The organism is Kribbella sp. CA-245084 (genome assembly GCF_050942355.1).
Taxonomy (GTDB): domain Bacteria; phylum Actinomycetota; class Actinomycetes; order Propionibacteriales; family Kribbellaceae; genus Kribbella.
The window spans coordinates 9,135,135-9,190,993 of record NZ_CP192053.1; the positions used below are offsets into that span (position 1 = coordinate 9,135,135).

Annotated in this window: 57 protein-coding genes (2 of these 57 cut by a window edge); 26 read left to right on the top strand and 31 right to left on the bottom strand. The window is 68.1% G+C overall.

Annotated features, from left to right (window positions below; all coding sequences use genetic code 11):
• Both ACQPYH_RS44000 and ACQPYH_RS44005 read left to right on the top strand, forming a co-directional pair.
• Positions 1-391, top strand: partial view of an MATE family efflux transporter gene (locus ACQPYH_RS44000; protein ID WP_432884501.1) — the 3' portion only. 932 nt of this gene lie to the left of the window's left edge; the window shows 391 of its 1,323 coding nt (coding positions 933-1,323); the start codon falls outside the window, past its left edge; its stop codon occupies positions 389-391.
• Positions 392-432: 41 nt separating this feature from the next.
• Entirely contained in the window at positions 433-1,161 is a 729-nt protein-coding gene (locus ACQPYH_RS44005) for a hypothetical protein (protein WP_432884504.1), read from the top strand.
• Here the strand turns inward: ACQPYH_RS44005 and ACQPYH_RS44010 are convergent, their stop codons facing one another.
• From ACQPYH_RS44010 to ACQPYH_RS44055, 10 genes are read right to left on the bottom strand one after another with little or no spacing between them, the layout of a single operon-like run.
• Positions 1,162-1,497: a YrdB family protein gene (locus ACQPYH_RS44010; protein ID WP_432884506.1), complete on the bottom strand. Its 336-nt coding sequence runs from the start codon at positions 1,495-1,497 to the stop codon at positions 1,162-1,164.
• Positions 1,498-1,499: 2 nt separating this feature from the next.
• Positions 1,500-1,877, bottom strand: coding sequence for a DUF4913 domain-containing protein (locus ACQPYH_RS44015; RefSeq protein ID WP_432884508.1), 378 nt, complete (start codon positions 1,875-1,877; stop codon positions 1,500-1,502).
• A complete protein-coding gene (locus tag ACQPYH_RS44020) occupies positions 1,867-3,711 on the bottom strand; it encodes a type IV secretory system conjugative DNA transfer family protein (protein WP_130443133.1) in 1,845 nt (614 codons plus the stop codon). Before ACQPYH_RS44020 ends, ACQPYH_RS44015 begins: the two co-directional genes overlap by 11 nt.
• Positions 3,711-5,324, bottom strand: a complete 1,614-nt coding sequence (locus ACQPYH_RS44025) for an ATP/GTP-binding protein (RefSeq protein WP_242000365.1) — start codon at positions 5,322-5,324, stop codon at positions 3,711-3,713. Before ACQPYH_RS44025 ends, ACQPYH_RS44020 begins: the two co-directional genes overlap by 1 nt.
• 37 nt (positions 5,325-5,361) lie before the next feature.
• On the bottom strand, positions 5,362-6,870 hold the full coding sequence (locus ACQPYH_RS44030) for an SCO6880 family protein (protein ID WP_198681568.1): 1,509 nt from the start codon (positions 6,868-6,870) through the stop codon (positions 5,362-5,364).
• Positions 6,857-8,440: a hypothetical protein gene (locus ACQPYH_RS44035; protein WP_432884512.1), complete on the bottom strand. Its 1,584-nt coding sequence runs from the start codon at positions 8,438-8,440 to the stop codon at positions 6,857-6,859. Before ACQPYH_RS44035 ends, ACQPYH_RS44030 begins: the two co-directional genes overlap by 14 nt.
• 1 nt (position 8,441) lies before the next feature.
• Entirely contained in the window at positions 8,442-9,395 is a 954-nt protein-coding gene (locus ACQPYH_RS44040) for a hypothetical protein (RefSeq protein ID WP_432884515.1), read from the bottom strand.
• Complete coding sequence (locus tag ACQPYH_RS44045; protein WP_432884518.1) at positions 9,392-10,249, bottom strand: hypothetical protein; 858 nt, start codon at positions 10,247-10,249, stop codon at positions 9,392-9,394. The genes ACQPYH_RS44040 and ACQPYH_RS44045 overlap by 4 nt, the downstream gene beginning before the upstream one ends.
• A gap of 38 nt (positions 10,250-10,287) precedes the next feature.
• Complete coding sequence (locus ACQPYH_RS44050) at positions 10,288-10,563, bottom strand: conjugal transfer protein TrbC (protein WP_130443139.1); 276 nt, start codon at positions 10,561-10,563, stop codon at positions 10,288-10,290.
• A gap of 15 nt (positions 10,564-10,578) precedes the next feature.
• Positions 10,579-11,196 (bottom strand): DUF6668 family protein, encoded by a 618-nt coding sequence (locus ACQPYH_RS44055; RefSeq protein ID WP_130443141.1) that lies wholly within the window; start codon positions 11,194-11,196, stop codon positions 10,579-10,581.
• Positions 11,197-11,444: 248 nt separating this feature from the next.
• On the opposite strand from ACQPYH_RS44055, the gene ACQPYH_RS44060 reads away from it, so the two are divergent.
• Positions 11,445-12,872, top strand: coding sequence for a hypothetical protein (locus ACQPYH_RS44060; RefSeq protein ID WP_432884523.1), 1,428 nt, complete (start codon positions 11,445-11,447; stop codon positions 12,870-12,872).
• Complete coding sequence (locus tag ACQPYH_RS44065) at positions 12,869-13,135, top strand: hypothetical protein (RefSeq protein WP_432884525.1); 267 nt, start codon at positions 12,869-12,871, stop codon at positions 13,133-13,135. Before ACQPYH_RS44060 ends, ACQPYH_RS44065 begins: the two co-directional genes overlap by 4 nt.
• 73 nt (positions 13,136-13,208) lie before the next feature.
• On the opposite strand, the gene rplI is transcribed toward ACQPYH_RS44065, so the two are convergent.
• The 5 genes from rplI to ACQPYH_RS44090 form a co-directional block, all read right to left on the bottom strand.
• The gene (gene rplI, locus ACQPYH_RS44070; protein ID WP_137255987.1) at positions 13,209-13,655 is read right to left on the bottom strand and encodes a 50S ribosomal protein L9; all 447 of its coding nucleotides are present in this window, start codon (positions 13,653-13,655) and stop codon (positions 13,209-13,211) included.
• A gap of 14 nt (positions 13,656-13,669) precedes the next feature.
• Entirely contained in the window at positions 13,670-13,903 is a 234-nt protein-coding gene (gene rpsR, locus ACQPYH_RS44075; RefSeq protein ID WP_012924539.1) for a 30S ribosomal protein S18, read from the bottom strand.
• A gap of 72 nt (positions 13,904-13,975) precedes the next feature.
• Entirely contained in the window at positions 13,976-14,572 is a 597-nt protein-coding gene (locus ACQPYH_RS44080; RefSeq protein ID WP_432884532.1) for a single-stranded DNA-binding protein, read from the bottom strand.
• A 92-nt stretch (positions 14,573-14,664) separates the two neighbouring features.
• A complete protein-coding gene (gene rpsF, locus ACQPYH_RS44085) occupies positions 14,665-14,955 on the bottom strand; it encodes a 30S ribosomal protein S6 (protein ID WP_130386399.1) in 291 nt (96 codons plus the stop codon).
• A 196-nt stretch (positions 14,956-15,151) separates the two neighbouring features.
• Positions 15,152-16,270, bottom strand: a complete 1,119-nt coding sequence (locus ACQPYH_RS44090; RefSeq protein ID WP_432884535.1) for an MFS transporter — start codon at positions 16,268-16,270, stop codon at positions 15,152-15,154.
• 94 nt (positions 16,271-16,364) lie between these two features.
• On the opposite strand from ACQPYH_RS44090, the gene ACQPYH_RS44095 reads away from it, so the two are divergent.
• Both ACQPYH_RS44095 and ACQPYH_RS44100 read left to right on the top strand, forming a co-directional pair.
• Complete coding sequence (locus ACQPYH_RS44095; protein WP_432884537.1) at positions 16,365-16,865, top strand: Lrp/AsnC family transcriptional regulator; 501 nt, start codon at positions 16,365-16,367, stop codon at positions 16,863-16,865.
• A 30-nt stretch (positions 16,866-16,895) separates the two neighbouring features.
• Positions 16,896-17,699 carry a deoxyribonuclease IV gene (locus ACQPYH_RS44100; RefSeq protein ID WP_432884540.1) on the top strand — a complete coding sequence of 268 codons (804 nt, stop codon included), beginning with the start codon at positions 16,896-16,898 and terminating at the stop codon, positions 17,697-17,699.
• Here the strand turns inward: ACQPYH_RS44100 and ACQPYH_RS44105 are convergent.
• Positions 17,692-18,210: a hypothetical protein gene (locus tag ACQPYH_RS44105; protein ID WP_432884543.1), complete on the bottom strand. Its 519-nt coding sequence runs from the start codon at positions 18,208-18,210 to the stop codon at positions 17,692-17,694. The genes ACQPYH_RS44100 and ACQPYH_RS44105 overlap by 8 nt on opposite strands.
• Positions 18,211-18,238: 28 nt before the next feature.
• On the opposite strand from ACQPYH_RS44105, the gene ACQPYH_RS44110 reads away from it, so the two are divergent.
• A complete protein-coding gene (locus tag ACQPYH_RS44110; protein WP_432884545.1) occupies positions 18,239-18,772 on the top strand; it encodes an NUDIX domain-containing protein in 534 nt (177 codons plus the stop codon).
• On the opposite strand, the gene ACQPYH_RS44115 is transcribed toward ACQPYH_RS44110, so the two are convergent.
• From ACQPYH_RS44115 to ACQPYH_RS44125, 3 genes are read right to left on the bottom strand one after another with little or no spacing between them, the layout of a single operon-like run.
• Positions 18,741-19,949, bottom strand: a complete 1,209-nt coding sequence (locus ACQPYH_RS44115) for an MFS transporter (protein ID WP_432884548.1) — start codon at positions 19,947-19,949, stop codon at positions 18,741-18,743. The genes ACQPYH_RS44110 and ACQPYH_RS44115 overlap by 32 nt on opposite strands.
• 31 nt (positions 19,950-19,980) lie before the next feature.
• A complete protein-coding gene (locus ACQPYH_RS44120; RefSeq protein ID WP_432884551.1) occupies positions 19,981-20,700 on the bottom strand; it encodes an SDR family NAD(P)-dependent oxidoreductase in 720 nt (239 codons plus the stop codon).
• Entirely contained in the window at positions 20,697-21,263 is a 567-nt protein-coding gene (locus tag ACQPYH_RS44125; RefSeq protein WP_432884554.1) for a TetR/AcrR family transcriptional regulator, read from the bottom strand. The genes ACQPYH_RS44120 and ACQPYH_RS44125 overlap by 4 nt, the downstream gene beginning before the upstream one ends.
• A gap of 119 nt (positions 21,264-21,382) precedes the next feature.
• Between ACQPYH_RS44125 and ACQPYH_RS44130 the strand changes: the two genes are divergently transcribed.
• Genes ACQPYH_RS44130 through ACQPYH_RS44145 form a run of 4 tightly spaced genes read left to right on the top strand, consistent with a single transcriptional unit; the run spans position 21,383 to position 25,259 of the window.
• On the top strand, positions 21,383-22,303 hold the full coding sequence (locus ACQPYH_RS44130; RefSeq protein ID WP_432884557.1) for an SDR family NAD(P)-dependent oxidoreductase: 921 nt from the start codon (positions 21,383-21,385) through the stop codon (positions 22,301-22,303).
• 54 nt (positions 22,304-22,357) lie between these two features.
• Positions 22,358-23,488: a lipid II:glycine glycyltransferase FemX gene (locus ACQPYH_RS44135; protein ID WP_432884559.1), complete on the top strand. Its 1,131-nt coding sequence runs from the start codon at positions 22,358-22,360 to the stop codon at positions 23,486-23,488.
• A gap of 4 nt (positions 23,489-23,492) precedes the next feature.
• Positions 23,493-24,494, top strand: coding sequence for an alanine racemase (locus ACQPYH_RS44140; protein ID WP_432884562.1), 1,002 nt, complete (start codon positions 23,493-23,495; stop codon positions 24,492-24,494).
• A gap of 42 nt (positions 24,495-24,536) precedes the next feature.
• On the top strand, positions 24,537-25,259 hold the full coding sequence (locus tag ACQPYH_RS44145) for a methyltransferase domain-containing protein (RefSeq protein WP_432884565.1): 723 nt from the start codon (positions 24,537-24,539) through the stop codon (positions 25,257-25,259).
• On the opposite strand, the gene ACQPYH_RS44150 is transcribed toward ACQPYH_RS44145, so the two are convergent.
• Positions 25,256-26,464 carry an MFS transporter gene (locus ACQPYH_RS44150; RefSeq protein WP_432884568.1) on the bottom strand — a complete coding sequence of 403 codons (1,209 nt, stop codon included), beginning with the start codon at positions 26,462-26,464 and terminating at the stop codon, positions 25,256-25,258. The two genes, ACQPYH_RS44145 and ACQPYH_RS44150, sit on opposite strands and share 4 nt — an antisense overlap.
• Before the next feature lie 124 nt (positions 26,465-26,588).
• Between ACQPYH_RS44150 and ACQPYH_RS44155 the strand changes: the two genes are divergently transcribed.
• A complete protein-coding gene (locus ACQPYH_RS44155) occupies positions 26,589-27,491 on the top strand; it encodes a LysR family transcriptional regulator (protein ID WP_432884570.1) in 903 nt (300 codons plus the stop codon).
• Here the strand turns inward: ACQPYH_RS44155 and ACQPYH_RS44160 are convergent.
• Positions 27,478-28,635 (bottom strand): NAD-dependent epimerase/dehydratase family protein, encoded by a 1,158-nt coding sequence (locus ACQPYH_RS44160; protein ID WP_432884572.1) that lies wholly within the window; start codon positions 28,633-28,635, stop codon positions 27,478-27,480. The two genes, ACQPYH_RS44155 and ACQPYH_RS44160, sit on opposite strands and share 14 nt — an antisense overlap.
• Before the next feature lie 156 nt (positions 28,636-28,791).
• On the opposite strand from ACQPYH_RS44160, the gene ACQPYH_RS44165 reads away from it, so the two are divergent.
• Positions 28,792-29,262: a GtrA family protein gene (locus tag ACQPYH_RS44165; protein WP_432884575.1), complete on the top strand. Its 471-nt coding sequence runs from the start codon at positions 28,792-28,794 to the stop codon at positions 29,260-29,262.
• Here ACQPYH_RS44165 and ACQPYH_RS44170 read toward each other — a convergent pair.
• Complete coding sequence (locus tag ACQPYH_RS44170) at positions 29,165-31,363, bottom strand: glycosyltransferase (protein ID WP_432884577.1); 2,199 nt, start codon at positions 31,361-31,363, stop codon at positions 29,165-29,167. The genes ACQPYH_RS44165 and ACQPYH_RS44170 overlap by 98 nt on opposite strands.
• Positions 31,360-32,259: an NAD-dependent epimerase/dehydratase family protein gene (locus ACQPYH_RS44175; protein ID WP_432884580.1), complete on the bottom strand. Its 900-nt coding sequence runs from the start codon at positions 32,257-32,259 to the stop codon at positions 31,360-31,362. The genes ACQPYH_RS44170 and ACQPYH_RS44175 overlap by 4 nt, the downstream gene beginning before the upstream one ends.
• Positions 32,260-32,529: 270 nt before the next feature.
• Here ACQPYH_RS44175 and ACQPYH_RS44180 point away from each other — a divergent pair, with 270 nt between their 5' ends.
• Positions 32,530-36,483, top strand: a complete 3,954-nt coding sequence (locus ACQPYH_RS44180) for a GH92 family glycosyl hydrolase (protein ID WP_432884583.1) — start codon at positions 32,530-32,532, stop codon at positions 36,481-36,483.
• A gap of 19 nt (positions 36,484-36,502) precedes the next feature.
• Here the strand turns inward: ACQPYH_RS44180 and ACQPYH_RS44185 are convergent, their stop codons facing one another.
• From ACQPYH_RS44185 to ACQPYH_RS44210, 6 genes are all read right to left on the bottom strand, one after another.
• Positions 36,503-37,252 carry a hypothetical protein gene (locus tag ACQPYH_RS44185; protein ID WP_432884586.1) on the bottom strand — a complete coding sequence of 250 codons (750 nt, stop codon included), beginning with the start codon at positions 37,250-37,252 and terminating at the stop codon, positions 36,503-36,505.
• On the bottom strand, positions 37,249-37,761 hold the full coding sequence (locus tag ACQPYH_RS44190; protein WP_432884589.1) for a SigE family RNA polymerase sigma factor: 513 nt from the start codon (positions 37,759-37,761) through the stop codon (positions 37,249-37,251). Before ACQPYH_RS44190 ends, ACQPYH_RS44185 begins: the two co-directional genes overlap by 4 nt.
• Before the next feature lie 245 nt (positions 37,762-38,006).
• Positions 38,007-38,321, bottom strand: coding sequence for a hypothetical protein (locus tag ACQPYH_RS44195; RefSeq protein WP_432884592.1), 315 nt, complete (start codon positions 38,319-38,321; stop codon positions 38,007-38,009).
• A 47-nt stretch (positions 38,322-38,368) separates the two neighbouring features.
• A complete protein-coding gene (locus ACQPYH_RS44200) occupies positions 38,369-39,562 on the bottom strand; it encodes a mannosyltransferase family protein (protein ID WP_432884594.1) in 1,194 nt (397 codons plus the stop codon).
• A gap of 111 nt (positions 39,563-39,673) precedes the next feature.
• Positions 39,674-41,911 carry a transglycosylase domain-containing protein gene (locus ACQPYH_RS44205; protein ID WP_432884597.1) on the bottom strand — a complete coding sequence of 746 codons (2,238 nt, stop codon included), beginning with the start codon at positions 41,909-41,911 and terminating at the stop codon, positions 39,674-39,676.
• Between the two features lie 190 nt (positions 41,912-42,101).
• Complete coding sequence (locus ACQPYH_RS44210; RefSeq protein WP_432884600.1) at positions 42,102-43,583, bottom strand: short-chain fatty acid transporter; 1,482 nt, start codon at positions 43,581-43,583, stop codon at positions 42,102-42,104.
• A gap of 203 nt (positions 43,584-43,786) precedes the next feature.
• On the opposite strand from ACQPYH_RS44210, the gene ACQPYH_RS44215 reads away from it, so the two are divergent.
• The 11 genes from ACQPYH_RS44215 (at position 43,787) to ACQPYH_RS44265 (ending at position 52,570) form a co-directional block, all read left to right on the top strand.
• Entirely contained in the window at positions 43,787-44,371 is a 585-nt protein-coding gene (locus tag ACQPYH_RS44215) for a PadR family transcriptional regulator (RefSeq protein WP_134106506.1), read from the top strand.
• Positions 44,368-45,447 (top strand): inositol-3-phosphate synthase, encoded by a 1,080-nt coding sequence (locus tag ACQPYH_RS44220; RefSeq protein WP_432884602.1) that lies wholly within the window; start codon positions 44,368-44,370, stop codon positions 45,445-45,447. Before ACQPYH_RS44215 ends, ACQPYH_RS44220 begins: the two co-directional genes overlap by 4 nt.
• A gap of 73 nt (positions 45,448-45,520) precedes the next feature.
• Positions 45,521-46,063 (top strand): GNAT family N-acetyltransferase, encoded by a 543-nt coding sequence (locus ACQPYH_RS44225; protein ID WP_432884604.1) that lies wholly within the window; start codon positions 45,521-45,523, stop codon positions 46,061-46,063.
• Positions 46,060-46,890 (top strand): DUF72 domain-containing protein, encoded by an 831-nt coding sequence (locus ACQPYH_RS44230; RefSeq protein ID WP_432884607.1) that lies wholly within the window; start codon positions 46,060-46,062, stop codon positions 46,888-46,890. The genes ACQPYH_RS44225 and ACQPYH_RS44230 overlap by 4 nt, the downstream gene beginning before the upstream one ends.
• Positions 46,891-47,036: 146 nt before the next feature.
• The gene (locus ACQPYH_RS44235; protein WP_432884609.1) at positions 47,037-47,459 is read left to right on the top strand and encodes an ester cyclase; all 423 of its coding nucleotides are present in this window, start codon (positions 47,037-47,039) and stop codon (positions 47,457-47,459) included.
• Positions 47,460-47,599: 140 nt separating this feature from the next.
• Positions 47,600-47,788 carry a hypothetical protein gene (locus tag ACQPYH_RS44240; protein WP_432884612.1) on the top strand — a complete coding sequence of 63 codons (189 nt, stop codon included), beginning with the start codon at positions 47,600-47,602 and terminating at the stop codon, positions 47,786-47,788.
• Positions 47,785-48,939 (top strand): hypothetical protein, encoded by a 1,155-nt coding sequence (locus tag ACQPYH_RS44245; RefSeq protein ID WP_432884614.1) that lies wholly within the window; start codon positions 47,785-47,787, stop codon positions 48,937-48,939. Before ACQPYH_RS44240 ends, ACQPYH_RS44245 begins: the two co-directional genes overlap by 4 nt.
• A gap of 54 nt (positions 48,940-48,993) precedes the next feature.
• Positions 48,994-49,419 carry a hypothetical protein gene (locus ACQPYH_RS44250; RefSeq protein WP_432884617.1) on the top strand — a complete coding sequence of 142 codons (426 nt, stop codon included), beginning with the start codon at positions 48,994-48,996 and terminating at the stop codon, positions 49,417-49,419.
• Between the two features lie 370 nt (positions 49,420-49,789).
• On the top strand, positions 49,790-50,494 hold the full coding sequence (locus ACQPYH_RS44255) for a hypothetical protein (RefSeq protein ID WP_432884620.1): 705 nt from the start codon (positions 49,790-49,792) through the stop codon (positions 50,492-50,494).
• Positions 50,491-50,730, top strand: coding sequence for a hypothetical protein (locus ACQPYH_RS44260; RefSeq protein ID WP_432884623.1), 240 nt, complete (start codon positions 50,491-50,493; stop codon positions 50,728-50,730). Before ACQPYH_RS44255 ends, ACQPYH_RS44260 begins: the two co-directional genes overlap by 4 nt.
• Before the next feature lie 652 nt (positions 50,731-51,382).
• Positions 51,383-52,570, top strand: a complete 1,188-nt coding sequence (locus ACQPYH_RS44265; RefSeq protein ID WP_432884625.1) for a M20 metallopeptidase family protein — start codon at positions 51,383-51,385, stop codon at positions 52,568-52,570.
• 79 nt (positions 52,571-52,649) lie between these two features.
• On the opposite strand, the gene ACQPYH_RS44270 is transcribed toward ACQPYH_RS44265, so the two are convergent.
• Together ACQPYH_RS44270 and ACQPYH_RS44275 are read right to left on the bottom strand one after the other, a co-directional pair.
• A complete protein-coding gene (locus tag ACQPYH_RS44270) occupies positions 52,650-54,080 on the bottom strand; it encodes a pre-peptidase C-terminal domain-containing protein (RefSeq protein ID WP_432884628.1) in 1,431 nt (476 codons plus the stop codon).
• A gap of 103 nt (positions 54,081-54,183) precedes the next feature.
• Positions 54,184-55,629: a zinc-dependent metalloprotease family protein gene (locus tag ACQPYH_RS44275; RefSeq protein WP_432884630.1), complete on the bottom strand. Its 1,446-nt coding sequence runs from the start codon at positions 55,627-55,629 to the stop codon at positions 54,184-54,186.
• A 138-nt stretch (positions 55,630-55,767) separates the two neighbouring features.
• On the opposite strand from ACQPYH_RS44275, the gene ACQPYH_RS44280 reads away from it, so the two are divergent.
• Positions 55,768-55,859 carry the beginning of a YciI family protein gene (locus ACQPYH_RS44280; RefSeq protein WP_432884633.1) on the top strand. The gene runs 355 nt beyond the window's last position, so the window shows 92 of its 447 coding nt (coding positions 1-92); the start codon lies at positions 55,768-55,770; its stop codon lies beyond the right edge, outside the window.

Sequence of the window (55,859 nt, forward strand, 5' to 3'; positions counted from 1 at the left end):
GATGATGTGGTGGGGCCTGTTCTCCGGCGTGATCGGCGGCCTCGCGTTGTGGGGCCTGCGCGACATCTACGTCCCGTGGTTCACCAGCGATCCCGAGGTACGCCGTACCCTCGCGGCCATCCTGATCGTCGCCGCGCTGTGGCAGCCGGTCAATGGCGTGGTGTTCGTGCTGGACGGTGTGCTCATCGGCGCGGGCGACGGGAAGTATCTGGCCGTCGCGGGAGTCATCGCTCTCGTGCTGTACGTACCGCTGGCGCTGGCGGTGCTCTGGCTCGGCGGTGGGATCGTCGCGCTCTGGTGGGCGTTCGGCGGGTACATGCTGCTCCGGTTCCTCACGCTGACCATCCGTGAGCGCCGCGACGGCTGGCTCGTCACCGGAGCTACTCGCTGACCCTGCGGTGCGGCATCGTGGAGCGGAAGGAAAGGAGCGGCATGCCCGACACCGACGACGACCAGTCCGTCGAGCTCGACCCCGTCCAGCGGGAGTCCGGTGACGACGACACTGAGGCCGCCCGTGAGCGGCGTGCCGCACAGGCGCGAGCCGAGGCCGACCGGCGTCCGATCGCGGACCTGACGGCCGAGGAGGACGCGGAGCGGCGCGCCGAGCAGGAAGTGCAGGTCCGTCTGGAGGAAGAGGACGCCGCCCACGCAGAGCGGATCGAACTCGCGACCAAGGACCAGCACGAGCTGGAGGAGGTCCGCGACCGCGGGCAGCTCCTCGACGCCACCGCCGAGACCGAGCTGGCGATGAAGCGCGCGTACGCCGACGAGGCGGCCCGCGACCGGTACCGCGGCTACGCCACCACAGAGACGCAGCAGTCCATCAAGGATCTCGCGCGTGGCAGGCACGAGCTGGACGAAGCGGCCGCGCACCCCGACGAGCGCGGATCGGCGGAGCTCGCAGCGAAGGGCCGACGCGACGAGCGGGCCAGCGGTATCGAGGCTCGTCAGGCCGAGTCCGACGACCGGCTCGCTGACCGGTACGACGCCTCCGCGCGGGAGTACCGACGTGAGGTGTCGCCGGACCCGCGCTACGCAGTACAGAACCCGCCGAAGGAGACTCCGGAGGCGCAGCTCCCCCAGGCCCGCCGCAACGTCCGCAGCCGGCTCAGGACCAAGCGGAAGACCGACCGCAGCGCCGAGCCCGACCTGGAACTGTAGCTAGGGCTGCAGCTTCTGCGTCTGGATGATCGCCAGGTTCGCCGCGACCACGACGACGAAGACCACGCCGAGCAGCGGGTGCCCCAGGCTCCACAGGGCGGCACCCGCGAGGCCGAACACCAGCACCTTCACGATCCAGCGCACCGCCGGCGTACCGCGGATGGCGGTCGGTGCTGCGAACAGTCCCCAGACCACCGCCGTTACAGCCGGCAGCCCGATGGCGAGCAGCCACCGGACGAGCGTCGTACCGCCGGTGTCCCAGCCCCACCAAGCAAAGATGCCTAGGGCAACCAGCTCGACGAGGAACGCCAGCAGCAGGTTGCTCCACTTCCACATGCTCAGATACCGCGGATGTTCGGCTGGCGCTGGTCGAAGAACAGGCCGGCCGGCGGCTCCTGCACCGGCAGCGGCGGGATCGGGTAGTCGGTGTGGATGTTGTTCCGGCAGGCCGCGAACGGGCCGTCCGGGTCGAGCAGCGCCATCATGTGCGGGTCCGCGTGGTCACGCCACCAGACCGACATCCCGGTCGCCGGGTCGAGCCGCAGGTGCTCCCACGCACGCCAGATCGAGTCGAGCCGGCTGAGTGCCTCCGCGTGCCGATACCACTCGGGGCACCAGACGAACTGCTGCCCGAGCCGCCGGGTGTAGAGGTAGATCAGCCGGTCTTCGACGAACGCCGCGACGTGTGGATAGAAGAGCTCCTGTTCACCATCCACCTCGGTTGTCCCCTTCGTTCTGCTCCCAGACCGGCCGGTCCGGGCCGCGCTGCGGCGGGGGCGCCTGTCCGCCGGTGCCTGCCGACACCCACGGGTTGTTGCTCACCGGGACGTTCGCAGCCGCTCCCGGATCGTACTTCGCCAGCGACGCCTTCACCGCACCGGCGTCCGGCCGGGTGAACCACGGGACGGTCTTCACCAGCGTCGCCGGGATACCCGACGGGAACACGACCGCGCGACCGGGCGGCATCGAGGCGAGGTCGGAGACCTCCATGATGTTGTGCCGCTGGACCTGCGAGCTGGTCCCGCGCTTGCCCTCGTTGTACGACACCGAGTTCGAGTTGATGTCGTAGTCGCCGATCATCTTGCTCAGGTTCTCGAGGAAGGACGCGTCCGCCGCGCCACCGCCGTACACCCGGATGTTGGCCGAGCCCCACAGCTTCTGCATGCCGTGGTCGCCCCAGCACTCCTGACCCTGCGCCCAGGACTGCAGGATCGTCATCAGCACGATGCCGCGCGAACCGAAGTGCGAGTACAGGTCGGGCAGGTTCTTCCAGCGGCACACGTTCGCGGCCTCGTCCAGTACGCCGACCAGCGGGCTGGGCATGCGGCCCATCGGGCAACCGCGGGCGAACTGCTCCGCCGCCTCGACGACGGCCACGGTCAGCGCGGTGACCAGCGGTCCCGCCGTACCGGCGCCTTCCTTGGAGAGGCTGTACAGCGTGCCGCCCTTGCGGACGAACTCGTGCGGGTTGAACTGCGGGCGGTTGTCGTTCGGCCCGCTCGGGACGACCCAGCGGGTGACCTTGCGGTTGATCAGGAACTGCGCGCTCTGCTGCGCCGTACCGTAGACACCCGCGCGCTGCTTGTCCGGCGCGTTGATGACACCGGACAGCGCATCCGCGGACATCTGCAAGCCCGGGGTGTTGCGCAGGATCCGCTCCGGCTCGTCGTTGCGCTGGTCGGCGAGCCAGCTGTACACCTGCGTGATCGGGCGCTTCGCCACCGCGGCGGCGAGGAGCAGACCGGCCAGCAGGTCCGTACCGGCGGCGTCGAAGAACGCGTCGGTCTGGGCGCCGACCTGGCGCTGTGACGCGACGAAGTGCTCGGCCAGCTCGCGGGCCTTGGTCTCGTCGGTGATGTAGCTCAGCGGGTTCCACCACCAGGTGTTCGGCTCCTCGCAGACCTCCTGCGGGTCGAACACCCAGACCGGGCCCTTCTCCGTGCGCGGCCCGCGGGTGGCGTCGACGATGTCGCGCTTGTTGGAGGTGGCGACGACGCACCCGGGTGCGTCCAGGATCGCCGGCACCGCGCGCGACGTGGTCTTACCGGTTCGGGGACCCCAGATGTCGACGTGCATGTCTTCCCAGTTGCCGAAGACCTCGAGGTTGTCCCGGACGGTACGGCCGATCAGGATGCCCGGACCCGCGTGCCCGGCGCCGAGCTGGTTCGCCTTCTCCTGCGCGCCTTCGCGGGTGAGCTTGTAGATCTCCGACCGCTTCGACATCAGCTGCGCCTGCCGGTCGACCCGGCCGACCGACTTCTGCCGGCTCCGGAAGTACCAGAAGCCGGTGCCGACGAGACCGAACAGCACGACCAGCTCGATGATCAGTACGCCGGTGGCCGCGCCGGACCAGTCCAGGTGTCCCTTCATCAGATCGACGATCGCGTCGAACGGGTTGCCCACCGGCGGCGAGCCGTTGATCGCCGCCGCGACCTTCATCGCGCCCCAGAGCGAGAACACGACCAGTGCGAACACACCGACGGCGGCGAAGATCAGGATCGACTCGGGCGACAGCCCGCCCGGTCCGGTGCTTTTCCTGCCCTGGGCCATTACTCGTCAACTCCCGTTCGGGCGACCACTCGGGTGGTGGGGTCGGGCGGCGGCAGCATCGCCGGATCGTCCAGGCTGTACTCGCCGACGACCGCCTCACTGCCGTCCGGTGCGACCTCCACCTTCAGCGGCTTGCCGTCCTCGCCGGTCTTCCACAGCTTGTTGGTGTCGTTGATCTCCCGCTCGACCGAGGTCAGGCCGACGTGCACCGGGATGCCCGGGCGGCCACCGACCTTGACCAGGAAGTTGCCTCGCCCGGGAGGCGCGGCTTCCTGACCGGTGGCCGGGTCCCAGGCGGGCGGGTCCTGCCAGCCGATGAGCATGTTCTGCTCTTCCTGGGACATCGGCACGACCTCGGTCAGGTTCTCCATCTCGGCCCGCGGCAGACCGCCGCAGATGACCATGCCCGAACGCTCGACGAAGCCCTTCGCCTTCATCCGGTCCTCAGGGTTCTGCAGCGCCAGCAGGTCGGACATGGTGTGCGAAATCATCGCCATCCCGACACCACGCTGCCGGTTCAGCCGCGTCAGGGCGTCGACACGGTCGACCAGACCGCTCCCGGCCCGCAGCACCCGCCACAGCTCGTCGAGGATGACGAAGTAGTGCCGCCGCGGCTCCAGGCCGGCGTCCGCCAGCGCCTGCGAGACCGCGACCGCGCCGAACCCGTACGACCAGCAGGCCAGCAGTACGGCGGCCTGCAGGCTGGTCTCGGAGTCGTCGATGTTGGACACGTCGAACACGACCGGCCGGTCGAGTTGCATCGGGTTGTCGGTCTGCTCGGAGAAGATCTCGCCGAGCCGGCCGCCGCCGACCAGACCGATCAGCGACGCCTCGAGGCCTTCAGTGATCTGCCGGTAGCGGTCCAGGCTGCCGCGGTCGAGGGCCACGTTGCGGACCCGGTCCGGGGCGTCCTGCACGACCTGGAGCAGGTCGCGCAGTACCGGCGTACCTTGGAAGCGCTCGTCGAGGACCTTGAGCGCCTCGTCGAGGATGGTCTCCTCGCGGTCGTTCGGCGGCTGCGAGCGCATGATCGAGATCAGCGCCGAGACCATCGTCTGCCGGCGGCCGTGCGCGTCGGCCTGGATCGCCTCGCGCGCCTTGCCGGTCAGCCGGAGCGCGGCCTCGCGGGACTCACCCGGGTCGAGCACGTTCAGGTGCCCACGGCCACGACCGAGCTGGATGACCTGGCCGCCGAGGGCCTCGATCAGGTCCTTGTAGTCGGGCTTGAGGTCGCCCAGCACGAGCGGCATCACGCCGTACCCAGCCAGGCCGAGCGCCATCCGCCGGGTGATCGTCGACTTGCCCAGACCCGGCTTGCCGAGCACGAACATCGACGGGTTCGAGATCAGCTTGGCCCGCATGAACCAGCTGATCGGGTCGCAGCACATGGTCGCGCCGGAGAGGATGTTCCGACCGATCGGCACACCGACCATCGGGCTGCCGGTGCCGGCCGCGAACGGCCACATGCCGCAGACCTGCACCGTCGTCCCGCGCCACTCGGGCGCAGCCTGCAGGTACGTCGAGTAGCCGCCGCCCGGGCCGGGCCAACCCCGCGGCATCGGCCGCTTGCCCCGCTTGCTCGGATCGACCGGCTTCTTCTGCTTCTGGCTCACTGTGACTCCCCAGAGGTCACCGTGCTGCTTTGTCCAATCATAGAGACTCCCGCAGGCCGGCCGGGACGGCCAGGTGATTCTGCAGTACGACGCCCAGCGGCAGCGCGGCCACGAACGCGGAGTCCTGCGACCCGAACGCCGGGCGGAGCAGAACGCGCGCGGTGGCGCCCAGGTTGTCGATGGCAGCGATCATGTCCGGGATCTGCTCGACCGTCATCACCGTGCCGGTGACGATCATGCCGAAGTTGACCAGACCCGCACCGCGCGCTTCCTCCTGCGCGGACCGGTCGGCGGCACGCGCCTCGGCCAGGCTGCGGGCGGACGGGCGGCTCGACGTACTGGCGCGGAACGACGCGTTGCGCTTGTCGGCCTCGACCATGCGAGCCGACGTACCGGCGTCCAGCGGGCGGTAGAGCAGGGTGACGCGCTTGCGGTCGATGTCGACGTGCGGCGCGACCAGCTGCGAGAGCACCGACGAGAACACCTCACCACGCGGCGCCTGCGACATCTGCCAGGTCACCGACCAGGCCGAGTCGTGCCGGTACTTGTCCCAGAACGCCTGCGCACCGGACGGGCCGACGTCGGTCCACTGCAGCTCGGGCGGCATGCCCTGGCCACGAGCCTCATCGATCAGTACGGCGGACGCCGGGTCGTACGCGATCCGGATCGCCTCGCACAGCTCCTGCGCGTTGACCGGCCGGGCCGCACCCGCACCGGTCGCGTTCAGGCTCTGGGTCAGCGCAGGCAGCCGGGCCGCGAGCTCGCGACCCATGTCGTCTTCCTTACGGCGCTTGCCGCTGCGGTCGGTGCCTTTGAAGGTCAGAGCAACCCGGGCGGACACGAGCGCCGAGCCCTCCGGGTAGGTCTGCACAACCTCGGTGAGCATCGCCCGCGCGATGGCCGGCGTCCCGTCCATCATGTTGTTGCCGACCTCACGGCGCAGCCGGATCCCCGTGTCGGGGGCGCTCTCCACCGTCACCGAGGCCGCGACGATCCCCGGCTCGTGACCGAGCGACGCCAGCCACTGGCCCCAGTGCGCTACCCAGATGTCGACCTGCTCCTCGTCCACCAGCGAGGCACCGTCCGGCTCCGCGTTGATGACGACCGTGAAGTGCCGGGTGCTCGGGTAGTACAGGAGGGCGAACGGGCGCCCGTACGAGTCCTTGTACTCACTCAGCTGGGACGACGCGGCCAAGCCGGGGAGCTGGAACTTGCCCCACGCCGTACGGCCGAGAGGACCGGATCGGTAGATGTTGTGCTTTGCCATCTTTGCTCGCTGCCATCCAATTCGGGTCGAGATCCGTTGCAGCGTGGACTGCCCATGCTTGTCCTTGGTCATCAGCAGCAGCAGTACGACGCCGACGACCAGCAGCGTGACCATCGCTGCGGGCAGACCGCCGGACATCGTCGCGATGACGACCATCAGCAGGCCGCCCATCAGGATGGCCGTGCCGAGCATGCCCAAGCCGCCGATACCCGCCGAGGCGGGCTGGCGCCAGTTGCCGTAGGTGCGAGGTGCGCGTCGTACGTTCTCAGCCGCTGCCACTTGGGCCTTCCGGTGTCGGTTGGTCGTCGCCTCCGCCGCTGCCGCTAGGGCCAGGTGGAGGTGGAGGCTGGTTGCCCCCGCCGCTCTGCTGTCCTTGGCCCCCGCCGCCCCGGCTCGAGCCGCCAGACCCGTTGCTGCCGCTCGGGCCGCTGCTCGAAGACTGCGAGGCGGCTGCGTCGCCCTGGTCGGTGGTCTCGGCCGCCATCGTCTTGCCGGCATCCGACATGCCCTTGAGAACCGCAGCACCCACCATGATCGGAGCAGCCACAGCCGCTACCGGCGCGGCCGCCGCCGCAGCACCAGCTCCCGCGCCCGCTCCGGCCCCGGCTCCAGCACCGGCACCCGCTCCGGCCGCCGCGCCTTCGCCACCGGCCGCGGCACCTTCACCAGCACCGGCAGCACCCTCACCGGCACCGCCACTACCGCTCGGAGCCTGCTGCTGTGCTCTACCGACGTTCTGCGCGCCGGACGGGCCGTCGCCTCCGCCCCCGCCGCCGTCGTCGGCACCCTGGCTGGTCTGCTTGTTCGCCATGTCGCCGAGCTTGTCCATGCCGGGCATCATCTTGGCCGCGATCATGCCGGCGCCGGCCGCGCCCGCGGTGGCCGAGACCATCGGCACGATGAACCGCATCAGGGCCGGCAATGCGAACAGCGCGAGCACCAGCATCGTCAGGCCGGTGACCACGTTCATCACCAGGCTGCCGACGTCGGCCGCATTGGTGCCGTCGAAGTGCAGCGGGGCGCCGTTGTTCGAGACCAGGCGGATCGCTGTCGCGTAGACGATCGCCGCCACCGGTTTGTAGAGGATGAAGGCGAGCAACCACGCGATTATTCGTTTGAACCAATTTCGGCCCATCTCGGTGTTCGTCGCGGCGGCCGAGATCGGCAGTACGCCGAGCAGCAGGATCAGCATCGCGCTGCGGACGACCATCAGCACGATCTGGATCACGCCGGCGATCACGCACAGGATGCCGACCGCGATCATGATGCCGATCAGCAGCGGTGAACCGGCGAGTGCCGCGACCGCGGCGAAGCCCAGCACCACTGACATGCTCGCACCGAACGCCTTCGCGTCGCCGGAGCCCATCTGGTCGCAGTTCTTGACCCACAAGTCTCCGCTCGAACTCAGCGAGGAGCTGACGATGCACTTGGAGAACGTGTCGCCGGCGGTGATCAGCGCCTGCGCGACGGCGATCGAGAAGGCCGAGGCGACCCCCAGGGTGATCAGCGAGCGGAGCAGATCGCGAGCCGTCTCACCGCGCTGTGTCCAGGCCATCTGGATGGCGCCGACGATCAGCCCGATCGCCGCGATGAACAGCGCGATGAACTGCGTGTGCGACCAGACCCAGCTGACCGTGTCGTTGGCCGGCTGACCGGGAGCGCCCTCCACCGACGGTGTCGGCACGTAGATCCAGAAGGTCGCGATCGTGGACATCAAGGTGCCGACCGCACCGGAGATTGCGTCGAGGATGGGCTGGAACACGAACTTCATCACCGCTTCCATGGCGGGGGCAAGGACCGCCGAGACGGCTTCTTTCAGCAGATCCGTGGCCCAGTTGAGCGGAATCATGTCAAGACGTCCTCGGGGAGACGAATCGAAGAATGGCCGGCAGCGCGACGATCGCCAGGAGCATCATCGTGGCGCCCGTGACGATCTTGAGGGTCTGCGGCGTCCCGGCGGGCGCGCCGTCCACGGTCGGCACCGACATCAGGTAGATCGCGGTCGCGTAGATCAGCGCCGCGATCGGTTTATAGATGATGAATCCGGCCAGCCAGGCGAGCGACCGCTTGAACCACATCATCCCCATCTCGGTGTTGGTCGCCGCCGCGGTCAACGGGAGCACACCGACCAGCAGCACGAGCATGCCGTAGCGGATGATCATCAGCGCGAGCTGGATGATGGAGGAGATCACCATCAGGATGCCGACGAAGATCACCAGCAACCAGCCGAACTGCTCGGCGGGACTCTTCAGCGGATTCACCAGCGCTTGCGTGAGCGCATCGGTGAAGCACTGGTCCTTGCTGTTCGCCGGATGGACCGTGTCCAGAACCGGGACGGCGACACAGTGATTTTCGGCGTTCAGCGCCTCGTGGACGATCCAGGTGGAGAACCCGTCCGCGGCCGCGATCAACGTCCCGGCGAAGGCCGTCGCGGACGCTGTCACCACGACCAGCGTGATCAGCGACCGGAGAATCTCCTTGGCCGGCTCACCACGGTGCGAGATAGCCATCTGGACCGCGCCGACGATGACCGCGAGCGAGGCGATGAACACCATGATGAAGTTCGTGTGCTGCTGCACCCAGATGGCCGGGGTGTTCTGCGCGATGTCCGGGGTCTGGATGTTGATCCAGAGCAGGGCGACCGCATTCATGACCGCCTCGACGGCATTCACGACGACGCTGGCGATGGCCTGGAAGATGAAGTCGAAGAACTTGCCGAAGGCCCATTGGATCGCGGTCTGCAGGCCGTCCCGGATGCAGTCGTCCCAGTCCCACGGCCACTTGGAACATCCAAGGGCGATCATGACGCACCACTGAACCTAACGTAGCCGTTGAGACTGGACAGGATGTCCGGCTCGACCGAGCCGTTGAACGTGCCGTCGTCCTGCAGCACCGCGTACCAGTCGCCGTGCGACCACTGCATGGTGATCGGCAGCGCGCCGTACGCCTTGTTGTTGAGGTTGGCAACGACCTGGATGATCGTCCGGGTGGCGTTCCGCGGGTAGTCGAGCACCTTGAAGCCGGAGAACTGGACGTCGCCGGCCTCGGTCGGCGGTGTCTGGAGCTCGGACCTGGCGGCAGCGATCGCGGCGTCCCGGCCCGGACCGGCCAGCACCCGCGTCTTCAGCGCGGCGACACTGACCTCAGGGTTCTGCACCTGGCCCAGCAGGACCATCGCGGCGAACACCGCGCCGGTCGGCGAGTGCGCGAAGCACGAGCGCACGCCGCTCGTGGCGGTGGACGCGGGCCCGGCCGCAGCCTGGATCGGGACCAGCATCTCGCCCTCGAACTGCCACGTGACCGCAGCCGGCGCAGCTAGCCGCGGGATCGCCTGATCCGGATTGCTGTCGTGGCAGCCACCGGTGTGACTGTTCGGCGGCGGCGGAGCCGTCTTGGTCGCGGTCGGCTGCTCGGTCGGCGTAGCGACCGGCCCGCTCGACTCAGTGGGCTGTTCAGTAGGAGCGATGGTGCTCGGCGACTGGCTGGGGTTGGCGGCCGGAGTGTCCGAGCCGTTACTGGCAACCGCCCAGACCACCAGGCAAATGAGCACGGCTCCGATGACGATCGCCGACGCGACGAAACCACGCTCCTCGAGGAAGCTGGTCTTTTCGCCGTCGGAATCGCCACCGGAGTCCGGATCCCTGCTGAACAGTCCCACCTGCGATCAGCCTCCGAGCAGGTCGCCGCTGACCGCGATCACTTCAGGGCGTCGACGAGTGCCGTCGCCGCGCCGATCACGATGCAGGCCGCCAGGACCCAACCGAGGCGGGCGGCGTGCTCGCCACCTTCACCGCGGCGCTGACCGACAGCCATCATGCCGCCGGCGATCAGGATGCCGAGCGTGCAGACCGAGTACGCGATCCACTTGACCCAGCCGAGCACCTTGTCCAGGCCGGGCTGAACGCCGGGAGGCGCGTCGAGCGGGAGCGTCATGGTGTTGAGCTCCGTGACGAGGTGGTGTACCAACATCATGGTTGTGAATACCTTTCAGTACGGGGCGGGGTAGTCCGCTGGGTTTGACGCGCGAAGAGCGTAGATGGATTCAAGGACTTCGAAGACCTCGTCCGGGGTGTTGTCAGGCGTGGGAGCCTCCCCTCTGCGCCACTCCTCGATCCAGGGGATGTCCCAGACTCTCGGAACACCTCCGCCGACGATGTCGGCGAAGTCGTCGAGCACGCGAGGCAGTCGGCCCGGTGCGTCCGCGATCAGCACCAGGCCGAGCACAGCCACTCCCTGGACGACTCCCGAGGCCCACTCGATCGCGGCTCGTTGCGCGGCACGCAGCCCGGACCCGTGGGTCCGCGCGACCAGGATCACCGGGGTCGGCACCGGCGGCGGCGGGATCGGCCAACGGTGGTTGGCCGCCCGGGTGCCCGGCAGCAGCAGAGACATCGTGGACTCGCCGGCGCCGCCGTGCACACCGACCCACCACAACGTGTCTGCCACCGGGATAGCGAACTTGGGCAGGCGCTGATCCTCCGCGGGCGCCGGCACCCCGTGCTGCGGGGCGGACGGCCCCCGAGGGGTGATGTCCGGCTGGGTGGGGCCCGGCGACGGCTGTTGCGGACCCGGAGACTGCTCTCGTGTCCACGGGTTCTGCGTCATGGCCCCTCCTCTCGCGGTGCGTCACAGGCTGTCGCCCACAGTATTCTCTCGCTTTCCGGGTGTACTTTCGTGACCCATCCACAGGCGAGGATGTTTCTACCCCCTTGTCGGGGTCAGTCGAGCCGCCGGGCTCGTGTGGTTTCTGCCTGCCCGGAATCCCTGGCATGCCTCGTGCGGGGGACATGCTAGAACGAGGACGTCGAAGTCTGATGAGCGAGGGAGATCTGTGGCGGGAATGAGAGGACATCGTGGCTGAGAAGATCCCCTCCTGGCCGAAGGTCACGATTCGGCTGTACGACGACCACAACGCCGAGGTGAAGATCGCCGGCCGGAGCCACCCGGTCAATCATCACGATCCGCGACAGGCCGCGATCCAGCTCGTCAGCGAGCGGGCCGCCCAGCTCGGCCGCGCGGTGAAGGCGACCGCGGTCGAGTCCGACGGCGCCTCCTGGCCGCTCATCATCCACCCGGACGGACAGGTCGAGGCGATCGAGGCCGACTCCGGCCGGGGCCGCAGCGGCGGCCAGAAGCCGATCTGGCCGATCATCGTCGCGATGGTCGTTGGCTGCGTCCTGGTCATCGGCACGATCGTGTTCGTCGCCGTGATCAAGCCCAACCTGCACAAGAAGCCGACCGTCACCGCCTCGCCGCTGCTGCCGTCCCTGCCCGGCCCCCGGGTCATTCCGGACGAGTTCCCTCCAGGGAACGTGCCCCCGGGCTTCACGACCCACGCCGGCTGGACGGTCAACCTGTCCGAGGGCACCTCACCCGCGATCAAGCCCGACGGCACCGAGGTCGCCATCCTGACCGACGACGGCAAGGTCGCGGTTTTCGATGCCAACGGCAAGGTGCTGTGGCAGGACGAAGTACCGAAGGACTCCGAGAGCCCGGTCTACACGACGATCGACGGCAAGCTGGTCCTGGCGGTCGCCACCCAGGACACCTTGATCTACTGGGCCGGCGGCGGCGCGGAGCCGAAGAAGGTCGGGCTCCCCGACGGCGCCAAGGTGCAATTCTTCGGCAAGTCCCCGCTGATCACGCTGAGCGGCACCGGCGGCGCGATGGTCATGTCGGGCGGCGAGCTCAAGGCCGTGCCGAACCAGCCGCGGCTGTCCACGATCCTGCTCGCCGAGGGGGATCGCGCGCTGATGTCGCAGTACCACGGCCCGCTGTTCTGGAGTGCGCCGGACAAGCCGCTGCAGACGATCACGCCGCAGAAGCCGGGCGGCGCGATCTCCGACAAGCCCCAGCAGGTGCTCACCGCCAGCCCGGACTACGCACTGGCGTTGTGGCAGACGAAGGATCCCGAGAAGGTGATCCCCACCGTGCACTCGACCGCGAGCGGCAAGGTCGTCGCGGTCTGCCAGCCGTCGTCGGCAACAGATGTCCAGTCCTGGGACTGGGTGCCCGACCCGAACCGCCGGATGGCCGCCTGGGGTGCATGCCTGATCAACCTGGCCACTCCGAGGACCGTGCTGCTCAATGACTTCCACCCGCTGTCGATCACGGGTTCGTTCATCTACGGCACGATGGGCAGCAAGATGTACGCCGTCACGCCGGGCAAGCCGCAGCACCTGTTGGACCCTGCTCCGGTCCGCCCGTGGGGTATCGCCGGCAACCACGCGATCATCGTCTACAACTCGGTCGTCTATGCGTTGAACCCGGCCGCACGATGACCGCGACCCTGCGTCGGGCGGTGCTGACGCTGGCCGCGGTCGGCGTACTGCTGTTGCCGTCCGCCCAGGCGCTTGCCGACGACAACGAACCGGTTCCGACCGAGTGGCCGACGGTTGCCCTGCCCGACGACAACGACGGCGAGGCTGCGCAACCGGCGCCGGTGGAGTGGCCCGCGGTGACGAAGTCGGACGACACCAGCGACAGCTCGTCGGAACCCGCTCCGGTCGAGTGGCCGACCGTCCAGGAACAGCCCGGCGGCTGAACAAAGAGACCCGCCGACGACGAAGGCCCGCGCTCCCTTCCGGGAACGCGGGCCTTCGTGCGTTGCTGTGGTGTCAGTTAGCGGCAACCTCGAGGCGGACCGTAGCGGCCACCTCCGGGTGCAGCTGAACCGCGACCTGGTGCTTACCGGTGGTCTTGATCGGCGACGCGATCGCGATCGCGCGCTTCTCGACCAACGGGCCGCCGGCGGACTTGATCGCCGTGGCGATGTCGGCCGGGGTGACCGAGCCGAACAGGCGGCCGGTGTCGCCGGCCTTGACGGCCAGGGTCACGTTGAGCTGCTCGAGCTGGTTTTTGACCTCGCTCGCGTGCTCCTTGCCCTGGATCGCCCGGGCGTCACGCGCCCGCTTGATCGTCTGGATCTGCTTCTCGGCACCGCGGGTCCAGCCGATGGCCAGGCCGCGCGGGACGAGGTAGTTACGGCCGTAGCCGTCCTTCACCTCGACGATGTCGCCGGGAGCCCCGAGGCCCTCGACCTCCTGAGACAGGATGAGCTTCATGGTCCGCGCCTCCCTCAGCGAGCGGTGCTCGTGTACGGCAGCAGGGCCACCTCACGAGCATTCTTGATAGCGGTCGCGACATCGCGCTGGTGCTGCACGCAGTTCCCGGTCACCCGGCGGGCGCGGATCTTGCCGCGGTCCGAGATGAACTTGCGCAGCAGCGCGGTGTCCTTGTAATCGACGTACGTCGCCTTGTCCTTGCAGAAGCCGCAGACCTTCTTCTTCGGCTTCCGAATGATCTTGGCCATTGTGGTGCTCTCTTCCTATTTCCAGAGCCCGGCACGAGTGCCGGAATGGTCCCTAACGGGTTTGCGGGCCGATCAGAACGGGGGCTCCTCCATCGAGCCGCCGCCCTGGCTGGCCCAGGGGTCGTTCTGCGGGGCGGACTGACCGCCGCCGCCTTGCGGGGTTGCCCAGGGGTCGTTCTGCTGGCCGCCACCCTGACCGCCGCCGTAGCCGCCGCCCTGGTTGCCACCTCCCTGGTTGCCGCCGCCACCGAACTGCTGGCCGCCACCACCGCCACCACCGAAACCGCCGCCGCCACCGTCGGAACGCGAGGTCTTGGAGATCTTCAGCGTCGCGTAGCGCATGCTCGCGCCGATCTCCTCGACGTCACACTCGAAGACGGTGCGCTTGTTCCCGTCGCGGTCGTCGTAGCTGCGCGCCTTGAGGCGGCCGGTGACGACGACCCGGGAACCGCGGGTCAGGGACTCGGCAACATTCTCGGCAACCTGACGCCACACCGCGCACGAAATGAAGAGGGTTTCCCCGTCTTTCCACTCGTTCGATTGCCGGTCCAGCGTCCGCGGAGTGCACGCGACGGTGAAATTCGCCACCGCGGCGCCCGAGGGCGTGAAGCGCAGTTCCGGATCACCCGTCAGGTTTCCGATCAGGGTGATAGGTGGTTCGCCTGCCATTGCCGTTCCTCCTGCTATCGGGTGTGGCTGTGTCTACAGCTATTGGTACCGGCCGGTGCCGACAGTACCGATGGCTGAGGACGACCCCAGGTTCAGTGCTGGTCCGGCCGGATGACCTTGGTGCGCAGGATCGACTCGTTCAGCGTGAGCTGACGGTCGAGCTCCTTCACCACCGCCGGCTCGGCGGTCAGGTCGACGACGGCATAGATGCCTTCGGACTTCTTCTTCACGTCATAGGCAAGCTTGCGACGACCCCAGATGTCGAGCTTCTCGACCGTGCCACCTTCCTTGCGGACGATGTTCAGGTACTGGTCGATGGACGGCTCTACGGTGCGCTCATCGAGCTCCGGGTCGAGGATCACCATGACTTCGTAACGACGCATGCGCGAACTCCACCTCCTTCGGACTTGGCGGCCACGGTCTCTCCGTGGCAGGAGGGCGATGCGATTGTGCTCCACGCCGACAATTGCCGTCGACGCCAAGCAGCGAGCCCGGTCGAGGACCGGGCCACATCAAGAGAATACCAGCGTCCGAACGGCCTATTGACCATATCCACAGGCCTGTTGTGATGACTCTGTGTCATTGAGCTACGACGATGCGCTCACCGCGACGGAGCACCAGCACGAGCAACGGTACGGCGAGAATCACCGAGATCACCGACAGCACCGGGAAGCCGCCGAGCGTGAACAGCCACGGCGACGTCGCGGTGGCGAGCGCGGAGACGGTCCAGATCGACGACTCCACTCGGCTCTCGAGCTCGGCTGATCCGAGCTGGGCGCTGCCGCCGAGGTAGCAGAGGTTCCACGCGTAGCCCAGCAAGAACAGTGCCGGTGTGAAGACCAGTCCGGTCCGAGTGACCAGTACTGCGGCGGCCAGCAACCCGGCCAGCCCGGCCAGCGTCACTACGCGAGGCCCGAAGCGGTCGATGCACCAGCCGGTGAGTGGAGACAGGGCGAACATCCCCAGGGTGTGGACAGACAGCATGACTCCCAGCAGCCCGAGTCCGTCGTGGTGCAGGTGGGTGTGGACAGGGACTGCTGTCATCACGGACACCATCACCAACTGGCCCACAACCATGACGCCGCCCGCCAGTAGTACTGAGCGCCCGCCGGACACTCGACGGACCTGAGGCGCCTCGGTCGACTTGGTACGCCGGATGTACGTCGACGCGACCAGTGCGGAGAAGACCGCCGCCAAGGCGAGGAGGAACGGACCTGCGATCGCCGGGAGACCGAAGCCGGACGCGAAGGACTGGGACGGTGCCATGAGGAACGGTCCGCCCGCGGCACCGAGTGTGCTGGCCCAGATGACCGTGCTCATCGCCCGGGAACGCTGGGAAGGCGGTGCGGCATCGGCCGCGGCGTACCGGGACAGGAGGCTTGCTGCGTTGCCCACGCCGAGCAGGAACATGCCCACGAAGAGGAGCGCGATCGGTGCGCCCACGGCGGTCAGAACCGTCGACGCTCCTCCGGCAACGCCCACGCCGTACCCGGTCCGGAGGGCTTGGGCGCGTCCGAGGCGAGCTGTCCAGCGGCCGACCGCCATGGCTCCGGCAGCTGTGCCGAGGACACCTGCGGTGTTGGGAAGGCCGGCCAGTGCCGGACCGAGGGCGTCGGTGATCAGGATGGCGCTGACTGCACTGGCAGCGACCATCGCGGCGTTCATCAGGGCGGCGGCGGCAACGACGGGGATCAGCATGCCTACCACGCTAGAAAGGCGGACCGTCGCGCTGAATGCTCGAAGGAAGGCGTCTGCCCTTGTGGAGGAGCGATATCGAAGGTGTTCTGGGGACATGACCTTTCAGGAGCGCGAACTCGACTCGACCGACTGGCAGATCCTGGCCGCCCTGCAGTCGGACGGACGCCTCTCCTTCAACCAGCTCGGCAAGCGGGTCAACCTCTCCCCGCCGGCGGTCGCCGACCGGGTACGACGCCTGGAGGAGGCCGGGGTGATCAAGGGCTACCGCGCTGAGATCGACCCGGCGCGGGCCGGGCAGCCGTTGTCGGCGTTCGTCCAGATGCGCTGCACGACCGGTCGGTGCCTGCTGAAGACCACACGCGCCGAGGACTTCCCCGAAGTACTCGAGATCCACAAGCTCAGCGGCAACTCCTGCTCGATGCTGCGGGTCCGGGTGACGTCGATGCGGCACTTGGAAGGGCTGTTCGAGCGACTCGGCGAGCACGGTGAGATGAACACTCACATCGTCCTGTCCACGGAGTTCGAGGGCCGGCCGGTGCAGCCGCCGAGCGAGGACGAGCGGACGGTGACGCGGTCGGCAGGATGGGGTTCCTGAACTGTCCGTGGGGAGTCCTAGGGTGGGGTCATGACTGTGAAGCTTGGTGCGCACGTAGAGCAGGATGACCCGTTGGCGGAGGCCGCTGATCGGGGTGCTGACCTGGTGCAGTTCTTCCTGGGGAACCCGCAGGACTACAAGGCGCCCAAGCTCGCGTACGCCGATGGCGAGGAGGCGCTGAAGACCCGCGCCGCCGCCGCGGGCGTGGACCTGTACGTGCACGCGCCGTACCGGTTGAACGTCGCGAACACGAGCAACCGGATCCGGATCCCGAGCCGGAAGCTGTTGCAGCAGACGCTGGACAAGGCGGCCGAGATCGACGTCAAGGGCGTGATCGTGCACGGCGGTCACGTCGGCGACGAGGACGACCCGGAGGCCGGGTTCGACAACTGGCGCAAGTGCATCGAGCGGGCCGAGCTGCCGGTGCCGTTGCTGATCGAGAACACGGCCGGCGGCGAGAACGCGATGGCTCGGCAGCTGGAGCGGATCGCGCGGCTCTGGGAGGCGGTGCAGGCCTCGGGCAACGACCGGCTGGAGAACGTCGGATTCTGCCTGGACACGTGCCACTTCCATGCGGCCGGTGAGGAGCTGCCGACGATCGTCGAGAAGGTCAAGGCGATCACCGGGCGGATCGACCTCGTGCACGCCAACGGGTCACGGGACGAGTTCGGCTCCGGCGCGGACCGGCACAGCAACTTCGACGAGGGTCATATCGACCCGGCCGACATCGTCGCGGTCGTGCAGGCGGCCGGCGCACCGGTCGTCGTCGAGACCCCGAACGCGAACAACGGACAGAAGGCCGACCTGGACTACCTGCGGGCACACCTCAAGTAGTCGGCGTCTTCGTCCGGTCCAGGCCGTACATCCAGTAGGTCAGCGCCCACGGGAGGAGCAGCGCGAGCGCGGCGGTATTGCTCGACGGTACGAGAAGGCCGCAGATCACGGCGGCCGCCATGACCAGGGTGCTCAGCTGGAACAGGTCGACCGGGCCGAGCAGGCGAGTCCGCAAGGTGAGCCGGCCGCGGGCGCAGGCGACGTACGCGGCGATCAGCGCGAGCAGGCAGAGGACGGCCACGACCGCACCGAGCCACGCGAGGCCGCTGTAGGTCTTGAAGGTCTGGAGCAGCCCGGACAGCAGGAAGACACCGGTCAACACGGTCAGCCAGGAGCAGTACCACAGGAAGCGGATGATCGTCCGCTGCTGCTTGGCTTCGGCACTCTCTTCCTCGACCTCGGCCTCGGTCCCGGTGTCATCCTCAGACTCGGACCCCGCCTCGGCCTCAGCTGCCGGGGCCGGCTCGGTGTCGGGGCGCTTGGACTCGGGCTCGGGGTCGGGGTGCGCCATGCGTGCGACGGTAGCGCAGAATGAGGCTATGCAGGCCTGGCCAGAGCAGTTCCCCGAGCTGTTCGCACCCGGTTACTGGGAGTGGGGCGACCTCGACGTTCGGTTCACCGTCGACCAACCGCCGGACGAGCTGATCAGCAACGTCCACGTCGTCTGCCGGACCAGCGGCGGAATCGTTGTCTGCGGCAACGACCTCGGCTGGCGCTTCCTGCCCGGCGGCACCCGCGAGCCCGGCGAGACGATCGAGGAGCTCGTCAGCCGCGAGCTGCTCGAGGAGGCCGGTGCCCGGCTGACCGGTCCGCTGACCTGGCTCGGCGCCCACCGTGCCGATCATCGCCGGCCTGCGCCGTACCGTCCGCACCTGCCGCATCCGGTCTCGTACTGGGCGAACTTCGTCGCCGACGTCGTCATCGAGCAGGAGCCGACCAACCCCGAGGACGGCGAGCAGGTCACCGAGGTGCTGGTGCTGTCGCCGGCCGAGGCGGCCGACTACCTCGACGGTCAGCCCGGCGGTGTGATGGGTCCGATCGTCAGGCTGGCTCAGGCACGACAGCTGGTTTAGCGGCCCGCCACGGCAGCAGTACGGCGCTGAGCGTGCAACTGATGCCCGCGACCCACAACGCGCCGCGCATCCCGATGACTGTCGCGAGCACCCCGCCGAGCGCGATGAACGCGGGCTGCACGCACCGCGAGCTGATCGACCAGGCCCCCACCACGCGCGACATATACCCGTCCTCTGTCTGCTCCATCCGGTACGTCGCGAAGGACGGGTTGAACGCCCCCGCGCCGACGAGCAGGCCGATCTCCGCCACGGTGAGCAGCACGAACCCGCCCATCCCGTGCGGCGCCAGCGGGAACAGCAGAAGCCACGGCGCCCGCAGTACGCCGAACACCAGCAGCATCCAGTGCAGCCCGTACCGCCGGGTGAGCCGAGGCGCCATCCGCGCACCGATCACCCCACCGATGCAGGAGATGCCGAGGAACACGCCGTAGCTCCACGTCGCCAGCCCGAGGTCCCGCAGCATGAAGACCGCCAGCAACGGCGAGGTCAGCATCACCGGCCCGCCGAAGAGCTGCGAGTTCCAGAACAGCGCTCGCAGCCCGCGGTGCCGCAGGATGTACCGCCAGCCCGCGGTGATGTCCGCCTTCCCCTCGCGCTTGATCGGCTCTGGCTCGGGCTGCTGGATCCGCCGGATCCCGATCGCGGACCCGAGGAACGACACCGCGTCGACCGCGAGCGTGATGGTCGCGCCGACCAGGCTGACCAGCCCGCCGCCGATCGCGGGGCCGACGCTCAACGAAAGCCAGTTCGTCTGCTCGAAGCGGCTGTTCGCCTCGGCCCGCCCGGCCGCGGGGATCAGGGCCTTCAGATGAGCACCGCTGGCTGCCTGGAACGCGATCGTCCCGGCAGCCTGCAGCACGCCCGCCACGCACAGGTGTGCATACGTCAGTACGCCGAACGCCGCCGCGACGGGCACCGAGACGAGAGCCACGAACCGCACCAGGTCCGCCGCGATCATCACCGGCCGCTTCCGGCGCTGCTCGATGAAATCGCCCATCGGCAAGGCGATCGCGGCGCCGGCCAGCGCCGACAACGCGGCGAGCATCGAGACCTGGAGCGTGCTCGAGTCGAGCACGATGACCGCGACCAACGGTAACGCCCCGAGACCCACCGCCGATCCGAACGCACTGACCGTGAACGCAACCCACAACCGACGGAAGTCCCGACCCAAAGACATCCCGCGATCGTAGAAGGGGCCACCGACAGAATCAGCGGAGGTTCAGGCCGCCGTCGAGCAGGATGACTTCACCCGTCAGATAGCTGTTGTGGATAACTGCGGAGATCAAGTCCGCGACATCTGACGGCTGCGCGGCGCGACGCATCGGGCTCGCGGTTTTCCACAGCTCCTGCGCGTCTGTCCACGACTCGGTGAGCGGTGTGTCGACGAGACCGGGCGCGACTGCATTGACGCGAACCTCAGGTCCGAGCGCCGCCGCCAACAACTTCGTCACATGGTTCAGTGCAGCCTTCGAAGCGGCGTACGCGATCGAGCTGCCCTTCGGACGTACGCCGGCGTGGCTCGTCACGTTGACGATGGATCCGCCGGATTCGCGCAGCGCCGGGAGGGCCGCCGTACACAACAACCAGGGCGCGATCAGGTTCACGTCGAGCAGTCGACGCCAGTCGTCCGCAGTGAGTCCGTCGAGTGAGGCGTGTGGGACGGGCCAGCTGATGCCGGCGTTGTTCACGAGTACGTCGAGACGCCCGTGTTCGCTCACCACGTCCGGCACCAACGCCTGCGCCGCCGCGTCGTCGGACAGATCGGCCTGGTGGTACGACCCGCCCAGCTCGGCGGCCAGCGCCTTCCCGGCCTCGTAACTGGATCGCGAGTGCACCGCGACGGTCATCCCGTCCGCAGCCAAGCGCCGCACCGTCGCTGCTCCGATGCCGGACGCAGACCCGGTGACCAGCGCGACCTTGCGCGTCACGCGCCGTACCGCATGCCGTCGATGAGCAGATTGAGCAGGCGGTCGGCCTGCTCGCGCCGGTCGGACGCGGCCAGCCCGACGCCACTGAGGCTGATCAGTACGTCGTCAGCCGTGATGTCGGACCGCAGATCGCCCGCGGCCGCACCGGCTTCGAGGATCGGCGTGATCGCGCCGACGAGCAGGTCGCGGCTCTGCGCGTACGGGTCCGCGCCGGAGGCGATCACCGCCCGCAGCGCGTCGGCCATCCCCATCTTGCGGGACATGTAGTCGATGAAGCGATCCATCCACGCCCGCAGCGCTTCAGCGGGCGGGAGCTTCGCGAGCAGCTCCGCCGCGGCATCGCAGACCGCCGCGAGCTCACTGCGGTACGCCGCCTCGATCAACGCCTCCCGCGTCGGGAAGTGCCGGTACAGGGTGCCGATGCCGACGCCGGCGTCCTTCGCGATGCCCTCGAGCGTCGCCTCCAGCCCGCATTTGGAGAACGAACGCGCCGCGGCGTCGAGGATCTGGCCGCGATTGCGCTGTGCGTCCGCGCGCAGCGGACGCTCCCCGGTAGCACTCATGTCCCCTCCCCTCGGGCGTCAAACCTAGCGGACCTTGATAACCGGAGGCACCTCCGGTTAACTGGAATTACCGGAGGCCCCTCCGGTTAAGCCTAGCTCGCAGAACAGGACTGTCACTGATGAGCAGATTCACCACTCCGTTCGGGTACGAGTCGACCGCGGCCGACGTGATCTACGGCGTCGACCTGAGCGGCCGCCGCGCGGTCGTCACCGGCGGCGCGTCCGGGATCGGCGTCGAGACCGCCCGCGCGCTCGCCGGGGCGGGCGCCGAGGTGACGCTCGCCGTTCGCAACACCGCGGCCGGCGAACGCGTCGCCGCGGACATCATCGAGAGCACCGGCAACAACCACGTGTTCGTCGCTCCGATCGAGCTCGCCGACCCGGTGTCGGTGCGCGCCTTCGCCGACAGCTGGACCGGCCCGCTGCACATCCTGGTCAACAACGCCGGCGTGATGGCCGAGCCGTTGAACCGCACGCCACAAGGCTGGGAGCACCAGTTCGCGACCAACCACCTCGGTCACTTCGGCCTCTCCCTCGGCCTGCATGACGCACTTGCCGCGGCGGGTGACGCCCGCGTCGTCTCGGTCAGCTCGAGCGCGCATCTGCAGTCGGATGTGCACCTGGATGACTTCCACTTCGAGCACCGCGCGTACGAGCCGTGGGCGGCGTACGGGCAGTCGAAGACCGCCAACATCCTGTTCGCGGTCGAGGCCGCCAAGCGCTGGGCCGCCGACGGGATCGTCACCAACGCGCTGATGCCCGGCGGGATCCGGACCGCTCTCCAGCGGCACGTCCCGGAGGAGATCCAGGCGGGCTGGGACCAGTACCGCTGGAAGACAGTGGAGCAGGGTGCGGCGACGTCAGTACTACTGGCCGCATCCCCGGTCGTGCTCGGCGTGACCGGCAGGTACTTCGAGGACAACCAGGAGGCACTGCCCAACGTCGCGGGCGAGCGGAACGGCGTCGCGCCGTACGCGCTGGATCCGGAGTCGGCCACTCGCTTGTGGGACCTGTCCGAGAAGCTGCTCGCACAGGTTTGATCAGAAACCGGCTCAGCTACGGTTCCCGTGGTTGGGCCGGTACTCTGACCCCCCGTGAGTGACTTCAGCATTCGGACCATCTCGGCCGACGAGCATGCCGCCTACATCGCGGCACAGCCGGCGGCAAGCTTCCTGCAGACCCCTGGCTGGGCGGCGGTGAAGAGTGAGTGGAAGGCGGAGTCACTCGGCTGGTACGACGCGGCGAACCCGGCCGAGCTCGTCGGCGTGGGCCTCGTGCTCTACCGGCAGATGCCGAAGGTGAAGCGGTACCTCGCCTACCTGCCGGAAGGCCCGGTGATCGACTGGGACGCGATCGACCTCGGCGCCTACCTGCGTCCGCTGGCCGCGCACCTGCTCGAGCGCGGCGCGTTCGGCATCCGGATGGGTCCGCCGATCGCGACCCGGCGCTGGACCGCGAAGACGATCAAGGACGCCATCGCCGGCGGCCAGCAGCCGAAGCTCGGCGACGTCCGCCCGGACGTGATCGAGCCGTCCGGCGCTATCGTCACCGACCAACTGCGCAAGCTGGGCTGGAAGGCGCCGCGGGTCGCGGAGGGTTTCGCGGCCGGGCAACCGCAGTACGTCTTCCAGGTGCCGCTGGCCGGTCGGAGCGAGGACGACCTGCTCAAGGGCATGAACCAGCTGTGGCGGCGCAACATCAAGAAGGCCGACAAGCTCGGCGTCGAGGTGACGCAGGGCGGGCCCGAGGACATCAAGGCGTTCCACGGGCTGTACGTCGAGACCGCACACCGCGACCACTTCACGCCGCGGCCGCTGCCGTACTTCGAGAAGATGTACGCCGCGATGGCGAACCAGCCGTCGGGCTGCTGTGACTTCCGGATCTACAACGCCCATCACGAGGGCGACCTGGTCGCGTCGACGATCTGGGTCCGGGTCGGCGGTCATTCCTGGTACTCCTACGGTGCCAGCTCGACCGCCAAGCGAGACGTGCGTGGATCGAACGCGGTCCAGTGGCGCATGATGACGGACGCGCTCGCGGCGGGCGCGTCCGTGTACGACCTACGGGGCATCACCGACACCTTGGACCCGAACGACCCGCACGTCGGGTTGATCCAGTTCAAGACCGGGACCGGCGGCGAGGCCGTCGAGTACGTCGGTGAGTGGGATCTGCCGTTGAACAAGGCGCTCTACACCGCATTCGACCTCTACATGAGACGGCGTTGACACCATGCCCCTAGTCCTGCACGTCGATTCCGATCGATGGCGTGATCACCTGCGTTCCACGTGGAACCCCGACATCGTTCCGGTCGCCAAGGGCAACGGGTACGGGTTCGGCAACCACCGGCTGCTCGCCGAGGCGCGGGCGCTGGGCGCCCGGACGGTCGCGGTCGGCACGTACTTCGAGGTCCCCGCGGATCCACGCGAGGACGTCGTGGTGCTGTCGCCGTGGCGGCCGTTCCTCGAGGTGCCGCAGAGCAGGAACGTGATCCACACCGTCAGCCGGCTGGCCGACCTGGTCTCGATCCCGGCCGGCAGCCGGGTGCTGATCGAGGTGATGACCTCGATGCGCCGCCACGGCATCGGGGCCCGGGAGCTGCGGCACACGATGCTGCTCAACGCCCTCGACCGGATCCGCTTCGAGGGCTGGTCGCTGCACTTCCCGATGGGCGCCGGCGGTACGTCGGCCAACCTGCGCGAGGCCCAGCAACTGGCGAAGGCGGCGCTCGACGTCCGCAAGGGCACGTTGTGGGTGTCGCACGTGCCGGCGCAGAAGCTGGCCGACATCGGTCCCGACGTGAAGCTCCGGATGGGCACCGGGCTGTGGCTCGGCGACCGCGGTGCGCTGACGGTCCGGGCGACCGTGCTCGACGTACATTCGGTCCGCCGGGGTGAGCGCGTCGGTTATCGGCAGCGCCGGGTCAGCGGCGACGGTCACATCCTGATCGTCTCCGGCGGTACGGCGCACGGCGTCGGGCTGGAGGCGCCGACCGCGGCGGCGAGCGTGCGGCAGCGGGCGATCGCGATGGCGAAGGGCAGCCTGGACGCGGCCGGGATGGCGTTGTCGCCGTTCAGCATCGAGGGCAAGCAGCGCTGGTTCGCCGAGCCGCCGCACATGCAGGCCAGCATGCTGTTCCTGCCGTCGTCGGTGGCTCCGCCGGCGGTCGGCGACGAGGTCGACCTCGACGTCCGGTACACGACCACGACGTTCGACAAGGTGTCGATGGACTGACGTTGTTGACTTCAGGTGCACCTGAAGTTGCAGCGTGAGTTCATGAGGTTTCTGGAGCGGATCGAGGAACGGCCCGGTGCGGCCGAGCTGCGCGCGGCGTCGTACCGGCTGCTGGGGCTGAAGCGCGGCGCGACCTGTGTCGATGTGGCCTGCGGTGCGGGGCATGCGGTCGCGGAGCTGACCCGCAAGGGCCTGAAGGTGACCGGGATCGACGCCGATCCGGACGCGATCGAGGCCGCGCAGGAGCGGGCGCCCGGGGCAATGTTTCACGTGGCACATTCCGACGACCTGCCACTCGAGGCCGGCTCGATGGACGGCTACCGCGCGATGCGCCTGTTCCACCTGCTCGAAGACCCGGTCCCGACCATCACCGAGGCACACCGCGTACTGCGTCCCGGCGGCCGGATCGTGCTCGGCGGCCAGGACTACGGCTTCGTGATGATCACCAGCTCAGACCAAGACCTGACCGATGTCATCCGCCTCGGGCTCGAGTCGCACACCGTGTCGCCGCGCGCGACGCGAACCCTCCGCGAGGTCCTCCTCGACGCCAAGTTCTGCGACGTCGAGGTCGTCGTACACACCGAGGTGATCACCGACCACAAACAGATGGCCCCGCAGCTGAAGGCGGCAGCTACCGCCGCCGTCGACCAGGCCCTGATTACCGAGGAAGACGCCGGCACCTGGCTGGCCGAACAGGCCGCCAGAGCCCGCCGCGGGCACTTCCTGGCCGCGATCCCGACAATCCTGATCGGCGCCCGCCGCTAGGTCCGCTGCTTCTTGACCGACTGACTCGCGGCCATGACAGCGCCGATCGACAGGACAGCAGCGAAGCCGATCATCGACGGGCGCAGGGCGAAGTGGCGGATGACCAGGCTGAAGGCGATCGACGGTAGGCCCATGCCGATGTACGCGATCACGAAGTACGTCGCGAGGACGCCCGCTCGCGAGGACGGCTCGGCGGCGACGACTGCGGTGACGACCGCACTCTTGAAGAGCAGGCCGGCTCCGCCGCCTGCGAGTCCTGCCGCGACCAGGACCAGCCACAACGCCGGTCGGTAGAGGGACAGCGCCGTCAAGGCCAGGCCGACCGGGAACATCACCGTGCCGATGAGCAACACCGTGGAGTGCGCGGCCCGGCGCAGCGCCAACTGCGTGACCGCGGACGCCGCGAAGCACACGAACGACGCCAGCCCGGCAACGAAGTACGACGTGATGCCCAACTGCCCGCGCACGATGATCGCCCCGAGCGACGAGAACAACCCCATCACCGCGAACGCGAAGAACCCCAGCGCCGCCGCCGACCGGAACGCACCCCGCTGACCCTCCCGGACGGCGAAGCGCGCCGGCCGATCCTGGTCCGCCCACTCGGTGTCGACCGTCTCCGGCGACGACAGCACCAACAGCAGCAGAACCACCATCAACCCACCGAAGATCAGGTACGACGTGCGCACCGGAGCCGGCGCCCATTGCGCCAGCGCACCCGCCACCAGCGGCCCGATCGCCAGCCCACCGAGGTTCGAGACGGTCGCGACCAGTGCCGGAAATGCCGACCCGGCGTCCGGACGGACCTCGCGATACAGATCGGTGAGGTACACCGTCGCGGTCGACGCCATCAGCCCGACCGCGACACCCGTCAGGATCCGCCCGATCAACAGGCCCGGCAGCTGCGGCCACGCGGCGAGCACCGCGGCCGAGGCGATCCCGGTCGCGAGCGCGGGCAGGATGATCCGGCGCCGGCCGAGCCGGTCGGACAGGTGGCCGAGCAGACGGAAGCTCGAGGCCGCGCCGATCACCATGACCGCGAAGGCGACGGTCACCGTGAACGCGCCGAAGTGGTCCGTGACCTGGTAGATCGGCCAGAGCGGTGTCGGCGCCGTGCCGAACGCCATCAGGGTCAGGAAAGCCGTGGCGACGAACCAGAATCCGGTCAGGTGCCGGTTCGTCGTACGCACGGCGGTAGTCGTACTCATCGGGCGAATGCCTCTCGTCGTGGGATCGTCCACTCGATCCCCAACGGGTGCGTCTCCGCCGGCGATACCAGCTCTGCGGGGACTACTTCAGATGCGTTCCATCTCTGTAGGAGATACTGTCGGTATGGAACTGCGGCATCTCCGGCATTTCGTCGCACTCGCCGAGGAGCGCAGCTTCACCACGGCGGCGGCCCGCGAGCACATCGTGCAGTCGGGCCTGTCCACCTCGATCCGGGCACTCGAGAAGGACGTCGGCGCACTGCTGTTCGTCCGCGGGACCAGACCGATCCGGCTGACGGCGGAGGGCGAGGCGCTCGTCCCATCTGCTCGCCGTACGTTGGAGGCAGCCGACCACGCGCGGCAGACGGTCCAGGAGGTGCACGGCGTACTGGCCGGGCAGCTGCGGATCGGCGCGCTACAGACCACCGGCCACACGCTTCCGTTCGCCACCTGGCTAGCGGAGTTCGCACTCGCACATCCGCGGGTGGAGATTTCCGTACAACAACTGGCCGCGTCGGAGATGGTCCGGCTGGTGGCCGACGGCGGTCTGGACTGCGCGCTGGTCGCGCTGCTCGACGGCGATCCCGCCGGGCTCGACGTCGTACCGCTCCTCGCCGAGCCGATCGTGCTGGCCTGCCCGGCCGATCACCCGCTGGCGCGTGAGACCGCGGTCGGTCTGGCGCAGTTGGCCGACGAACGGTTCGTCGAGGCGCCGCCCGCGTGGGCGATCCGGTCCGAGATCGATCGAGCGTTCGCGGAGGCCGGCCTGCACCGCCGCATCGCCTGCGTGGTGAACGAGTGGAGCATGGTCCTCGACCTCGTCGCGGCCGGTGTCGGAATCGCGCTCGTGCCGCAGGGTCTGGATTTCACACTGCACCCACGATCGACCGCGGCGCTCCGGCTGGTCCCCTTGAAAGGGACCAGCCTGGAACGCCGGGTCGATCTGGTGGTGCCGAGCGGGCACGCCGCCACGCCCGCGGCGCGACGGTTCACCGAGTTGGTGAGGTCGAAGCTCAGCGCTGCTTGAGGTGGCCCTTCCAGCGGACTGTGGGGAGGAGGGCTGCTGGGTCGACTCGGTCCTTGTTGGCGGAGACGATGTCGAACATCGACTCGATCAGGGTCTCCGAGAGCAGGTGCGGCTGGAGGCCGAGGCCGACCAGGCCCGTGTGCTTCACGTTGTAGTAGTGCTCCGCCTGCTCGACGCGCGGGTTCTCCAGGTGCTCGACCTGGACCGGGCCGGGGAAGCACTCCGCGACCAGGTCGGCGAGCTGGGACACCGAGTAGCTCTCGGTCATCTGGTTGAAGACCCGGAACTCGCCGGCGTCGGCCGGGTTCTCCACCGCGAGCCGGATGCACTCGACGGTGTCCCGGATGTCCAGGAAACCGCGCGTCTGACCGCCGGCGCCGTACACCGTCAGCGGCTCGCCGAGCACGGCCTGGATGCAGAACCGGTTCAGCACGGTGCCGAACACGGCGTCGTAGTCGAACCGGGTCGCCAGCCGCGCGTCCTGCACGGTCTGGTCGGTCTGCTGCCCGTACACCACGCCCTGGTTGAGATCGGTGACGCGCATCCCCCAGATCCGGCACCCGAACTCGAGGTTGTGCGAGTCGTGCACCTTGCTGAGGTGGTAGAACGAGCCGGGCTTCTTCGGGTAGAGCATCCGGTCCTTGCGCCCGTTGTGCTCGACCTCCAGCCAGCCTTCCTCGATGTCGATGTTCGGCGTGCCGTACTCGCCCATCGTGCCGAGCTTGACCAGGTGGATGTCCGGGTTGGTCTCGGCGATGGCGTACATCAGGTTGAGCGTGCCGACCACGTTGTTGTGCTGCGTGTACACAGCGTGTGCGCGGTCGATCATCGAGTACGGTGCGGCGCGCTGCTCGGCGAAGTGCACGATCGCGTCCGGCTCGAACTCGCTCAGTACCCGGTAGACGAAGTCGGCGTCGAGCAGATCACCGACGTACGTCGGCATGCGCTTGCCGGAGACCTCCTCCCAGGCTGCCGCCCGGGCCTCGAGGTCCTCGATCGGCACCAGGCTCTGGACGCCCAGCTCGCGGTCGTACCCGCGGCGGGCCATGTTGTCGAGAACGGCTGTGTCGTGGCCGCGGTCGGAGAGGTGCAGTGCAGTCGGCCACCCCAGATAGCCGTCACCGCCCAGGACGAGTACACGCACGGCTCGGCCGCCTTCCGTCGGGGAACGTCGTCACAGTCATTCCTATCCCGAGTACCCGCTCCAGTAACGTGACGGGAGTCATCTATTCGCTGGCAATCGGCTGAGAATCTCCACTGGAGTGCCCCCGGACGGTGCGGGGGTGCAGAATAGGCCCCGATGCGCGCTATCACCAAGACCGGACTCTCCCGCGGCCGATTGTTGCTGTGGGCGAGGTATTCGGCATCCTCCGTGGTCGCAACCGTGGTCAGCCAGTTGGCGTTCGCTCTGTGTTACTGGTTCGGTACTGCGGCGATCGTCGCGACCGTCGTCGCCTGGTTCGCCGGCGCTGTCCCGAACTACGTCCTGAACCGCCGCTACACCTGGGGCCGCAGCGGTCAGAAGTTGCCGTACACAATCATCGTGCTCGGCTCCGCGGTCACCGCCGCGGTGGTCACCTCGGTGACCGACCACCTGGTGCAACCGCTCGAATCACACGCTTGGAAGACGATCCTGGTCTCCGGCTCCTACCTCGCGACCTACGCGATCCTGTTCATCGTGAAGTTCGTGCTGTTCGACCGGCTGGTGTTCGCCAAGCCTGCGCCCGCCGCCGACCCCGCCGAAGTACGTACTCCCGTAGCCACGTCGTAGTCATCACCCGCCCGTAGTTGGCGCCGTACACCAGGCCCGGGCCCTTCTTGCTGGCTCCGTCGCCGCGCCGGCGCATCGTCATCGGCAGCTCGACCACGCGGGCGCCGATGGCCAGCGCACCGAGCAGCAACTCCGACGACTGGTACTGCGGTTCGCGCAGCGTCACCGCGGTCGCCAGCTCGGACCGCATCGCGCGGAACCCGAACGACGTGTCGGTCAGCTTGCGCCGGGTCAGGATCGACGCGAGCACCGCGAAGACCCGTACGCCGACCCAGCGCAGCCGGCTGTCCGCGTCCTCGGCTCCGAGCCGGCGCGACCCGGTGACGAAGTCGGCCCGGTCGGTCAGGATCGGCTCCAGCAGTACTTCGAGCTCGCTGTTGTCGTACTGCCCGTCCGCATCGGTCGTGACGACGTACTCCGCTCCGCCTGCGGCCGCGAGGTTGTACCCGAGCCGGAGCGCGGCGCCCTGACCACGGTTGCTCGGGGCAACACACACAAAAGCCCCATGCTCACGAGCGATCTCGGCAGTGTTATCCGTCGAGCCGTCCACTACGACGAGTACGTCGACAGGCAGGCCCGCGCAGGTCCTGGGCATGTTCGTAAGCACCTGGCCGATCCCGCCGGCCTCGTTGTACGCCGCGATGACTACGACGACCGGCGCGAACTCCTTCGTGCCAAAGTCCTTTACTGCAAGGGAATCGACGGTGTCGGGATAGTCCGCCATCGCAGGGCGAGCCTGATCCTTGCCCAGGACTGCACGTAGTCCGATGGCACCTGCTAGTGGGAAGAACACCAGACCGGGCAGTTGGTAGCGCCATGAGAACTCAAACGCCGCTGACCCCAGCAAGAGGATCACACCGGCCGCAACCGGCAACAGTGCGGCTGAGCGGAGACCGGACGTCTTTGCTCGCCCCAGCCCGGCCACTGCGGCCAGAGCGATCAAGGCATACAGACCGAGCAGCGTGCCGGACGTGTAGCCGCCGTGAAGTTGGTACGCGCGCAGGATGACCGCGGGCACGTGGGTGACGTGTGGCTCCGACCCACCCCATTTCACGGCAGCCTTGGCGGTATTGGGGTCGCTGAGGTTCGGATAGGTCAGCTGGAACTGCCAACGGCTCAGCGGTACGTCGTTGGGCGAGCTGGTCCGGATCGGCGCGAAACCCTTCCCGAAGTCCTTCAGCGCTGCCCAGGTCACGTCGAGCGGCTGGTGCCTGATCACGAGGTGCGCGAACTCGGTGGCGAGCTGGCGTTTCGTCGTACCGGGTGGGAGGGGGCCGGGCCAGTTCGGGTCGCCGTAGTGGTTGTGGGCGTACTTGTCCACGCCCAGGCGCTCACCGAGCGGCTCCTTGGGGCAGAACAGCCGGGTCCCCTCGTTGAGCGGCAGCTTGGCGCAGTTGGCGACCGTGGCGGTCCGCCCGTACAGGATCTGGTTCTCAGCGCCGGTGAAACCCCAGCGGCCGGTCTCACCGTGGTAGTAGCCGACGTACGCCGCGAAGACGACGCCGAATCCGGCTATAGCTGCCGCAGTACGCCGTACGACGTCTATGCGGCGTTTGCGCCAGCCATTGCCGACCACGATGAGGTAGAGCACCACGGCGATCAGCAGCACCATGCCGATAGCGCGGACCGAGAAGGCGGCGCCGATCAGTACGCCGACGACCGCTGCGCGCTTCCAGCCGGGCACGCGGCCGAGGAGCAGCCAGAGGATGGCCACGAGGATCACGTCGAAGGTGGTCTCGGCCATGATGTTCTGCTCGATTTGGACCTGGTAGGCGTCGAGCAGGATCGGTGCGGCGGCCACCGCGGCCAGCCAGCGGTACACGGTGAGTCTGCGGGCCAGCACGTAGATCGCTACGCCCAGGAGCAGTCCCACGAGGTGCTGGACGATCACTACGAAGGTCAGCCCACCGATCCAGACCAGTGGGCCGAGCACGAAGTCATAGCCGATGGGGTTGAGCTGGTCAGGGCTCAGCTTCCCCATGTTGGTCAGGTACTGCACCGAGTCGGTGTAGACGATCGCCGGCCGGTAGGCGATGGTCGCAAGCACCCGCAGTACAACACCCAGCGCGAGAAAGACGACCAGCAGCCAGTGGCGTCTCACTGTTGTTCGAAGTACTGCCACGTCCGTTCCAGGCCCTCTTCCAGCGTGACCGTCGGCTTGTAGCCAAGGTCATTGGCGATGTCTACAACAACAGCAGGCATCTCGCCCGCTGGTGCCTCGATGTGCTCTGCGGGCACCGGACGCCCGGTGACCTCGCGTACGGTCTCGATCATCTCCAGCACCGACACCGATCTCCCGGAACCGATGATCGCGCGCCCGTCGTACTTGCTGTCGAGCGCCAGCAGAATCCCGCTCACCACGTCGTCGATGAACACCAGGTCCCGCCGCTGCGCGCCGTCGCCGTACACCTTCACGCCGGTGCCGCTCAGCGCCGCCCGCATCATCCGCGGCACGAAGCTGTCCTTGTGCGACATCCCAGGCCCGTACACGTTCGTGAACCGCAGCGCCGCGGTCGCCAGGCCATAGCTCCCGGAGTACGCCGAGAGCAGCATCTCGCCCGCTGCCTTCGTCGCGCCGTACGGCGTCAGCGGCCGGAGCGGCAGGTCGGCGGTGATGGTCGACGTACCCACATCACCGACCACCGCGTTCGTCGAGGCCAGCACGAACCGGTCCACGCCGCTGCCCCGCGCCAACTCGAGCAGCACCTGCGTGATGGTGACGTTCTGCGCGAAGGTCTGCATCGGCGCATCCACCGACCGCAGCACCGACGTCAGCGCGGCCAGATGCACCACGGCCGTCGGACGCGTCTCGAACGCCGCGACGCAGGTCTCCTGCACCGCGAGATCGCCGGTCACCACGTGCACGCCTTCGTCCCACGACGGGTCCGGCGGCTCCCGATCCACCGCGGTCACGGGCACCCCGCGCTCCCGCAGCGCGGCCACCACGGCCCGCCCGATGAATCCGGCCGCCCCGGTGACCAGCACACGATCGTCCATGCCTACAACCATGGCTTCAACCTACCGCCGGGGTGTCGATCCACCACCATGCGTCGACAGTGCGCTACGAACTATTGACCGGGGGTTACGAAGCTGGGCAGGATCACCCCGGGCGCGGGCTGACAACCTTGTCATCGGGGCCGCGTACTCATACCGGTGGGCGGGGGCGTCCCGTGGTGCCGGCCGGTTGTGCAAGGAGCGTGTATGGATCTCCGCCGCCCACTGGGGCTCGTCGCGTCTCTCGGACTGATTGTGACAATGTCTACTTCCATGACGTCAGCTCATGCCGTCCCTCCGGCCACCGTGGCTGACCAGCCCGTGGTGAGCGGGTCCTCGTTCTTCACCTCCTTCGAGCCGGGCCAGCCGCAGCCGGGCTACACCGATGCCGTCGAGACCGGACCGGACGGGAAGCCCCGCACCGAGGGCGTGCGCGGCCCGACGCCGACGGGGATCGGCGGCAGTGAGATGGACAAGGTCACCACGGTGACCGCGAACGGCGAGAACACCGGTGGCGGCGAGATCGCCACCAACGCGGCCGACGGTGACAAGTTCACCAAGTGGCTGGTGTTCGAGCCGACCGGCTGGCTGGTCTACGAGACCTCGGCCCCGGTCGTGATCCGCAAGTACGCGCTGACCTCGGCGAACGACGCCGACGGTCGCGACCCGCAGAACTGGACCGTCTCCGGTTCGAACGACGGCGCCACCTGGACCACGCTGGACACGCAGACCGGTCAGAGCTTCGAGAACAGGTTCCAGACCAAGGAGTACAGCTTCTCCAACGAGACGGCGTACAAGTTCTTCAAGCTGGACGTCACGCTGAACCACGGCGAGGCCATCGTCCAGCTCGCCGACTGGTACCTCTCGAACGGCGCCCCGCTGCCGCCACCCGGACCGGTCGCCGAGTCGCAGCTGGACTCCGGCCCGACCAGTGCGTACAACGCCCGGGCCCGCGTCGGCTTCACCGGAGTCAAGTCCTTCCGGTACGCCGGACACCAGGACAGCACCGGCCGCGGCTACACGTGGAACAAGATCTCCGACGTCGACCTCAAGGTAGGCAAGGACACCCGCCTGTCGTACAAGATCTTCCCCGAGCACGTCGAGGGTGACCTCAGCTACCCGAGCACGTACGCCGCACTCGACCTCGCGTTCGACGACGGCACGTACCTGAGCGACCTGAAGGCCAAGGACAACCACGGATTCACGCTCAGCCCGCGCGGCCAGGGCGACTCCAAGGCGCTCTACACGAACCAGTGGAACAACGTCGAGGCCGACCTCGGCGCGGTCGCTGCCGGTAAGACGATCAAGCGGATCCTGGTCGGGTACGACAAGCCGTCCGGACCGGCCGACTTCCGCGGCTGGCTGGACGACATCCGGATCGCCGCCGCGATCAACCCGGACCGCGCGGCGCAGAAGACCGCGGCCAAGCACCCGTCGGACCTCGCGCTGACCACCCGCGGCACGAACGCGACCGGCGGCTTCTCGCGGGGCAACAACTTCCCGGCGACCGCCGTACCGCACGGCTTCAACTTCTGGACGCCGGTGACGAACGCCGGCTCGACGTCCTGGCTGTACGACTACGCCAAGGGCAACAACGAGGACAACAGGCCGACCATGCAGGCGTTGTCGATCAGCCACGAGCCCAGCCCGTGGATGGGTGACCGGCAGACCTTCCAGGTGATGCCGTCGACCGCCGACACCCCGACCGCGGACCGCAAGGCGCGGGCCTGGTCCTTCAGTCACGACAACGAGGTCGCCCGGCCGTACTACTACGGCGTCACGTTCGACAACGGCAACGCGGCCGAGATCGCGCCGACCGACCACGCGGCGATGCTGCGATTCAGCTTCCCGGCCGGCAAGGCGTCGCTGGTCTTCGACAACGTCAACAACAGCGGCGGTCTGACCCTCGACCCGGCGACCGGTGTGGTCACCGGGTTCACCGACATCAAGAGCGGTCTGTCCACCGGCGCCGGCCGCCTGTTCGTGTACGGCGTCGTGGACCAGAAGGTGCTTGCCTCGGGCAAGCTTGCGAACGGCGGCGGCGCGGATGTCGGCGGCTACTTCAGGTTCGACGCCAAGACCACCCAGGTGCAGTTGCGGATCGCGACCTCGCTGATCGGGACCGCGCAGGCGCGCAAGAACCTCGAGCTCGAGCTGCCGGCCGGATCGAAGTTCAACAAGGTCAAGGACGCCGCGCAGGCGCAGTGGGACAAGAAGCTCAGCACGATCGAGGTCGAGGGCGCCACAGCCGACCAGCTGACCACGCTGTACTCGAACCTCTACCGGCTGTTCCTCTACCCGAACAACGGCTCAGAGAACACCGGCACCGCGTCGAAGCCGGTCATCACCTACGCATCGCCGACGTCTCCGAAGGTCGGCGCCGACACCCCGACCACGACCGGTTCGAAGATCGTCGCGGGGCAGACGTTCGTGAACAACGGCTTCTGGGATACGTACCGGACCGTGTGGCCGGCGTACTCGCTGTTCTCCCAGGACGACGCGGCCGCGCTCGTGAACGGGTTCGTCCAGCAGTACAAGGACGGCGGCTGGATCTCACGCTGGTCCTCCCCCGGCTACGCGAACCTGATGGTCGGTACGTCGTCCGACGTCGCCTTCGCGGACGCGTACCTCAAGGGCATCAAGGGGATCGACGTCCAGGCGGCGTACGACGCTGCCGTGAAGAACGCGTCCGTCGTACCGCCGTCGCAGAACGTCGGTCGCAAGGGCATGGACCTGTCGACGTTCAACGGCTACACGGCCAACACCACCGGTGAAGGCTTCAGCTGGTCGATGGACGGCTACATCAACGACTTCGGCATCGCGAACATGTCGAAGTCCCTGTACGACAAGGCGAAGAAGAACGACCCGCGCAAGCAGGAGTACCTGGACAACTACAAGTACTTCCTGAACCGGGCCCGCAACTACGTCAACCTGTTCGACCCGACCGTCGGCTTCTTCCAGGGCAAGGGACCGGACGGCGTCTGGGGCAACTCGCCCAGCACGTTCGACCCGCAGGACTGGGGTCACGACTACACCGAGACGAACGCGTGGAACATGGCGTTCTCGGCGCCGCAGGACGGGGCCGGCCTGGCCGCGATCTACGGCGGCCGCGACGGGCTGGCGAAGAAGCTCGACGAGTTCTTCAGCACGCCCGAGGACGCGCTGCACACCGGCGGGTACGGCGGCACGATCCACGAGATGCTCGAGGCCCGCGACGTACGGATGGGTCAGTACGGGCACAGCAACCAGCCGTCGCACCACATCACCTACATGTACGACGTGGCGGGGCAGCCGTGGAAGACGCAGGAGAAGGTGCGCGAGGTGCTGTCCCGGCTGTACACCGGCTCGGAGATCGGGCAGGGGTACCCGGGTGACGAGGACAACGGCGAGATGTCGTCCTGGTACCTGTTCAGCTCGCTGGGCTTCTACCCGCTGCAGGTGGGCTCACCGACGTACGCGATCGGTTCGCCGCTGTTCACCAAGGCGACGGTCCGGCTGGCCGGCGGCAAGAAGCTGGTGATCAGCGCGCCGAAGAACAGCTCGAAGAACATCTACGTGAAGAGCGTTCGCGTGAACGGGAAGGCATGGACGTCGACGTCGCTGCCGCACGACCTGATCGCGAACGGCGGCAAGATCGAATTCGAGATGACCGACCAGCCGACCAAGTGGGGCACCGGCCGCAACGACGCACCGCCGTCGATCACCAAGCCCGGCGAGGACCCGATGACCTGGCACGACTCGACCTCCGACACCGGTGCGGTGATCGGTGCGGGTGGCGCTGATGTCTCCGCGTTGATCGACAACGACTCGAAGACGCAGGTCACGCTGACCGGCGCTCAGCCGACCGTCACGGTCGCCCTACCGCAGGGCCGTCCGGTCGGCATGTACACGCTGACCAGCGGCACCACCGGTACGGCGCCGTCCGCGTGGACGCTGGAGGGTTCGAACGACGGTACGACGTGGTCCACGGTGGATCGCCGCACTGGCGAGACGTTCGCGTGGGCGTCGTACACGAGGTCCTTCAGCATCGCCTCCCCGAAGGCGTACACGCAGTACCGCCTGGTGCTGACCCCGGCAGCGGGCGCTGACGGCGTCACACTCGCCGAGGTCGAGCTCCTCGGGACGCTGAAGGGCGTCGAGACCGGCACGCACCCGACCGACAAGCGTGTCGCCGAGTCGAAGCCGAGCCCGACCCCGTCGCAGTCCATCGACCGCAACTGGGGCTGATCCCGGACGCCGGCTCCTGTCACTTCTTGTAGTGGCAGGAGCCGGCGAACCTCAGCAGCGCGTTCATGTCCCAGGCCAGGTTCCACGCCTGGTTCGTGACCGTGACGAGGTGCTTGGTGGTGCCTTGCCGCAGGAACACCTGCTGGCGGCCGTACGGGCTGCCCGGTACGCCGGTCGTGACCACCTGCTGCTTGCCCGCGGGCACCTTGGGCAGCTTCGTCCAGGCCTCGCCGTACTTCGCCGGGGTGAGGCCGTCGCCGTCATCGACCATGTCTTCCGACCAGACGGCCAGCGTGTAGGTCGCGTCGTGGTACTGGCTCGGGTTTCTCAGCTTGGGGTCGTACAACACGACCTGCTTGCCGAAGCGCCTGACGACCCAGCCTTGGGGGATCAGGTCGCAGGTGAAGACGACGCCTGCGAAGGGCGTGCTGTTCGCCGCCAGTGGCACCGGGTCTGCCGGAATGACCGGCGGTTTCCGAGTGTCCTGCGGCACGGTCGTCCGGTAGTCCTTCCCCACCGACTTCACCACCTTCGGGGTCTTTGTGGCCTGGGCGGCCGGCTGCGGTGCGCCATTCGTCGTACCGGACGGGAGGACGGACCAGCCGACGCCGACGATGAGGGCCGTCGCGAGGGCGCCGGTGGCGATGCCGGTGATGCGGCGGCGGCGCAGTGCGCGCTGGCCGCGGGTCAGGTCGCCGGACACGTCGGCGTCGGTCACGGTGGGCTCGGGGCCTGCGGCCTCGTCGAGCAGTTCCTTCAGGTCGGTCATCGCAGGCTCTCCATGGTTTCGAGGGAATCGTGCAGGAGATCGCGCATCGTCGAGAGCGCTCGCGACGTCTGGGACTTCACTGTGCCTTCCGAGCAGCCCATCAGCTCGGCGGTGGTGTGAACGTCGAAGTCGCGGAAGTACCGCAGTACGACGACGGCGTGCTGGCGGCGCGGGAGTTTCGCGAGCGCACCCAGCACGGTCAACCGCTCGGCCGGGTCCTGGTCGGCGGGCGACGCAGCGTCGTACAGCTGCTCGGTGGCCGACTCCCGGCGGCGCCACATCCGCCGGCGCTCGTCGAGGAAGGCGTTCACCAGGATCCGGTCGGCGTACCGCGCCGCGCCGTCCTCCTTGCGGACCTTCGACCAGTGCACGTACAGCCTGGTCAGCGCGACCTGGACGAGGTCCTCGGCCCAGTGCGTGTCCCCCGCGGTGAGCAGCCGGGCGGTGCGCAGCATCCGGCCGCGATGCGCCGTCACGTACTCGAGGTACTCCGCGTCGCGATCGCTCACGATCGGCCCTCCCTTGTCCGGTGATCTCACCCTGGAACTACTGGGTGAGCCCGCGGAGAGGTTGCATCATGACGCGAGGGCGGCGGCTGGTGCCGTCGCCCTCGATGCGTCCATCCGGCGGAGCCTGCCCCTGAAAGGTTCCGCCGGAGACTCGGGTGTCGCTAAGTGTGATGAGGGGTGGCGGTCCCCGCCCGGACTGCCACCCCTTCATCCCTAACGACGCTCGAACCCTCCCGAGGGTTGCCTCACCGCAAAACAGTCCACATGTCGGACATCGTCAGGAACCAGACAAGATTCACGGCCACGATTCCGGCGGTGGCAACGACCGCGAACGCCCACCCGAGTCCGGCCCGCAGCGCCAGCACCGGCAGAGCCAGCGCGGTCGCCACACCGCCGAGTTGCACTGCGAACAGAGCGCCACCGGTCTCTGCCGCGCAGCTCACCGCCGTCGGCGGGCAGAGTGGGGCTCCGAACTGCCGCATCGTCGCGTACGCGACACCTGCCACCACACCGACGAAGGCCGCCTGCACCGTGACCCTGCCGATCGTCCGGCCATCCATGGAATCACGCTAAGGACGCACCGGGCGGAGCGCCTGAGCAGAACTACTCAGCCGGACCAGCGACCGGTGAAGAAGCCGGCCGCCCAGATCGCAGCCAGCGGTATGGCCACGGCCAGGTAGAGCCGGCCGATCCACGGTCTCCGTCGGGCCAGCACAGCGAGGCCGATCCACAGCGGCCACATGAGCAGGGTGGCGCGAGTCAGCGAGTAGATCCAGAACGACGTACAGAATGCGCCGACTGTTGCGGCGACCCAGGCGGCCTCACCCCAGGACCGGCGCCAGAACAGCCAGACCAGGAGCAGCAGCAGGACGAACAGCGCGACCAGCTCGGCGCGGAACATCCAGGTCCAGTCGCTGCGGTCCGCCGAGAAGTGGCCCTTGCTCGCGGCCTGGAACGTGTGCTCGAGCGAGACCCACGGCCAGGTGAACTCGCGCGCCCAGCCCTTCTCCTGCGCCTCCTGCCAGGCGAACCACGAGCCGTGGATCTGCTTCAGGTACGCCATGAACCCGAGCACCGGTACTGCGGGCAAGGCCAGCCAGGGCAGCGACAGCCAGTCCCGCTTCTTCGAGGTGATGAACTCGACTAGCAACGCGAAGATCAGGAAGATCCCGGACACGCGCACGGTCGACGCCAACGCGACGAAGACGGCCGCCCGCGCCCAGCGCCCCTGCCGCGCGGCCAGCCAGGCGGGGAAGGCGAACGCACAGAACAGCGCCTCCGTGTACCCCGCGGCGAGGAACACGCCGACCGGGGCGCAGTACCAGATCATCGCCGCGTTCGGCCCGATGCCCTTCAGCTCCGGGAACTCGTACTGCGCCAGCCGCGCCAGGTAAATGCCCGCGAACGCACTGGCGACCGCGGAGACCACGATGCCCGCTGCGACGTACCCGATGCCGGTGTAGCTGACCAGCCGGACCAGCACCGGGAAGCCCGGGAAGAACGCGGCCAGCGGTGCGCCGGACGGCTCCCCGTGGTTGTAGCCGAACTCGGCGACCGCCTTCAGGTGCCAGACGTCCCACTGCAGCCAGGCGTGCCAGACGTTCGGGTAGTCGTTGCCCCGGTTGAACAACAGCGGCGCCGAGACCGACAGCACGAACAGCGCGATCCGGCTGACCAGCCACCACCCGAGGACCTCGCGGCCCTGGGCCGACGGCATCCACCGCTGCCAGCCGACCCCGTCCACCCGGGCCCGCCGAGCCCGTCCCGGCTTGGGGTCACCGGCGGTCGTGCGCTCAAACACGCGCACACCACCACACACCACAGTCCGCCCGAGTCACGCCTCTATCGTCTCCCATGTCGGGACCTGGCTGACAAACGACGACGGCACCCGGTGGGGTGCCGTCGTCTGTAGCTATTGACCGCCGCCGGGTTTCTGCGGAGTCTTCGTCGGTTGAGTCGTCGTGCCGCCGGTCGGCAACGAGGGCCAAACCGGAGTGTTGGTCGGCTTGGTGGGCTTCGTCTTCGTCGGCGTGTTCGTCGGAGTGTTCGGCGGCGGCGTCGACGGAGGCGGAGTGCTCGGCGGTGGGGTGCTGGGGGGTGGCGTGCTCGGCGGCGGGGTACTCGGGGGCGGCGTGTACGTCGGGGTGGTCGTGTCCTTGACCTGGTCCGCGTCCGGGGCCACGAAGTCGGCGTTCGGCACACCGTCCAGGGCAGCCTTCATGAACGCCAGCCAGGTCTTCAGCGGCCAGTTGCCACCGAAGAACGCCGGGTCGTCGCTGTACGGGTCCAGGTCCGACTCACCGCTGTTTCCGGCTCGGTACAGCACAGAGCTCGACAACTGTGGCGTATATGCGCTCCACCACGAAGTCAGCGTCGCGGAGCCCTCCTTGCAGCCGTCGCACTTCTTGTTCTCGGCCCGGTCCTCCACAGCGACACCACCGGCGGTGCCGGTCTTGCCGGCGACCGGGCGGTCGAGATCCTTGGCGCCCGTTCCGGTGCCATCCGTGACTACCTTCTGCAGAACGTAGTTCACCATGTTCGCGATCTCCGGCCGGAATGCCTGCTTCTGCTGCTTCAGGACGCTCGCGTCCGACCACAGCACCTTGCCGTCCGGACCGCGCACTTCCTTGATCACGTGCAGCGGCGTGTACTTCCCTTCGGCCGCGAACGTCGCGTAGGCGTTCGCCATGTCGACGGGCGACGCGTACGCGTTCGGGCCGAGCACGGTCGACGGGTTCGACTTGTCGTTCTCCAGAGCCTTCGACGCCGGGATGCCGGCCGCCTCGGCCGCGGCCGTGACCTTCTCCGGACCGTTGTCCATCTTGTTGTCGACCAGGTCGTAGAAGGCGGTGTTGACCGACTCCTCCGTCGCCTTCAGGAGGGTGACGTCGCCGTAGTCGGTGCTGAGCTCGTTGCCGAACTTCTGGCCTTGGACCGTGATCGGGCTGTCGCCCTGGAAGATGTCGTAGATCGACTTCCCGTCCTCGAGCGCCGCGGCCAGCGCGAACGGCTTGAACGAAGAACCCGGCCGGGCCTTGGTCGTCGCCCAGTTGATCTGGCTCTTGAGGAAGTCCGGCCCGCCGTACATCGCCAGCAGCTGACCGGTGCCGGGCTGGACGGCGGCCATCCCGACATGCAGGCCGGCGTTCTTCTTCGGCAGCTCGTTCTTGGCCGCGATCAGCATCTTGTTCTGCTGCGTGTAGTTGAAGGTGGTCGTGACCTTCAGGCCGCCGCCGGTGATCGCGTCCTCGTCGAAACCGAGTCTGCCCAGCTCTTTGCGAGCCATGTCGAGCAGGAAGCCGTTCGGGCCCCCGTAGCGGCTGCTCTTCGTCTTCATGTTGAGCGCCGGCAGGCGGTTGGCGTACTGCTTCTCCAGGGCCGGGGAGATCGTGCCCATCTGCTGCATACCGTCGAGCACATAGCGGTAGCGTTCGATGATCCGCTGCTTCGTCCGCGGGTCCGGGTCAGTGACGTCGAACAGCGTCGGGTTGTTCAGCACGGTGGCGAGCAGAGCCGACTCCGGGACACTCAATGTGTTCGGGTCGGGCTTCTTGAAGTAGGCGTCACCCGCGGCGGAGATGCCGTACGCGCCCTCACCGAAGTACACCGTGTTCAGGTAGCCCTCGAGCGTCTTGCTCTTGTCCTGCTGCCGGCCCAACTTGGTCGCGATGAACAGTTCCTTGAGCTTGCGGCCGACCGTCCGCTCCTGGGTCAGGTACATGACCTTCACGTACTGCTGCGTGATCGTCGAACCACCCTGCAACTGCTGCCCGCGGGCGATGTTCACCCCGGCCCGGACCATGCCTTGCGGCGAGATGCCCGGGTTGGTCCAGAAGGTCCGGTCCTCGGCCGCGATCACCGAGTCCTGGACGCGCTTCGGAATCTGTGCCAACGGCACCGAGTGCCGATTCTGCTCGAAGAACGTGCCCAGACCGTTGCGCTGGTCGGCGTACGTCACCGTGGTCGTGTTGGTGGCGAACTCTTTGTTCGGGTCGGGGATCTTCGTCGTCTGGTACACGACGAAGAAGGTCGCGACCGCGCCGATGATGCCGAGGAACATGAGCGCGGCCAGCCAGCCGAGAACGCGGAGCGCCCAGTGCCTCTTCTGCCGACGGCGGGCCGGGGCGGCCTTCCTACGAGCTTCACTCACTCTGCAATCCTCGACGATCTGGCTGGAGTCATTGCCCCACAGACTACGGTGGGTGTGGTAACGCGCCCGAATCCGCTCCGGATGCTAGCAACCACCGTGCGTCCAAGTGAAAACGGTCCACCGGGACTCTTCCGATGACGTCTTACATCGTCGGAAGGTTTGCTTCCCGATGCATGTTGTGATGCGACTCTCACGAGGTCACATGGGGTGCCAGCAGCGTCACGGCGATCAGGGCGGCCGGGAAGCAGGCCAGGAACATCGTGAACGTGTAGCCCATGATGTCGCGCGCCTTCAGGCCCAGGATCGCGAGCGTCGGCAACATCCAGAACGGCTGCAGCAGGTTGGCGCTCGCCTCGCCGAGGTCGTACACCACGACCATCCAGCCCGCGTCGACCTTCAACTCGTTCGCCGCCTGCAGCACGTACGGCGCTTCGATCACCCACTTGCTCCCACCGCTCGGCACGAAGATGCCGAGGATGCAGGAGTAGATCGCGACCAGCGGCGGGAACAGGAACTGGTTGCTTGCCTGCACCAACCAGCCGGCCAGCCGCCCGGAGATCCCGGTGTAGGCGATCATGCCGAAGATCCCGCCGTACAAGGGGAATTGGAGCAGTACGCCGGCCGCCGCCGGTGCACCGTCACGTACGGCGCGAGCCATCCGCCAAGGCCGCCAGTGCAGGAGCAGCGCGAGCAGGAACAGGATGAGGTTGACCGTGTTGAGGTCGAGCGCGTTGAAGAAGCTCTTCCCGCTGAAGTAGCGGACCAGGTAGACCGCGCCGAGCAACACGATCAGCAGACTGAACAGTGGTGAATGCTCCAGCCAGTCACCAGGCCTAGATGCCTCCTGACGCTGACCGTTGTACGCCGACCCGCGGCCGATGAGTGGTTTGAGCTCGATCCCGATCTGCTCAGCGGTCCGTGCATTGCCTTCGCCCGGTGCGATGAACCACGCCATCCCGACGCCGACGACGTACACGATCAGCGTCGCGACGATCGCCTGCCAGGTGAAGATGGTGTCGCTGAGCGGGATCAGACCGCTGGCGTGCCCACTGGCCTTGATGACCTCCTGAACCGGCGGTGGACTGCTGCTCGCACTCGCCACCTGTAGCGCAGCCGAGCCGGACAGCCCCTGCGCCCACACCGTTCCGAGGCCGAGGAACGCCATTGCTCCGAGCGCTCGGTAGTCCGCCTTCGGCACGTTGCGCGCGACCTCGCGCGCCAGGATCGCCGCGAAGATCAGACTGAAGGCCCAGTTCAGGTACGACGCCAGCATCGCTACCGCGGCGACGAACGCGACCGCGGAACGCGGGTCCTTCGGGATCCGGGCGAGTCGCGTGATCAAGCGGGCGATCGGCCCGCTGGTCGCGACGGCGTACCCGCCGATGATGATCATCGCCATCTGCAGGGTGAAGGTGATCAGCGACCAGAACCCGATGCCCCAGGCATCGACCAGCCCGAAACCCTTGGTCGCGGCCGGGTCGTCCGGGCGCTTCAGCAGCGGCTCTCCGGTGACGAGCCCGAACAGCAGCACCACGAAGGTGCCGACCAGGACGAACCCGAACGCGTCCGGCAGCCACTTCTCGGTGAACGCGGTGAACCGTAACGCCAGCCGCGCAAGCGCGCCGTCGGCTTCGACCTCGGACCTGGTGTGCTTCCCATGGCTGTCGGCCATGACCCTCCGCTCCGATACCGCGACTCTGAGTGTCATTCGATTAACGCGGCTCGGCGTCTGACGTAACAAGTTTTCGCGCGGTAGGTGACAAAGGTCGGCTTTGTCAAGAGTTGTCCACAGGCCCGGGGTCTGCTTACAGTGGCGGTGCGATGTATCGAACCGATACATCAGGTCATGACAAACTAGACCGAGGGAGGTGGCTCATGGGAAACCGCAGTGGGGTCCTGGAGCTCGCCGTACTCGGTCTGCTGCACGAAGCGCCGATGCACGGTTACGAGCTCCGCAAGCGCGTCAACGCCCAGTTCGGCTGGGGACGCGTGCTGTCGTTCGGTTCGCTGTACCCGTGTCTGAAGGCGATGCTCCGCAACGGCCTGATCACGGCCGACCCCGGGACACCGGAGTCGGGTCGCCGGCCGAAGATCGTCTACACGATCACCGCCGACGGCAAGGACTACTTCGCGCACGCGATGCACGAGGCCGGTCCGTCGGCCTGGGAGGACGACACGTTCGGCGTCCGCTTCTCGTTCTTCGGCCGGACCGATCCGGCCACCCGGTTGCGCATCCTCGAGGGCCGCAGGGCCCGGATGGAGGAGCGGCTGGCCAACTTCCGGGCGGCGATGAGCCGGACGGCGGAGCGGGTCGATACCTACACCCTCGAGCTGCAACGGCACGGCCTGGAGTCGGCCGAGCGCGAGGTCCGCTGGCTGAACGAGCTGATCGACGGCGAGCGGCGGCAACAGCGGCCCCCTGAACAGCACCAACCGCCTACCCAAGGAGATTCCAGATGACCTCGATCCGCGTAGCGATCGTCGGTGTCGGCAACTGCGCCAGCTCGCTCGTCCAGGGCGTGCACTACTACCGTGACGCGAAGCCCGAAGAGCGCGTCCCCGGTCTGATGCACGTCCAGTTCGGCGACTACCACGTCCGCGATGTGGAGTTCGTCGCCGCGTTCGACGTCGACGGCAAGAAGGTCGGACTGGACCTCGCCGACGCGATCGGCGCCAGCGAGAACAACACGATCAAGATCTGCGACGTGCCGCCGACCGGCGTCACCGTCCAGCGCGGTCACACCCTCGACGGCCTCGGCAAGTACTACCGCGAGACCATCACCGAGTCCGACGCCGACCCGGTCGACGTGGTCGCGACGCTGCGTGAGGCGGCTGTCGACGTACTCGTGTGCTACCTGCCGGTCGGTTCGGAGCAGGCGGCCAAGTTCTACGCGCAGTGCGCGATCGACGCGGGTGTCGCGTTCGTGAACGCGCTGCCGGTCTTCATCGCCGGCACCAAGGAGTGGGCGGACAAGTTCACCGCTGCCGGTGTGCCGATCGTCGGCGACGACATCAAGTCGCAGATCGGCGCGACCATCACGCACCGCGTGCTGACCAAGCTGTTCGAGGACCGCGGTGTCACCGTGGACCGCACGTACCAGCTGAACGTCGGCGGCAACATGGACTTCAAGAACATGCTCGAGCGCGAGCGGCTGGAGTCCAAGAAGATCAGCAAGACCCAGTCCGTCACCTCGCAGCTGCGGGACGAGATCGACCCCCGCAACGTGCACATCGGCCCGTCGGACTATGTGGCCTGGCTGGACGACCGCAAGTGGGCCTTCATCCGGCTCGAGGGCCGCAACTTCGGCGATGTGCCGCTGTCGCTGGAGTACAAGCTCGAGGTCTGGGACTCGCCGAACTCGGCCGGCATCATCATCGACGCGATCCGCGCGGTGAAGATCGCCAAGGACCGCGGCATCGGCGGCCCGATCCTGTCGGCCTCGTCGTACTTCATGAAGTCGCCGCCGGAGCAGTACGCCGACGACGTCTGCCGCGACCTGGTGGAGAAGTTCATCCGCGGCGAGGTCGAGCGCTGACCTCTGGACCGCTCTAGCGCGCCGCCCCGTTCCCGGTTCCGGGTGACGGGGCGGCGTGCCATCATGGCGCCGGATGACCGAAATCCGCGACTACCGCGACGCCGACGCCCCCAGCTGGCTCCAGTGCCGCCTGCTCAGCTTCTTCGGCACGGAGTACTACGACGACGTCGTGGTCGACCGCCCGCGCTTCGAGAACCCGGCACACCGGCTGGTAGCCGTCGAGAACGACACCGTGGTCGGCCTGATGGACGTCGAGATCTTCACCGACCGCGCCACGATCGACGTGCTCGCGATACACCCCGATCACCAGCGCAGCGGCTTGGCCACGCAGTTGCTCGACGCGGTCGTCCCTCGCCTGCCGGGCGGCGTACTCGATGCGTGGACGCGCGGAGACGCGTCGGCGAACGCTTGGTACCAGCGGTCGGGGTTCAGGGAGAACTTCCGCTATCTCCATGTCTACAAGTCGTCGCAGGACGATGCCGACGGCTTCGAGACGCCGGAGGGTCTGGGCAAGCCGGTGACTGCGTTCATGCACGCACCGATCTCGCTCGAGGCTTCTCTGCGCTCGCGTTTCTCGCGTGTCCACATCTGTCGGCAGTACGTGCTGTCGCTATGAGGCTGCACGTGGGTTGTGCGCAGTGGACGCATCCTGCGTGGCCGCAATCTTCTCGGGACAAGCTGCGGTCGTACGCGTCCTGGTGCAATGCGGTCGAGAGCAACACGACGTTCTACGGCACGCCGTCGCGTGCATCTGTGGAGAACTGGGCCGCTCAGACGCCGCCTGATTTCCGCTTCGTGGTCAAGCTGCCGCAAGTGATCACGCACGAGCGGCGGCTCACGAACGTCGAGGCCGAGTTCCGCAACTTCCTCAACGCGATCGAGCCGCTCGGCCCACGCAATCACGCCGTGTGGATCCAGCTGCCGGCCGCGTTCTCCCCCACCGACCTCGGCGCCCTCGCCGCCTTCCTCCATCAGGTGCCCCGCGACCTCCGGTACGCCGTCGAGGTCCGCCACCGCTCCTTCTTCGATGAGCCGGAAGCCGCCGCCAACCTCGAGCGTGTACTCGCCCGCGTCGACGCCGAGTGGATCCCGTTCGACACCGGCACGCTCTTCGCCCAGCGCCCGACCAGCCTCGCCGAGCGCGACGCGTGGATGAAGAAGCCGCGCGTGGCCCGTCGTACTCGTGCCCTCACCGCGTTCCCGATCGTCCGCTATATCGGTCGCGACTCCGTGGCCGAGACCGTCGGGGGCTGGGGATATCTCGTCGAACTGGTCGTGCACTGGCTCTCCGAGGGCCGCTCGCCGACGATCTTCCTCCACACCCCGGACAACGCCGAAGCGCTGAACCTCGCTCGCCACTTCTACGCGACCGTCGCCGCCGCCGTCCCCGAACTCGCCCCGCTCCCAGAGCCCGTCGCCACCGAACCGCCGACGCTGTTCTGAGTTCATCCGTTTGACTACTTCTTCCGTCCCGATGATCCCTTTCCGCTGTTCTTTCGCGGTGCTTGACTGAACGGTGGGGGGACCGGCGCGCCGGTCCATGGCGTCGTGACACCAGGCCGCGACGCTTCGGTGAAAGGGGGCCCCCGATGTCAGTGACACAGACCGAATCCACGCTGCGCGACTACCTCGCCGCGCTGCTGAACGGCGGTGACTTCGCTGCGTTCTTCAGCGACGACATCGTCTGGACGACGATGGAGACCGGGGACGAAGTGCATGGCCGGGAGGCCGTACGCGACTTCATCCTCGCGCTGCACCGCCAGATGTTCGATGCCTCGCCTGAGCTCCGGAATGTTGCATTCGGCGACGGATTCGCGGGGCTCGAGGCCGTGTTCGTCGGGAAGCACAAGGGGGAGTTCGCCGGCGTACCAGCGACCGGAGCCATGGTTCGGATGCCCTACGTCGTCTTCTACGACATCGACGGCGGAAGCATCACGGCGCTTCGCGCGTACTTCCCGATGGCGGCGCTGATCCAGGACCTGCAATCGAAGAACGCAGCCGCCGCGAACTAGTACAGCTCCAGCACACCGGGCGCGGGGCCGCTGACCCGCGCCCTGGGACCCGTAGTTATCCACAGTTCCAAATCCGTCGCAGAATCCGGTCCTGATCTCCGTATGTTCTCCGCCGACTTCACACCTCGGGAGGACATCACATGGAGCATCACCCCGGTACGACGCCGCCCTCGCCCTCGACCCCGATCGCCGAGCGGCAGGCGCGGGCGGATTGGCTGATCACCGAGCTCGGGCGGCTCGCCGCGAACGCCGATGATCCGAGCGAGCGGGCGCGACTTCGCCGTACCGCCGACTCTCTCGTCCGCCTCGCGACCGCCTATCGCTCATGATCAGCACTGCTGTTATCCCGAGCTCCCTCGACGAACTGCTGGCCGCGAGTGGTGAGACCGCGCGGACTCTCGCCGGCGCCGAGCAGTCCGCGTGGAACGGTCGCGTCATCGAGTCCACCGGCCCCGTCCTCGGCCTCGCCCATTGGGACGGGACCCTCTATCTCGACAGCGAAGCCATCCTCGACCCGCTACGCCACCTCTACGAACACCCCGGCCAGCAACACCCCACGTCGGCCCTCGTCCAGTACCGCGAGTCCCTCGCCACCCTGCTTCACGAACACGCCCACTTCCTCGGCCCGTCCGGCTCCACGCAGGACGCAGCACGCGAGGCGTTCGTCAAACCCGGCAGCCGCCAACTGGAGGAGGGCGTCACCGAGGCCTGGGCGCAGGATCACCTCGACGACTACGTCCACCGCCTAGGCGTCGACAAGGTTGCCCCCGGCATCGAATCCGTCCAGGCCGGCGGGTACTACGCCGCATTCGTCCCCGCCGTCCGCAAACTCACCAGCGACCTAGACTCCCGCAACGATCTGTCCCGAGGCGAAGTCATCGATCTCCTCAACCGCGAGACGGCAGCCGGCCAATTCCCCATGCTCGTCACGCTCGTCTACAACTCCACCCGTCTCCCCGATCTGGAGCCGGACGGCGCCGACACCCGATCCCGCCTGGAGTCCATCCTCCGCGCGGGCCTCGACCACCTCGACGCCTACGAGCTCACCGCACCCGGCTTTGCCGCAGCCAAGTCCATCTCGACCGCCGACCAACTCCTCGACTACCTCAACCAGGAAATCCAGTCCGCCGAGTCCGCCTACACGTTCAGCCCGCTCCACGCCGATCGCGCCCCGACCCACGCCAACGCCTGCGCCCTCCCGCCGCCAGTCCCGACCCCGCCACCCCACGAAGCGGCACTGTCCGGTCCCACACCTTCATCACCGCATGAAGTAGCCCTGTCCGGTCCCACACCTTCATCACCGCATGAAGCAGCCCTGTCCGGTCCCACACCTTCATCACCGCATGAAGTAGCCCTGTCCGGTCTCGCACCGCCATCCGCCACTCGCAGCCAGTCCGCACACCTCCACCCCGCCCGAGGCCGACCCGTCGCCGCACTGACCTCGCACGTCCATGAACGCCGCCGTGAACGCTATGGATGACGCGCACCCCGGGAGGCTCCCCCTCACGAACCCGGTCGGTCGGGATACTGAGCTATGGACTATCGGACGTTTGATGCGGAGTACGCACAAGTGCTGGCTGCCGCGCGCTCGATGGACTCGGCCACACTCGCGGGTGAGGTGGAGCGCTTGCGAGCCCTCGCTCCCCTCGTCGAACCGCGATCGGACCAGAGCCAGGCCGAGTTGCTGGTCAGCCAACTGTCCGAGGTTCTCGATATGGAGCAACCGCCCGTCTCCGACGCGATGGCAGCGGCCGTCCGCGCCCACCGCCGCGCACGCAACGCCCAGGGCAGCTCCACCGAACGCATCACCGCGCTCCGAGCCGGTATCGACGACATCGGCCAGATCGCCGACACGGTCGCCGGCACAACAGAACAGCACCAGATCCTCGCCCTGACCGACTCCCTCGGCCTGCAGATCGAAGCACTGGAGAACTCCCCAGCCCCCAACCCCGACAGATGAGCCCGGACTGCAAGACCTCACACCAACCCCTGGGCCAGGCCAGCACCAAGTCACACCAGCTCCTGAGCCTGAACGGCAGGACGCCACACCAGCGCGTGGACCCGAACGGCAACACAGCACACCAGCCTCTGAGCCAGAACGGCAGGACGTCACCCCAGCCCGTTGGCCCGACCGGCAACACAGCGCACCAGCCTCCGCGCCCAGAGGGCACGACCCCACGCCAACCCCTTCGCCCGGACGGCACCACCTCACACCGGCCTCTGGGCCTGGATGGCAAGACATCACGCTGGCGTCTGAGGTCGGGCGGTAGGTCGGCATACCAGCCTTCGGCTGGGGGCTGACGGCTGTGGTCGCTGGCTTTGCTCAGTTGATGGCTGAGCAGGCTCAGGTGGCGGTGCGGATCACCGGTGCCGATCACACGTCCTGGAACCGGGTCTGGCATGCGCTCGAGGCTGATGACAGGCGGTGGGGGCTGGCCTGTCGGGACAACTCGCTTCGTTACCACCCGGAGCACATCGTCGAGTCGCTCCAGACCATGTTCGACCGGGCCGGCGAGCGGCACGGCGACTGGACGCTGCAGCGGTTCAAAGAAGCGATCCGGGTCGTGCTGCACGAGAACATCCACCTGCTCGCGGCGAGGGGGACGTCGCACTCGACCGGGATGGATGCTTACAAGCAGCCGGCGCACGAGGTCGTCGAGGAGGCGGCGACCGAGCTCGCGACGCAGATCCTGCTGGACAGGTACATCGCCGAGCTTGATCTGGAGCGCATTGCACCGGGGATCAGCGAGGTCAGCACGCCTCCGCCGTACGGCGAGTATCGGCCGGCGGTCGAGCGGTTCGCGAACGCTGTCGGTGCGCGCACAGAGCTGTCTGGAGACGAGGTGATCCTGCGAATGGCGGTGGTGAACGCGGAGGACAAGTTCCGGGTTGCTGCCGAACTGCTGTACGACAAGACGCTGTCCGACGTGGTGCCTGAGCAGGCGCGTGCCGGTGCGGTCGCGGAGATCGAGGCTGCGATGAAGCCGGCGTTCGCGTCGATCCACGGGTACGACCCAAAGATCCTCTTGACGTGAAGATGTCCGCGCTGGCCGGCCTGGAGGCGTTCCAGCAGGCCAACACGAAGATCAACGACCTCGCCGAGTACTGGTCGGCGAACCAGGATCTCCGTCGGAGCATGGATGCCGGGCTCGGTGCAGCACCGCCTCTCCACAGCGCGCAGGGCCCGGCTTCGGGCGCCACTGCAGCTCCCCGCCGCCCGGCCAGCCAACCCCAAGCCCACCGAGAGCCGCCCACCTCCCGCGGAGACTGACGGGTGATTGCCGGGGTGGTTGTTCGTGCGGGGTGGTCGCCCGTGCGCGGTGGTCGCCCGTCCGGGGTGGTTGTTCGTGCGCGGTGGTCGCCCGTGCGCGGTGGTCGCCCGTGCGCGGTGGTTGTTCGTGCGCGGTGGTCGCCCGTCCGGGGTGGTCGCCCGTGCGCGGTGGTCGCCCGTCCGGGGTGGTCGCCCGTCCGGGGTGGTCGCCCGTGCGCGGTGCTCGCCCGTGCGCGGTGCTCGCCCGTGCGCGGTGCTCGCCCGTCCGGGGTGGTCGCCCGTCCGGGGTGGTCGCCCGTGCGCGGTGCTCGCCCGTGCGCGGTGCTCGCCCGTCCGGGGTGGTCGCCCGTCCGGGGTGGTCGCCCGTGCGCGGTGCTCGCCCGTGCGCGGTGCTCGCCCGTGCGCGGTGCTCGCCCGTGCGCGGTGCTCGCCCGTCCGGGGTGGTCGCCCGTCCGGGGCGGTCGCCCGTGCGCGGTGCTCGCCCGTGCGCGGTGGTGGTTGCCCGTCCGGGGTGGTCGCCCGTGCGGGGCGGTCGCCCGTGCGCGGTGCTCGCCCGTGCGCGGTGGTGGTTGCCCGGGCGAGGTGGGTGCCCGTGTGTGGTGGGTACGGTGTCTGGGGTTCGGGTTTGTTGGGTGGTGAGCGGAGGCGTTTGGTGGAGTTCGTGGGCGAGGGCGCGGGGATGGCTGCTGGGTTGGTGGAGTTGCGGCGGGCTTTGCATCGCGCGCCTGAGGTGGGGTTGCAGCTGCCGGGGACTCAGGCGTTGGTGCTGGACGCCATCGGCGGGCTGCCGTTGGAGGTGACAGCCGGCAAAGAGCTGACCTCCGTGGTGGCGGTACTGCGAGGTGGCGCGCCCGGGCCGACCGTGTTGTTGCGCGGCGACATGGACGCGTTGCCGGTGGTCGAGGAGACCGGCCTCGAGTACGCCGCCGAGAACGGGAACATGCATGCCTGCGGCCACGACCTGCACACCGCGGGCCTGGTCGGAGCGGCTCAGTTGCTCAGCGCTCATCGCGAGGAGCTGCGGGGCAACGTGATCTTCATGTTCCAGCCGGGTGAGGAAGGCCTCGGCGGAGCGGGGTACATGCTGCGCGAAGGTCTGCTGCAGGCAACCGGCGACAAACCGATCGCGGCGTACGCGCTGCATGTCTGGGCGCAGGCCGGGAAAGGCGTGTTCCAGATGCGTCCCGGCACCATGATGGCCAGCTCGAACCAGCTGCACATCACGGTGCACGGGAAGGGCGGGCACGGGTCGCAGCCGGATCGGTCGGTCGACCCGGTGCCGGTGGTGGCAGAGTTGGTGCTCGCATTGCAGACGTACGCAACCCGCCGGGTGAACGTGTTCGATCCCGTGGTCATCACAGTGACCCAACTCGAGGCCGGCGTAGCAATCAACGTCATCCCGAACACGGCCCGCCTCGGCGCGACCGTCAGGACGTTGTCCGATGCAACGCTCGAGCAGTTGACGCACGAGCTGCCGGCGCTGGCCGAGCGGATCGCGGCGGCACACGGCTGCACGGTCGACGCGCAGCTCAACCCGCAGTACCCGGTGACGCTCAACGATGCCGCGCGTACGGCGGAGACCTCGCAGATCCTGACCGGCTTGTTCGGCGAGGACCGGGTCCAGCACCTGGAGAACCCGTTGATGGGGGCCGAGGACTTCTCGATGGTGCTCAAGGAGGTGCCCGGCACGTTTGTGATGGTCGGCGCGCGGCCGGACGACGTCTCCGCGGAGGAGGCGCCGTCGAACCATTCGAGCATCGTGCGGTTCGACGACGCCGTCCTCACCGATCAGGCGGCGGCGCTGGCACAGCTCGCAGCACACCATCTGATTCCGGCGTAGGGCCTCGCTGGATTACCAGGCAGGCCCTAAGCCTGGCCTGGGGCTGGTCAGTCCGCCAGAGGCCGACCAGCCCCAGGGTTCAGGAGGGCGAAACGTTCAGGGTGTACGCGCCGCGGCTGCCGTACGTCGAGTAGCCGGTGTTGAGCGGGTCGCCGTAGCCGACGTTGTCGATCCGCAGGTAATACGTACCCGGCTGGAGGGCGCCGCTAACACTCGCGCCGAGACCCGTCGGCGTACCGGCGTCGCTCTGGCCGGAGGCCGGGTCGTTCGAGGCAACGACCGCGCCGGAGCTGTCGAGCAGGTCCAGCTTGATGTCGAGATTGCCACCGGTCGGAGCCGGGCTCGCGGAAGCGGTGTAGTTGCCCGCGGCACTCACGTCGACGCGGTACACGTCGGTGTCGTCCTCAGCCGCGATGATCCCGGACACCGGCGTACCGACGGTCAGCGCAGCGGCGTCGCCAGTCGTGCCACCAGCCTCGTCGGCGCGCAGAGCCAGGCCGTGTGTGCCGACGACCGCGTAGTCGTCTTCCTTGTTGTTCGCGTCGGCGTACTCACCCTTGCTCCACTGGCTGATACCGCGGTAGTAGCCGACGCCCATGATCGGCGCCCACGCGCCATGGCCCTGGTAGTACCCGACGGTCGACGTGCCGTCGTGGGAAAGCCCGACGTTGTGACCGGCCTCGTGCGATGCCGCCTCGGCGAGGTTCTTCGCACCGGTGCCGACGCCCTTGGTGAACACCAATGCCGGCTGGTAGTAGTCGTGCTGGCTCGTGCTGTCGTACACGCCGACGTACGCGACCCCGCCGCAACCACAGCCCGACTGGTACCAGGTGTCCGGGTCGATCAGCACACGCGTGCCGTACTGCTCGTCCGACGCACCGGACCGGTCGATCGCGGACTGCGGCGGCTCCTGTGTCGTCACGTCGACGTCGAACGTCGAGTAGTCCTCAGCCACGCGAGCCCACACCTCGTGGACCACGTCCTGCTCGGCGGTGCTGTAGTTCGCCGGGTCGCCGTCGGTGTCGTACGCCGAGACGTTCACCGGGTCGATGCCCTTCGACGCGTTCCACGCCGTACCGGTGATGGTGTGGCCGTCGAAGTCCAGGTAGAGCACGCGGTTCGAGCCGGGCTTGCTGTGCAGCTCGAACGCCGGACCGGTCGCGCCCGCGACGGCGGTGCGCGCCCAGCGAGGCGATGCCTCGGGAGCCTTCTGCGCACTGGTCAGACCGGGCTCGCGGAAGAACAACTTGCTGTCGGCATCGAGCCACGCGGCCTTGTCGTTGGCAAGGATCTGCCGCAACTTGTCCACAGGCATCCGGTTGTGGTCGGCAACGTCAGCGAGTCGCGACTGAACCTTGCCGAGCGCGGCGCCACCCGCCAACGGTTGCGACAACAGCTGATCGACGGGCGTCTGCTGCGCATCGGCCTGGGTGCCGGCGGCGACAGCCAACCCTCCAAGAACAACGGCACCGGCGCATGCGAGCGCGCCGGTACGGCGGAATCTAGTCACTCGGAATCCTCCTCACAGGATTCCCCCCGGTTTTGGGCGGTTCCCCCCAAGAACCCGGGGCCGTCGATCTCGGTGGGATCGACGGCCCCGGGTGGTTCGGGTATCAGCCCGCGGTGACGCGGACCGAGTAGGCGCCGCGACTGCCGTAAGTCGAGTAGCCGGTGTTCAGCGGGTTGCCGTACCCGGTGTTCTCGATCCGCAGGTAGTAGCGGCCCGCGGTGACCTGGCGGCTGATGCTCGCGCCCAGACCGGTCGGCGTGGCCGCATTGGACTGGCCGGACGCCGGGTCGGCGGTCGCGACGACCGCGCCGGACGAGTTGAGCAGCTGGAGCTTGATGTCCAGGTCCGCACCGGAAGCGGCGGCCGAAGCCGCGAAGGTGAACGTGCCGGCCGCGAGGTCGATCCGGAAGGTGTCGACGTCCGAGTCGTTCGCGTAGATGCCCTTCACGCTGGTCCCCAGCGTCAACGCGGTGGCGTCCGACGTGCCGTTGCCGTGGTCGTCGGCCCGCAGCGCCAGCCCGTTCTGGCCGATCACCGCGAAGTCGTCTTCCTTGTTGTTGGCGCCGGTGTACTCGCCCTTGCTCCACTGGCTGATCGCCTTGGAATAGCCGACGCCCATGATCGGCGCCCAGGCACCGTGCCCGGCGTAGTACCCGACGGACGCCGTGCCGTCGTGCGAAAGCCCGACGTTGTGGCCGGCTTCGTGCGACGCGGCCTCCGCGATGTTCTTCGCGCCGGTGCCGACGCCCTTCGTGAACACGAGCGCGGGTTGGTAGTACGAGTGCTGGCTGGTGTTGTCGTACACGCCGACGTACGCGACCCCGCCGCAACCGCAGCCGGACTGGTACCAGGTCGTCGGGTCGATCAGCACGCGCGTGCCGTACTGCTGGTCGGAGGACCCAGTGCGGTCGATCGCCGCGGCGGTCGGCTGCTGCGTGGTCACGTCCACGTCGAACGGCGCATAGTCCTCCGCGACCCGGGCCCACACATCACGTACGACGTCCTGCTCGGCGGTACTCCAGCTGTTCGGGTTCCCGTCGGTGTCGTACGGCGTGACGTTGACCGTGGCCGGCTTGCCGCCGGCGTTCCACGCCGTACCGGTGATCGTCTGGCCGTCGAAGTCCAGGTAGATGACCCGGTTCGAGCCCGGCTTGCTGTGCAGCTCGAAGGCGGGACCGGTCGCGGCGGCGACTGCGGCACGAGCCCAGCGCGCGGACGGAGCGGCTGCGGACTTCCGCTCGGCAGCGGTCGCGACCCGCTCGCGGTAGAACAGCTTGCCGCCGCGGTCGAGCCAGGCGGTCCTGTCCGTCGCGAGAATCTGCCGCAGGTGATCTGTGGACAGCTTGTTCTGGTCAGCGACCTCGGCGAGCCGGGACTGGACCCGTCCGAGCGCGGACTTGCCTTGCAGGTCCTGGCCGAGCAACTGGTCGATGGGGAGCGGAGCGGGTTGCTGGGCGTCGGCCTGGTTGCTGACGACGACTGCGACGGCTCCGAAGACAACTGCACCGGCTACGGCGAGGGCACCGATCCGGCGGGGGCGGGTGTGCATGCTTGGGGTCCTCCTCAGGGACTCCGGGGCGGCCTCACATCTCGTGCGTGGGCACGCACTGTGCGTAGCCTGCCCGAAGGTCCCCTCCCCGGTCTAGATTCGTCTCGGTATTTAACGCCGACTTGGGAGGGGCCTCAGATGCGCTACATGATGATTTTCAAGGCGAGCGAGGAGTCCGAGGCGGGTGGGCTGCCGAGCGAGGAGAGCCTGACCGCGATGGGTCTGGTGAT

Bases quoted from the DNA above. Each gene is read 5' to 3' on its own strand.
- ACQPYH_RS44005 (WP_432884504.1), top strand. From the start codon at position 433: ATGCCCGACACCGACGACGACCAGTCCGTCGAGCTCGACCCCGTCCAG.
- ACQPYH_RS44010 (WP_432884506.1), bottom strand. From the start codon at position 1,497: ATGTGGAAGTGGAGCAACCTGCTGCTGGCGTTCCTCGTCGAGCTGGTT.
- ACQPYH_RS44020 (WP_130443133.1), bottom strand. From the start codon at position 3,711: ATGGCCCAGGGCAGGAAAAGCACCGGACCGGGCGGGCTGTCGCCCGAG.
- ACQPYH_RS44035 (WP_432884512.1), bottom strand. From the start codon at position 8,440: ATGATTCCGCTCAACTGGGCCACGGATCTGCTGAAAGAAGCCGTCTCG.
- ACQPYH_RS44040 (WP_432884515.1), bottom strand. From the start codon at position 9,395: ATGATCGCCCTTGGATGTTCCAAGTGGCCGTGGGACTGGGACGACTGC.
- ACQPYH_RS44050 (WP_130443139.1), bottom strand. From the start codon at position 10,563: ATGATGTTGGTACACCACCTCGTCACGGAGCTCAACACCATGACGCTC.
- ACQPYH_RS44055 (WP_130443141.1), bottom strand. From the start codon at position 11,196: ATGACGCAGAACCCGTGGACACGAGAGCAGTCTCCGGGTCCGCAACAG.
- ACQPYH_RS44065 (WP_432884525.1), top strand. From the start codon at position 12,869: ATGACCGCGACCCTGCGTCGGGCGGTGCTGACGCTGGCCGCGGTCGGC.
- rplI (WP_137255987.1), bottom strand. From the start codon at position 13,655: ATGAAGCTCATCCTGTCTCAGGAGGTCGAGGGCCTCGGGGCTCCCGGC.
- rpsR (WP_012924539.1), bottom strand. From the start codon at position 13,903: ATGGCCAAGATCATTCGGAAGCCGAAGAAGAAGGTCTGCGGCTTCTGC.
- ACQPYH_RS44080 (WP_432884532.1), bottom strand. From the start codon at position 14,572: ATGGCAGGCGAACCACCTATCACCCTGATCGGAAACCTGACGGGTGAT.
- rpsF (WP_130386399.1), bottom strand. From the start codon at position 14,955: ATGCGTCGTTACGAAGTCATGGTGATCCTCGACCCGGAGCTCGATGAG.
- ACQPYH_RS44090 (WP_432884535.1), bottom strand. From the start codon at position 16,270: ATGCTGATCCCCGTCGTTGCCGCCGCCGCCCTGATGAACGCCGCGATG.
- ACQPYH_RS44095 (WP_432884537.1), top strand. From the start codon at position 16,365: ATGACCTTTCAGGAGCGCGAACTCGACTCGACCGACTGGCAGATCCTG.
- ACQPYH_RS44100 (WP_432884540.1), top strand. From the start codon at position 16,896: ATGACTGTGAAGCTTGGTGCGCACGTAGAGCAGGATGACCCGTTGGCG.
- ACQPYH_RS44105 (WP_432884543.1), bottom strand. From the start codon at position 18,210: ATGGCGCACCCCGACCCCGAGCCCGAGTCCAAGCGCCCCGACACCGAG.
- ACQPYH_RS44110 (WP_432884545.1), top strand. From the start codon at position 18,239: ATGCAGGCCTGGCCAGAGCAGTTCCCCGAGCTGTTCGCACCCGGTTAC.
- ACQPYH_RS44115 (WP_432884548.1), bottom strand. From the start codon at position 19,949: ATGTCTTTGGGTCGGGACTTCCGTCGGTTGTGGGTTGCGTTCACGGTC.
- ACQPYH_RS44125 (WP_432884554.1), bottom strand. From the start codon at position 21,263: ATGAGTGCTACCGGGGAGCGTCCGCTGCGCGCGGACGCACAGCGCAAT.
- ACQPYH_RS44130 (WP_432884557.1), top strand. From the start codon at position 21,383: ATGAGCAGATTCACCACTCCGTTCGGGTACGAGTCGACCGCGGCCGAC.
- ACQPYH_RS44140 (WP_432884562.1), top strand. From the start codon at position 23,493: ATGCCCCTAGTCCTGCACGTCGATTCCGATCGATGGCGTGATCACCTG.
- ACQPYH_RS44145 (WP_432884565.1), top strand. From the start codon at position 24,537: ATGAGGTTTCTGGAGCGGATCGAGGAACGGCCCGGTGCGGCCGAGCTG.
- ACQPYH_RS44150 (WP_432884568.1), bottom strand. From the start codon at position 26,464: ATGAGTACGACTACCGCCGTGCGTACGACGAACCGGCACCTGACCGGA.
- ACQPYH_RS44155 (WP_432884570.1), top strand. From the start codon at position 26,589: ATGGAACTGCGGCATCTCCGGCATTTCGTCGCACTCGCCGAGGAGCGC.
- ACQPYH_RS44165 (WP_432884575.1), top strand. From the start codon at position 28,792: ATGCGCGCTATCACCAAGACCGGACTCTCCCGCGGCCGATTGTTGCTG.
- ACQPYH_RS44175 (WP_432884580.1), bottom strand. From the start codon at position 32,259: ATGGACGATCGTGTGCTGGTCACCGGGGCGGCCGGATTCATCGGGCGG.
- ACQPYH_RS44180 (WP_432884583.1), top strand. From the start codon at position 32,530: ATGACGTCAGCTCATGCCGTCCCTCCGGCCACCGTGGCTGACCAGCCC.
- ACQPYH_RS44185 (WP_432884586.1), bottom strand. From the start codon at position 37,252: ATGACCGACCTGAAGGAACTGCTCGACGAGGCCGCAGGCCCCGAGCCC.
- ACQPYH_RS44195 (WP_432884592.1), bottom strand. From the start codon at position 38,321: ATGGATGGCCGGACGATCGGCAGGGTCACGGTGCAGGCGGCCTTCGTC.
- ACQPYH_RS44210 (WP_432884600.1), bottom strand. From the start codon at position 43,583: ATGGCCGACAGCCATGGGAAGCACACCAGGTCCGAGGTCGAAGCCGAC.
- ACQPYH_RS44215 (WP_134106506.1), top strand. From the start codon at position 43,787: ATGGGAAACCGCAGTGGGGTCCTGGAGCTCGCCGTACTCGGTCTGCTG.
- ACQPYH_RS44220 (WP_432884602.1), top strand. From the start codon at position 44,368: ATGACCTCGATCCGCGTAGCGATCGTCGGTGTCGGCAACTGCGCCAGC.
- ACQPYH_RS44225 (WP_432884604.1), top strand. From the start codon at position 45,521: ATGACCGAAATCCGCGACTACCGCGACGCCGACGCCCCCAGCTGGCTC.
- ACQPYH_RS44230 (WP_432884607.1), top strand. From the start codon at position 46,060: ATGAGGCTGCACGTGGGTTGTGCGCAGTGGACGCATCCTGCGTGGCCG.
- ACQPYH_RS44235 (WP_432884609.1), top strand. From the start codon at position 47,037: ATGTCAGTGACACAGACCGAATCCACGCTGCGCGACTACCTCGCCGCG.
- ACQPYH_RS44240 (WP_432884612.1), top strand. From the start codon at position 47,600: ATGGAGCATCACCCCGGTACGACGCCGCCCTCGCCCTCGACCCCGATC.
- ACQPYH_RS44245 (WP_432884614.1), top strand. From the start codon at position 47,785: ATGATCAGCACTGCTGTTATCCCGAGCTCCCTCGACGAACTGCTGGCC.
- ACQPYH_RS44250 (WP_432884617.1), top strand. From the start codon at position 48,994: ATGGACTATCGGACGTTTGATGCGGAGTACGCACAAGTGCTGGCTGCC.
- ACQPYH_RS44255 (WP_432884620.1), top strand. From the start codon at position 49,790: ATGGCTGAGCAGGCTCAGGTGGCGGTGCGGATCACCGGTGCCGATCAC.
- ACQPYH_RS44275 (WP_432884630.1), bottom strand. From the start codon at position 55,629: ATGCACACCCGCCCCCGCCGGATCGGTGCCCTCGCCGTAGCCGGTGCA.